This window comes from Providencia sp. (assembly GCF_003533305.1).
In the GTDB taxonomy this organism is placed as follows: Bacteria; Pseudomonadota; Gammaproteobacteria; order Enterobacterales; family Enterobacteriaceae; genus Providencia.
The window spans coordinates 57,672-101,237 of sequence record NZ_DOEH01000016.1; the positions used below are offsets into that span (position 1 = coordinate 57,672).

At 40.7% G+C, this 43,566-nt stretch carries 46 protein-coding genes and 1 other RNA gene (1 of these 47 cut by a window edge); 24 read left to right on the plus strand and 23 right to left on the minus strand.

From position 1 onward, the window contains the following. The 6 genes from yhdP to DD649_RS09260 all read left to right on the plus strand — a co-directional run. A protein-coding gene (yhdP, locus tag DD649_RS09235) for an AsmA2 domain-containing protein YhdP (protein ID WP_294106464.1) crosses the window boundary here: on the plus strand, positions 1–2,091 show its 3' portion. The gene continues 1,701 nt to the left of window position 1, outside the view; the window shows 2,091 of its 3,792 coding nt (coding positions 1,702–3,792); its start codon lies off the left edge, out of view; the stop codon is at positions 2,089–2,091. Next, entirely contained in the window at positions 2,091–2,951 is an 861-nt protein-coding gene (nit1, locus tag DD649_RS09240; protein WP_294106467.1) for a deaminated glutathione amidase, read from the plus strand. The genes yhdP and nit1 overlap by 1 nt, the downstream gene beginning before the upstream one ends. A 5-nt stretch (positions 2,952–2,956) precedes the next feature. Then, the gene (gene tldD / locus DD649_RS09245) at positions 2,957–4,402 is read left to right on the plus strand and encodes a metalloprotease TldD (protein ID WP_294106469.1); all 1,446 of its coding nucleotides are present in this window, start codon (positions 2,957–2,959) and stop codon (positions 4,400–4,402) included. A 96-nt stretch (positions 4,403–4,498) separates the two neighbouring features. Beyond that, positions 4,499–4,981 carry a ribonuclease domain-containing protein gene (locus DD649_RS09250; protein WP_294106470.1) on the plus strand — a complete coding sequence of 161 codons (483 nt, stop codon included), beginning with the start codon at positions 4,499–4,501 and terminating at the stop codon, positions 4,979–4,981. Between the two features lie 13 nt (positions 4,982–4,994). Then, positions 4,995–5,300 carry a barstar family protein gene (locus DD649_RS09255; protein ID WP_336430209.1) on the plus strand — a complete coding sequence of 102 codons (306 nt, stop codon included), beginning with the start codon at positions 4,995–4,997 and terminating at the stop codon, positions 5,298–5,300. A 42-nt stretch (positions 5,301–5,342) separates the two neighbouring features. After that, entirely contained in the window at positions 5,343–5,936 is a 594-nt protein-coding gene (locus tag DD649_RS09260) for an alpha/beta hydrolase (protein WP_294106476.1), read from the plus strand. Positions 5,937–5,984: 48 nt separating this feature from the next. On the opposite strand, the gene yjgA is transcribed toward DD649_RS09260, so the two are convergent. Continuing rightward, entirely contained in the window at positions 5,985–6,530 is a 546-nt protein-coding gene (gene yjgA / locus DD649_RS09265) for a ribosome biogenesis factor YjgA (protein ID WP_294106477.1), read from the minus strand. Between the two features lie 322 nt (positions 6,531–6,852). Here yjgA and pmbA point away from each other — a divergent pair, with 322 nt between their 5' ends. Next, entirely contained in the window at positions 6,853–8,193 is a 1,341-nt protein-coding gene (gene pmbA, locus DD649_RS09270; RefSeq protein WP_294106479.1) for a metalloprotease PmbA, read from the plus strand. Between the two features lie 154 nt (positions 8,194–8,347). On the opposite strand, the gene rnk is transcribed toward pmbA, so the two are convergent. From rnk to kdsD, 11 genes are all read right to left on the minus strand, one after another. After that, positions 8,348–8,758, minus strand: coding sequence for a nucleoside diphosphate kinase regulator (gene rnk / locus DD649_RS09275; RefSeq protein WP_294106482.1), 411 nt, complete (start codon positions 8,756–8,758; stop codon positions 8,348–8,350). 190 nt (positions 8,759–8,948) lie between these two features. Further along, on the minus strand, positions 8,949–9,221 hold the full coding sequence (npr, locus tag DD649_RS09280) for a PTS phosphocarrier protein NPr (RefSeq protein ID WP_294106487.1): 273 nt from the start codon (positions 9,219–9,221) through the stop codon (positions 8,949–8,951). Further along, entirely contained in the window at positions 9,221–10,072 is an 852-nt protein-coding gene (rapZ, locus tag DD649_RS09285; protein WP_294106490.1) for an RNase adapter RapZ, read from the minus strand. Before rapZ ends, npr begins: the two co-directional genes overlap by 1 nt. A 190-nt stretch (positions 10,073–10,262) precedes the next feature. Next, positions 10,263–10,730, minus strand: a complete 468-nt coding sequence (ptsN, locus tag DD649_RS09290; protein ID WP_294106495.1) for a PTS IIA-like nitrogen regulatory protein PtsN — start codon at positions 10,728–10,730, stop codon at positions 10,263–10,265. 104 nt (positions 10,731–10,834) lie between these two features. Further along, on the minus strand, positions 10,835–11,122 hold the full coding sequence (hpf, locus tag DD649_RS09295; RefSeq protein ID WP_294106498.1) for a ribosome hibernation promoting factor: 288 nt from the start codon (positions 11,120–11,122) through the stop codon (positions 10,835–10,837). A gap of 22 nt (positions 11,123–11,144) precedes the next feature. Further along, positions 11,145–12,587: an RNA polymerase factor sigma-54 gene (rpoN, locus tag DD649_RS09300; protein ID WP_294106501.1), complete on the minus strand. Its 1,443-nt coding sequence runs from the start codon at positions 12,585–12,587 to the stop codon at positions 11,145–11,147. Between the two features lie 95 nt (positions 12,588–12,682). Next, complete coding sequence (lptB, locus tag DD649_RS09305; RefSeq protein WP_294106503.1) at positions 12,683–13,408, minus strand: LPS export ABC transporter ATP-binding protein; 726 nt, start codon at positions 13,406–13,408, stop codon at positions 12,683–12,685. A 5-nt stretch (positions 13,409–13,413) separates the two neighbouring features. Beyond that, positions 13,414–13,977, minus strand: a complete 564-nt coding sequence (gene lptA / locus DD649_RS09310; protein ID WP_294106506.1) for a lipopolysaccharide ABC transporter substrate-binding protein LptA — start codon at positions 13,975–13,977, stop codon at positions 13,414–13,416. Then, the gene (gene lptC / locus DD649_RS09315) at positions 13,961–14,554 is read right to left on the minus strand and encodes an LPS export ABC transporter periplasmic protein LptC (protein WP_294106508.1); all 594 of its coding nucleotides are present in this window, start codon (positions 14,552–14,554) and stop codon (positions 13,961–13,963) included. Before lptC ends, lptA begins: the two co-directional genes overlap by 17 nt. A gap of 16 nt (positions 14,555–14,570) precedes the next feature. After that, entirely contained in the window at positions 14,571–15,119 is a 549-nt protein-coding gene (gene kdsC, locus DD649_RS09320) for a 3-deoxy-manno-octulosonate-8-phosphatase KdsC (protein ID WP_294106512.1), read from the minus strand. 307 nt (positions 15,120–15,426) lie between these two features. Next, positions 15,427–16,395, minus strand: a complete 969-nt coding sequence (kdsD, locus tag DD649_RS09325; RefSeq protein WP_294106515.1) for an arabinose-5-phosphate isomerase KdsD — start codon at positions 16,393–16,395, stop codon at positions 15,427–15,429. A 547-nt stretch (positions 16,396–16,942) separates the two neighbouring features. Here kdsD and mlaF point away from each other — a divergent pair. The 7 genes from mlaF (at position 16,943) to murA (ending at position 21,701) form a co-directional block, all read left to right on the plus strand. Continuing rightward, the gene (mlaF, locus tag DD649_RS09330; protein WP_294106518.1) at positions 16,943–17,746 is read left to right on the plus strand and encodes a phospholipid ABC transporter ATP-binding protein MlaF; all 804 of its coding nucleotides are present in this window, start codon (positions 16,943–16,945) and stop codon (positions 17,744–17,746) included. A 6-nt stretch (positions 17,747–17,752) separates the two neighbouring features. Continuing rightward, positions 17,753–18,535 carry a lipid asymmetry maintenance ABC transporter permease subunit MlaE gene (mlaE, locus tag DD649_RS09335; protein WP_294106520.1) on the plus strand — a complete coding sequence of 261 codons (783 nt, stop codon included), beginning with the start codon at positions 17,753–17,755 and terminating at the stop codon, positions 18,533–18,535. A gap of 3 nt (positions 18,536–18,538) precedes the next feature. Next, on the plus strand, positions 18,539–19,036 hold the full coding sequence (mlaD, locus tag DD649_RS09340) for an outer membrane lipid asymmetry maintenance protein MlaD (RefSeq protein WP_336430234.1): 498 nt from the start codon (positions 18,539–18,541) through the stop codon (positions 19,034–19,036). Between the two features lie 35 nt (positions 19,037–19,071). Continuing rightward, positions 19,072–19,701, plus strand: coding sequence for a phospholipid-binding protein MlaC (gene mlaC, locus DD649_RS09345; RefSeq protein ID WP_294106524.1), 630 nt, complete (start codon positions 19,072–19,074; stop codon positions 19,699–19,701). Between the two features lies 1 nt (position 19,702). Next, on the plus strand, positions 19,703–19,993 hold the full coding sequence (gene mlaB / locus DD649_RS09350) for a lipid asymmetry maintenance protein MlaB (RefSeq protein WP_294106526.1): 291 nt from the start codon (positions 19,703–19,705) through the stop codon (positions 19,991–19,993). 138 nt (positions 19,994–20,131) lie between these two features. Continuing rightward, on the plus strand, positions 20,132–20,386 hold the full coding sequence (gene ibaG / locus DD649_RS09355; RefSeq protein ID WP_336430241.1) for a BolA/IbaG family iron-sulfur metabolism protein: 255 nt from the start codon (positions 20,132–20,134) through the stop codon (positions 20,384–20,386). A gap of 52 nt (positions 20,387–20,438) precedes the next feature. After that, positions 20,439–21,701, plus strand: a complete 1,263-nt coding sequence (gene murA / locus DD649_RS09360) for a UDP-N-acetylglucosamine 1-carboxyvinyltransferase (protein ID WP_294106533.1) — start codon at positions 20,439–20,441, stop codon at positions 21,699–21,701. A 132-nt stretch (positions 21,702–21,833) separates the two neighbouring features. Here the strand turns inward: murA and degS are convergent, their stop codons facing one another. The 3 genes from degS to zapG form a co-directional block, all read right to left on the minus strand. Beyond that, complete coding sequence (gene degS / locus DD649_RS09365) at positions 21,834–22,898, minus strand: outer membrane-stress sensor serine endopeptidase DegS (protein ID WP_294106535.1); 1,065 nt, start codon at positions 22,896–22,898, stop codon at positions 21,834–21,836. Between the two features lie 164 nt (positions 22,899–23,062). Continuing rightward, positions 23,063–24,457 carry a Do family serine endopeptidase gene (locus DD649_RS09370; RefSeq protein ID WP_294106955.1) on the minus strand — a complete coding sequence of 465 codons (1,395 nt, stop codon included), beginning with the start codon at positions 24,455–24,457 and terminating at the stop codon, positions 23,063–23,065. Positions 24,458–24,840: 383 nt separating this feature from the next. Further along, positions 24,841–25,245 (minus strand): Z-ring associated protein ZapG, encoded by a 405-nt coding sequence (gene zapG, locus DD649_RS09375; RefSeq protein ID WP_294106538.1) that lies wholly within the window; start codon positions 25,243–25,245, stop codon positions 24,841–24,843. A gap of 400 nt (positions 25,246–25,645) precedes the next feature. On the opposite strand from zapG, the gene zapE reads away from it, so the two are divergent. From zapE to sspB, 5 genes are all read left to right on the plus strand, one after another. Then, positions 25,646–26,779 (plus strand): cell division protein ZapE, encoded by a 1,134-nt coding sequence (zapE, locus tag DD649_RS09380; protein ID WP_294106542.1) that lies wholly within the window; start codon positions 25,646–25,648, stop codon positions 26,777–26,779. A 279-nt stretch (positions 26,780–27,058) separates the two neighbouring features. Then, complete coding sequence (gene rplM, locus DD649_RS09385) at positions 27,059–27,487, plus strand: 50S ribosomal protein L13 (RefSeq protein ID WP_294106545.1); 429 nt, start codon at positions 27,059–27,061, stop codon at positions 27,485–27,487. Positions 27,488–27,502: 15 nt separating this feature from the next. Further along, entirely contained in the window at positions 27,503–27,895 is a 393-nt protein-coding gene (rpsI, locus tag DD649_RS09390) for a 30S ribosomal protein S9 (protein WP_294106548.1), read from the plus strand. A gap of 585 nt (positions 27,896–28,480) precedes the next feature. Next, the gene (sspA, locus tag DD649_RS09395) at positions 28,481–29,122 is read left to right on the plus strand and encodes a stringent starvation protein SspA (RefSeq protein ID WP_294106551.1); all 642 of its coding nucleotides are present in this window, start codon (positions 28,481–28,483) and stop codon (positions 29,120–29,122) included. A 15-nt stretch (positions 29,123–29,137) separates the two neighbouring features. Beyond that, a complete protein-coding gene (sspB, locus tag DD649_RS09400; RefSeq protein WP_294106556.1) occupies positions 29,138–29,644 on the plus strand; it encodes a ClpXP protease specificity-enhancing factor in 507 nt (168 codons plus the stop codon). 125 nt (positions 29,645–29,769) lie between these two features. Here the strand turns inward: sspB and DD649_RS09405 are convergent, their stop codons facing one another. Further along, complete coding sequence (locus DD649_RS09405) at positions 29,770–31,176, minus strand: FAD-dependent oxidoreductase (protein ID WP_294106559.1); 1,407 nt, start codon at positions 31,174–31,176, stop codon at positions 29,770–29,772. A gap of 199 nt (positions 31,177–31,375) precedes the next feature. On the opposite strand from DD649_RS09405, the gene arcB reads away from it, so the two are divergent. The 3 genes from arcB to mtgA all read left to right on the plus strand — a co-directional run bounded on the left by arcB (position 31,376) and on the right by mtgA (position 35,335). Then, positions 31,376–33,721 (plus strand): aerobic respiration two-component sensor histidine kinase ArcB, encoded by a 2,346-nt coding sequence (gene arcB / locus DD649_RS09410; RefSeq protein WP_294106562.1) that lies wholly within the window; start codon positions 31,376–31,378, stop codon positions 33,719–33,721. Between the two features lie 233 nt (positions 33,722–33,954). Further along, complete coding sequence (elbB, locus tag DD649_RS09415; protein WP_336430258.1) at positions 33,955–34,605, plus strand: isoprenoid biosynthesis glyoxalase ElbB; 651 nt, start codon at positions 33,955–33,957, stop codon at positions 34,603–34,605. A 7-nt stretch (positions 34,606–34,612) separates the two neighbouring features. Next, positions 34,613–35,335, plus strand: a complete 723-nt coding sequence (mtgA, locus tag DD649_RS09420) for a monofunctional biosynthetic peptidoglycan transglycosylase (protein WP_336430260.1) — start codon at positions 34,613–34,615, stop codon at positions 35,333–35,335. 63 nt (positions 35,336–35,398) lie between these two features. Here the strand turns inward: mtgA and dolP are convergent, their stop codons facing one another. Genes dolP through DD649_RS09440 form a run of 4 tightly spaced genes read right to left on the minus strand, consistent with a single transcriptional unit; the run spans position 35,399 to position 38,748 of the window. Beyond that, positions 35,399–35,974, minus strand: coding sequence for a division/outer membrane stress-associated lipid-binding lipoprotein (gene dolP, locus DD649_RS09425; RefSeq protein ID WP_294106565.1), 576 nt, complete (start codon positions 35,972–35,974; stop codon positions 35,399–35,401). 9 nt (positions 35,975–35,983) lie between these two features. Further along, positions 35,984–36,574, minus strand: coding sequence for a DnaA initiator-associating protein DiaA (diaA, locus tag DD649_RS09430; protein WP_294106568.1), 591 nt, complete (start codon positions 36,572–36,574; stop codon positions 35,984–35,986). Positions 36,575–36,612: 38 nt separating this feature from the next. Beyond that, a complete protein-coding gene (locus tag DD649_RS09435) occupies positions 36,613–36,993 on the minus strand; it encodes a YraN family protein (RefSeq protein ID WP_294106957.1) in 381 nt (126 codons plus the stop codon). Positions 36,994–37,041: 48 nt separating this feature from the next. Beyond that, positions 37,042–38,748, minus strand: coding sequence for a penicillin-binding protein activator (locus tag DD649_RS09440; RefSeq protein ID WP_294106570.1), 1,707 nt, complete (start codon positions 38,746–38,748; stop codon positions 37,042–37,044). A 61-nt stretch (positions 38,749–38,809) separates the two neighbouring features. Here DD649_RS09440 and rsmI point away from each other — a divergent pair, with 61 nt between their 5' ends. Further along, positions 38,810–39,682: a 16S rRNA (cytidine(1402)-2'-O)-methyltransferase gene (gene rsmI, locus DD649_RS09445; protein WP_294106572.1), complete on the plus strand. Its 873-nt coding sequence runs from the start codon at positions 38,810–38,812 to the stop codon at positions 39,680–39,682. A gap of 94 nt (positions 39,683–39,776) precedes the next feature. Beyond that, positions 39,777–40,152, plus strand: an RNA gene (rnpB, locus tag DD649_RS09450) — RNase P RNA component class A. A 333-nt stretch (positions 40,153–40,485) separates the two neighbouring features. On the opposite strand, the gene DD649_RS09455 is transcribed toward rnpB, so the two are convergent. Genes DD649_RS09455 through DD649_RS09465 form a run of 3 tightly spaced genes read right to left on the minus strand, consistent with a single transcriptional unit; the run spans position 40,486 to position 43,463 of the window. After that, a complete protein-coding gene (locus DD649_RS09455; protein ID WP_294106574.1) occupies positions 40,486–41,226 on the minus strand; it encodes a KDGP aldolase family protein in 741 nt (246 codons plus the stop codon). 1 nt (position 41,227) lies between these two features. Next, the gene (locus tag DD649_RS09460) at positions 41,228–42,340 is read right to left on the minus strand and encodes a DgaE family pyridoxal phosphate-dependent ammonia lyase (protein ID WP_294106576.1); all 1,113 of its coding nucleotides are present in this window, start codon (positions 42,338–42,340) and stop codon (positions 41,228–41,230) included. Beyond that, positions 42,324–43,463 (minus strand): amidohydrolase/deacetylase family metallohydrolase, encoded by a 1,140-nt coding sequence (locus DD649_RS09465; protein WP_336430274.1) that lies wholly within the window; start codon positions 43,461–43,463, stop codon positions 42,324–42,326. The genes DD649_RS09460 and DD649_RS09465 overlap by 17 nt, the downstream gene beginning before the upstream one ends. Positions 43,464–43,566 lie beyond the last annotated feature (103 nt).

Consider the following 43,566-nt stretch of genomic DNA (forward strand, 5'->3'; position numbering starts at 1 on the left):
GAATATGATGATCAGTGGCCTGCGCTATTAAATTTAGACCTTGACCTTGATTTTAAACGTGCAAGCCTTGCAATGCATACCGATAGCGTCAAATTAGGTAATGCAACAGCAACAAATTTAGATGCCGTTATTCGTAATTATCATGATGAAATGTTATTTATCGATGCGGGCATCAGTGGCACGGGATCGCAAATTCAGCAGTATTTCACGCATACGCCAATGAAGCATTCGATTGGAGATACGCTAGAAGAGTTACAAATCGGTGGTGTGGTCAATGGCAATCTCGAGTTGTCTATTCCACTTTCTGAGGGCAAAGATGTTGTCGCGAAAGGGCAGGTCAATCTCAATAAAAATGATTTATACATCCAACCTATTGATAGCAAACTATCGGCATTAACGGGCAGTTTTCGATTTAATAATGGCGATTTGACGAGCGATCAAATTCAAGCGCAATGGTTTGGTCAGCCAATTTCTGTTGATTTTTCAACATTGGCGGGAAGCAAAGATTATCAAGTTGATGTTAATTTAACGGGTAATTGGGCTTTGAATAAATTGGCGATGATCCCGAATGAGATTAAACAGAAAGTTTCTGGAACCAGTGATTGGAAAAGTCATATTAAGATAACTTTACCAGATTCAATAAAAGCAAAACCGGCATTAGACATTGAGATTACCGCCGGACTGAAACAGTTAAAAAGCCAATTACCCGCACTTGATAGTGCACTTTTACAGCAGCTTGGCCAAATAAATGTACAGGCTAAGGGAACAACGGAACAGCTCGTTGTGAGTGGGGATATTGGCCAACGTCTTGGTTTTAATACTGAATGGCTGCTAAATAGCGACCCGTTAAAACTGCAAAAAGCGCATATCGCTAAGTGGAATGGCAAGACCCTTGATTTACCTAAAACAGCGATTATTTTAGTCGATTTACCTGCAATAACAGATGTGAATTGGGAAAAGTTGGGTAGCTCATTTTTGTCTTCTAATGTGGGTGGTGGTGTCGCTAAAGTTGGGTTACCTGAAATTGTACAAGTGAAGGCTCCATCCCTTTATTTAGCTGGGCAGACATGGAAAGATGTCAGTTTTTCATACAACTTGTGGACCAGTGAGCAACTGGTGAGTGTCGAAAGTGAAAATCTAAAAGGACAGTTGCAAATTTTTGCGCATCTGCCTTGGGTTTTAACGGTTGATTATCTGTATTACAACCCCTCTTCTTTTTCTGATTCGCAGAATGACCCAACACAACCTTCAGAATTTAATTTCAGCCGTTGGCCTGCGATTAATATTCATTGTCGAGATTGCTGGGTTGGCGGGCAAAAATTGGGTGAAATTAAAGCCAATTTGCAACCTCAAGGGGATGTATTGAAGTTAACGGGTGGGACACTTAACAATAGTGCTGCGCAGCTAAAACTAGATGCTTTATGGCGCGGTGGCAAAGTTAATGAAACTGAAATAGCAGGCTCTTTAACGGGAGAGGCATTTGATGAAACCGCAGCTTATCTCGGTATTTTAGTGCCGATTATTGAATCGCCTTATACTATTGAGTTTGATTTGAATTGGAAAAATGTGCCTTGGTCACCCGATTTAGCGACTTTAAATGGTAAGTTATCCGCTAATCTGGGTAAAGGCGCTATTGCGCAAATGGGCGGCGGTCGCGCGGGTCAAATTTTACGCTTAGTCAGTTTTGATGCTTTATTGCGTAAACTTCGATTAGATTTTCGCGATACTTTCAGTGATGATTTTGATTTTGATTCGATTAAAGGGAATGCTTCTATTCATAATGGTATTCTCTCATCAAAAAATTTATACCTTGATGGATTAGTGGCAGATATTGCATTAAACGGTGAAATTGATTTAGTTAAACGTCAAATTAATTTAGAGGCGGTCATTACACCTGAAATTTCTGCTACAGTAGGTGTAGCAACTGCATTTGTGATTAATCCATTTGCAGGAGCAGCCGTATTTGCGGCGTCTAAAGTGCTCGGGCCGCTATGGAGTAAAATCTCCGTTATTCGGTACCGTGTTACCGGTAGTATGGACGAGCCAAAAATTGATGAAGTATTACGTCAACTAAAGGAGACTCAAGAGTAATGAAAAATGGCAACGTTGCACTTTTGCAGTTATGTAGCGGAAATAATACTAAACACAATTTGGCGCAGATAGAACAACAGATCAAACAGCTGCCAGAATCGGTTGAATTGGTATTAACGCCTGAAAATGCACTGTTATTTGCAGATGCAGCCACTTACCGTAAAAAGGCAGAAGTGGAAGGTAAAGGCCCATTACAAGATGCGATCAGCGCGATGGCGAAACGTTATAACCTATGGATTTTAATAGGTTCGATGCCAATGATTAGCCGTGAAGATCCTGAGCGCATTACGAGCACTAGCCTATTATTTGATTCAGAAGGTAATATCAAAGCGCGTTATGATAAAATTCATATGTTTGATGTGAATCTTGAAGATGAACAAGGTACCTATAACGAATCGGTCATTTATCAACGTGGTGAACACATCACGGTTGTTGATACCCCTGTTGGGCGCTTAGGTATGACAATTTGTTATGATTTACGTTTCCCCGGCTTATTTCAAGCATTACGTGAACAAGGCGCTGAAATTATTTCTGTACCTGCTGCATTTACACGCTATACAGGGCAAGCCCATTGGGAACCTTTATTACGTGCCAGAGCGATTGAAAACCAATGCTATGTTTTAGCTCCTGCCCAAGTTGGAGTACATGGCGGTACTCGCCGTACTTGGGGGCACACCATGGCTGTTGATGGTTGGGGCAAAGTGATTAAAAAGAATGTGGATGCGGTTGCGTCCATCGTATTGAATATTAAAACCGACAGTTTGAGTGTCATGCGTGAGCAAATAAAAGTGGTGAAACATAACCGCTTTAGACCGCAACTGACATCATTAATTAAAAAAGACACGACAACTAAAGAGTAATAAATATGAGTTTAGCTTCTGTCAGCGACCATTTGCTGACCGCCAATCGTCTTGGGCAAGAAAATCTATATGACATTTTAGGCCTGCTATCTGAGCGCCATCTTGATTACGCTGATTTATTTTTTCAGTCAAGTTTCCATGAGTCGTGGGTGCTTGAAGATAGGATCATCAAAGATGGTTCTTATAACATTGACCAAGGTGTAGGTGTGAGAGCGGTTAGCGGCGAAAAAACCGGTTTTGCTTATGCCGATCAAATTTCACTGCTCGCACTAACACAGAGTGCAACAGCAGCGCGCAGTATTGTTAGTGAGCTCGGTTCGGGTAAATCGAAAGTTCTCACGAATGTTGAATATAAACAATTATATTCACAAGCTGACCCGTTAAATAGTTTATCTCGTGAGCAGAAAATTGATTTGTTGCACCGTGTTGATCAAATCGCAAGAGCAGAAGACTCTCGTGTCATTGAAGTTAATGCCAGTTTAACAGGTGTGTATGAGCAAATATTGGTCGCAGCCATTGATGGTACTTTAGCAGCTGATATTCGCCCATTAGTTCGTTTATCGGTCAGTGTATTAGTTGAGCATGATGGTAAGCGTGAACGTGGTGCGAGTGGCGGCGGTGGTCGTTATGGATATGAATACTTTTTAGAAACTCATCAAGGTCAAATTATTGCTGAGCAATATGCACGTGAAGCCGTGCGTATGGCATTAGTTAATTTATCGGCTATTGCAGCACCTGCCGGTATGATGCCTGTCGTTTTAGGTGCGGGTTGGCCAGGTGTATTGTTACATGAAGCAGTAGGGCACGGACTTGAAGGTGATTTTAATCGTCGCGGTACGTCGGTGTTCTCTGGCCAAATGGGCGAGCAGGTTGCATCATCACTTTGTACTGTTGTAGATGACGGTACTATTGTGGGGCGTCGTGGTTCATTGGCGGTCGACGATGAAGGTGTACCTGGCCAATATAACGTCCTAATAGAAAATGGTATTTTGCGTAATTATATTCAGGATAAACTGAATGCACGATTAATGGGTGTTGCACCAACAGGTAATGCACGTCGTGAATCTTATGCCCATTTACCGATGCCTCGTATGACAAATACCTATATGTTGGCGGGTTCTTCAACACCGGAAGAAATAATTGCCAGTGTCGAAAAAGGGATTTATGCACCAAACTTTGGTGGTGGTCAGGTCGATATTACGTCAGGTAAATTTGTGTTCTCAACATCTGAAGCGTATTTGATTGAAAACGGAAAAATCACCTCGCCAGTAAAAGGCGCAACCTTGATTGGCTCTGGGGTTGAAGCAATGCAGCAAATTTCCATGGTCGGTAATGATTTAGCCTTAGACCAAGGCGTTGGTGTTTGCGGTAAAGAAGGACAAAGCGTGCCTGTAGGTGTTGGTCAACCAACCTTGAAACTCGACAAATTGACAGTGGGTGGTACGGCATAGCTCCCCATACAATATCCCTAGGAGCCTACAAAAGTAGGTGACTAGGGTGAGTGAGCGTAGCTAACACGGCTACAAATTGAAGAATGAAGGGGATAGATGAATAAACGAATTATTTCCATGATCCTCATGGCAATACTGATAGCCATTAGCCTTTATTTTAAAGGCGACGATCTTCATGACAAAGAACAGGTCGAAAGGCCTATTTCTCCGCCTGAGCAGTCGATACGTAATGAAAATGCACAAGAAATTGATGCGCTAACACAGCAACGTAATGTGGTTAGCTATGTGCAGAAACATCAAAAATTGCCTGATTTTTATGTGACGAAAAAAGATGCAAGATTAGCGGGTTGGGATGCTAAAAAAGGCAATCTTTGCGAGGTGTTACCGGGTAAAGCGATTGGTGGTGATAAATTTTTAAATCGTGAAAAGCGTTTGCCGATTTCACCTAATCGTCAATGGTTTGAGGCGGATATTAACTACCGTTGTGGTCATCGAGGTGCAGATCGCCTGATGTATTCCTCTGATGGGATGATTTTTGTCACATTAGATCATTACAAAAGCTTCCAGCAAGTGAACTAGAAGGTCATCAGCAATGAACCATAAAGTTGTTTTTGATTTTAATGAGATTAAAAGTATTGAAGATTTTTATGCTCAATTTCAACAACAGTTTTCGCTGCCAGCTTGGTTCGGACACAATCTTGATGCTTTGTGGGATATGGTTTCTGCGGGTATTGAATTGCCCGTCACCATCGTTTTTGCGCATATGACTTCAATACAGCGAATTGAATTCTCGAATATTATTGACGTGATGAATGACGCACAAGATATGTGGGAAAATGAATTTATTTTTGCCTTAGATATAACAAAAAACTCTAATAAATCCGCTCAAGACCTATGATACAGTTATATGTAATTCATTTATTTTGAACGGAACCTTTCTATGGGCAGTATCACATCTAACATTGGGCAATTTAACAATAAAAAATTTGTTATTGTGCATGGCTATACCGCATCCCCTGCTAAAAACTGGTTTCCTTGGCTTAAAGCTGAATTAGAGTCATTGGGTGCATTAGTGAATGTGCCTGAAATGCCAGAACCATTATCGCCTAATCCTCAAAAATGGCAGCAGCACTTGATTGATTTACCTATTGATATTGATAAAAATACGATATTGATTGGGCACAGTCTTGGTTGTGTAACAGTATTGAGATTTTTAGAGCAGTTAGCCGTACAAGGTAAAAAAGTCGGTGGCTATATCTTAGTTTCAGGCTTTGATAGTGAGCTGGAAACATTACCAGAGTTAAAATCTCATACACCTAACAAATTAAATTATGCCGCATTAATTGGCATTGCAGATGAGCGAGTCTCAATCATTTCAACTAATGATGAAATTGTATCTCCGCAATCATCGAAAGTACTCGCAGAGTCACTGCAAACTCAGGTCATTATGGAAGAACAGGCTGGTCATTTTTTAGATAGAGAAGGGTACGTTGAGTTTCCTACGATTCTCTCGGTGATAAAAAATCGATTTTAATATCAAGAAACTCCCCTAAGCCAATATTTTGGCATAGGGGAAAATCGATTAAGCGCTTTCAGATAGCTCTTTCAAATATTGGAATATTTGACGGAAAGCTTTAGGGGGCTTATTACCTTCACGCTCTTTTTTTGCATTACGTACTAGCACCCTAAGTTGCTGCCTATCCGTATGCGGGAACAATGCGACAACTTCTTCTATCACGTTATCGCCATTTTCGATTAAACGCATACGTAAATCTTCTAGTTTATGAAGATAAACAGCTTGCTGATTATGGCGATTCTTAAGTTTATCAAGTGCTTCAGTAATTGGATCTACATCACGTGAGCGCAGTAATTTACCAATAAACTGTAATTGACGGCGACGACCTTCACGGGTGATCCTTTGAGCTATTTCAATTGAATCAAGTAATTGGGTATCTAATGGAATACGCTCAAGCTCGTTTTTGCTTAAATCAACAAGCTCGGCTCCCAGTTTTTTGAGGATCTCAGCATCGCGTTTAATTTCGCTTTTGCTGACCCAAATAATTTCATCATCCTCTTCTTCTTGCGGCGCTGGGATATCATCCAGCCAGTCTTCAGGCTGTGTGGCCATATTGATTTTCCTTTTTACAAAACGTGGTCATGTAATTTACATGAGCGATTGCGTGTAATTTACATGACCTACTGAGTCACGAATGTTAACATTCTTATATTCATGATAGTTCAAATTACATGAGTGTAGGCCGTGGGGGATAACTTAGATCATATATTATTATATGTTCATTGAGATAGCTCTACTTACTGTTTATCTATAATTTGAATTTATTGGGCTATATTAAACCTATTGTAACTGGGAAAATGCCCTAATGACTACCTGACATTTACTTATCAGCGTAGAAAATGGCTTTTTTCCTCAATATTATTGGATTAAATGCATGAGTGTAACTGATCAAGTCAACGAACAACGTAAAAAATTAGAAGAAGCTGTCGCCCACGCATTGGAATTTGCCAAAAGTCGTTGTGATGCGGCAGAAGTTGCAGTAAACAAAAGTACCGGAATTAGTGTCAGTACTCGCCAAGGTGAAGTCGAAAATGTTGAGTTTAATAGTGATGGTGCTTTAGGGATCACCGTTTATCATCAACAACGCAAAGGAAGTGCCTCTTCAACGGATCTAAGCCATGATGCAATTGAGCGTACTGTACAGGCTGCGATTGATATTGCATGTTATACCTCACAAGATCCCTGTGCGGGAGTAGCAGATAAATCATTATTAGCGTTTGAAGCTCCGGATTTGAATCTATTCCAAGCGACTGAAGTATCACCTGAAGATGCTATAAAATTGGCTTCGCGAGCTGAAATGGCGGCATTGAATGCGGATCCTCGTATTATTAATACGGAAGGTGGTAGCTTTAACGGTCATTATGGGGTCAGAGTCTTTGGTAACTCCCATGGAATGCTGCAAAGCTATAGTTCTAGTCGCTATTCTATGTCCAGTTGTGTTATCGCAGAGCATGAAGGTGCGATGGAGCGTGATTATGCTTATACCATCGGTCGTAGCCTTAATGCACTTAAATCCCCGGAATGGGTGGGACAAGAATGCGCACGCCGTACATTGTCGCGTTTAGCGCCAAGAAAGCTCCCTACCATGAAGGCGCCAGTTATTTTTGCCTCTGAAGTGGCGACAGGATTATTTGGTCATTTAGTTGGTGCGATTAGCGGCAGCAGTATTTACCGTAAATCCTCTTTTTTGCTTGATAGCTTAGGTAAACAAATTTTGCCAAGCTGGTTAACAATTAACGAGCAGCCTCATTTGATGGGCGGCTTAGCCTCTTCACCTTTTGACAGTGAAGGTGTTCGCACTACTGAGCGCAATATTATTGAAAACGGTGTATTGCAAACTTGGCTAATGACGAGTTACTCAGCTCGAAAACTCGGTCTACAAAGTACTGGTCATGCTGGTGGTATTCATAACTGGCGTATCGCTGGGCAAGGGCATTCTTTCGATGCATTGTTAAAGCAGATGGGAACAGGGCTAGTTGTCACTGAACTGATGGGACAGGGTGTGAGTGGTATCACGGGTGATTATTCTCGTGGTGCATCAGGCTTTTGGGTTGAAAACGGCGAAATCCAATATCCTGTCAGTGAAATTACAATCGCTGGTAATCTCAAGGATATGTGGGCAAATATGGTGACTATTGCCGACGATATTGAAACTCGCAGTAATATTCAATGTGGCTCGGTGTTACTTTCACAGATGAGTATTGCAGGGGAATAGATTCTCTTTGTTACTCTTCATAATATTTTTTAGCTAAAAAATTGCAATAAAAAAAGGCACTCATTGAGTGCCTGAAACATCTAGAAAACTTATTGGAGTTTCTTGGTTGAAACTTTTTTTATTAAGTCTTTTCTATTTTTATAAGCTCAAGGCTTTAGCGATGGAATTCACCAGCCGCTTCTGGCTGATAAATAATCTCTAATACTCTAACGCGAGTTGCAACACCATTTGGTAGTGCCCAACTAATTTCATCGTTAACGCGCAGACCTAACAGCGCTGCGCCGATTGGTGCCATCACTGATAGTTGCTCCGCACTATCTTTCAATGATGCTGGATAAACCAGCGTACGAGTACGTTCCTCATTACTAATTAGGTCAAGGAAACGGACGGTACTGTTCATTGTGACGACATCCGCAGGCATTTCCTGTGGGGTAACAATATCAGCACGATCAAGTTCTTCATTCAGCGCATCTGCAACAGGCGTATCTGCATAAGCGGGTTGTTCCATTAGCGCATCTAAGCGTTCTGCATCTAAATCATTGATAATAATTGTTGGCTTTGTCATACCACACTCCAATAGAGACCTACAAAGCAAACACCCCCCACCCAAAAGGTAGGGGGTGTCGCTATAAATTAAGTTGTTTAAAATATTAGGCGCTATAAGCTTTAAAGGGAAGAGATCATGATCACGATCTCAGGCCTGTACCTGTAAAATCACGCATATTGATAAATTCATTAGTCATTTTTTGATTCAATTACTCTTCATCAAAACCACTATTGAATAGGTTAATTATTGCGGATAACGCCTGATCTTCATCTGGGCCGCTAACCTCTATATCAATTTTACTACCTTGTTCCGAGTCTAACATCAACATCGCAATAACGCTATCGGCCTCAGCCTCAATTTGGCTATTATTACGCAAAATAACCCTTGAGTTAAATTGTTTAACCAAATCATAAAGTAACATAGCAGGTCTTGCATGCATACCGAGCCGGTTTTTGAGCGTTATTGTCGCTTTTACGGTCATTACTTGCGTTTTTCTAGTGTTCTATGACGTGACTGGACGTTTTTACCTCTAGAGCGAAAGTAATCTGCTAACTGCTCTGCAACATAGACGGAGCGATGTTTTCCTCCCGTACAACCGATAGCGACAGTTAAATAGCTACGATTATTCGTTTCTAACATTGGTAGCCATAACTCGAGGTAACTGCGTGTTTGGTAAATAAAATTATGGACTTCAGTGTGCCTGTCTAAGAAGGCCGCAACGGGGCGATCTAAACCAGTCATTGGGCGTAGTTTCGGGTCCCAATGTGGATTGGGCAGAAATCGTACATCAAAAACATAATCTGCATCAATCGGTATACCATGTTTGAAACCAAATGATTCAAACACCATGGTGAGCTCTCGTTCACGTTTGCCCATTAAACGCGTTCTAAGCATCTCAGCGAGTTCATGAACTGACATCTCTGAGGTATCAATGACCAAATCAGCTCTTGAGCGTAGCGGTTCTAGTAGCTCATTTTCTTCATCAATCGCACTTTCGAGTGATAAATTTTTGCTTGAAAGAGGATGTAATCGACGGGTATCACTATAACGGCGAATAAGCGTGTTACGATCAGCATCCAGAAACAATAGCTGTGGAGAGAAGGTTGGTGGTAATTTATCAATCGCTTCTTCGAAAATCTCTGGGTTATCAGGCATATTACGCACGTCAATGCTCACCGCCGCTGAAATATTACGTTCAGCGAGTGAATTAGCCAGTTCCGGTAGTAATACAACCGGTAGGTTATCCACACAGTAGAAACCCATATCTTCCAGCGCACGTAAGGCCACGGATTTTCCCGAACCGGAACGGCCGCTGACAATCATCAGCACCATGAGTACACTCCCTTCTGTTTCTTGATGAACTGTTTTTTTGATGATCGATAATTTAATGATCTATCCGCTTAATGATCATACGTTATTGAGTAAATTTAACTATTTAATCTATCGTCGTATCGACTCTTTTTTAACAGTATAAACCATAATAATTTCATTACGATATCACGATAAGGCGTAAACTTATAACTTACTCAGTAATTATACTATACAGCTCATTATCACTTTGTGCAGAGCGCAAGCGTTTACACAGGGTTTTATCTGCAAGCTTTTTAGCGATAAGCGACAGTGTATGTAAATGTGTTTTACACTGATCTGATGGAACAAGTAATGCGAAAAGTAGATCAACGGGCTGATTATCAATCGCATCAAAAGCGATAGGCTCTTCTAAATGTAAAAAGACGCCAACAGCGCGTGCATTTTCACTTTCATTAAGTTTGCCATGCGGAATGGCAATTCCGCCACCAATACCTGTAGTACCGACTTTTTCTCTGGTTAATAATGCTTCAAATACCGTGTTTTCCGGTAATCCCAACTCAGCGGCAGCCAATTCGCTAATAATTTCTAATGCTCTTTTCTTACTTGTACACACTAAGTTATTACGTGTGCAGGCTGATGATAAAACAACGCTTAATTGGATTTCTATATCACTATTCATTTTATTATTCACTTAGGACTACAAAACCAGATGGTGTATACCACCATCTGGTTTGGAACATTCATCGGCTAGACCGTAACAATGGCCTAGACCCTATCAATGTATTAGTGTTGTCTCAGTTTTTCTTTGTGTTTAGTTAATTGGCGTGACAGTTTGTCAACCAGTAAGTCAATTGCTGCATACATGTCGTTTTCTTCCGCTGATGCATGAAGCTCGGCACCATTAACTTGCAGGGTCGCTTCAGCAATTTGCTGAACTTTTTCAACTTTCAGGACGACTTGAATATTGTTAATACGATCAAACAATTGCTCTAGTTTTTTGAGTTTTTTCTCAACAATTTCGCGCAATGCTGGGGTCAGTTCAATATTGTGTCCAGTAATCTGAAATTCCATACAACCTTCCTTATTTTATCAATTAAACCAGTTGTTTACGCTGATTTGACGGCGGAATAGATAACGATTCACGATACTTAGCAACAGTACGACGAGCAACTTGAATACCTTGTTCGGCAAGCATACTCGTCAATTTACTATCGCTCAATGGTTTTGCTGGATTTTCAGCAGCAACCAGTTTTTTCACCAAAGCTCGAATTGCCGTTGAGGAAGCTTCTCCTCCGGTGTCCGTGCTTACGTGGCTGGAGAAAAAATACTTCAATTCAAAAATACCTCTAGGACTATGGAGATACTTTTGAGTTGTTACTCTTGAGATTGTTGATTCATGCATGTCTACCTGATAAGCAATGTCTGCCAATATCATGGGTTTCATATATTCGTCACCGAGCTCAAAAAATTCTTGTTGTTGCTCAACAATACAGGTTGCTACTTTGAGTAGTGTCTCATGACGACTTTCAAGACTTTTTATCAACCATTTCGCATCTTGTAGATGACTGCGAATATACTGTGAGTCACCTTCACTTACATTATCATTTATTAATGAAGCATAGTGATGATTAATGCTTAGTTTAGGGATGCTATCTGTATTTAACTCAACTTGCCAGTGCCCATTATTTTTTTTCACCAGAACATCTGGAATGACGTATTCTGATTCTCCAGTATTGATGGATTGCCCAGGTTTTGGATTCAAGGTTAATATTAGGTCTATCGCAGTTTTGAGCGCATCTTCTTTTAGACGCGTCAATTTACTTAACTGGCGGAAATCGCGGTTTGCCAGTAACTCAATATGATTGCTAATAATCTGTTTGGCTTCTGATAATCCTTGAGTTTCTTTTGGGTAGAGCGAAAGCTGAATGAGTAGACACTCTTTCAAGTCTTGCGCTGCGACACCTAAAGGGTCGAAATGTTGAATACGTTTTAGAACCGCAATAACTTCTTCTACGCTAATTTCAGGATTATCAATTCCTTCATGGATATCCGCTACCGTAGTGGTGAGATAGCCCGAATCATCAATGGAATCAATTATTGAAGTTGCAATTGCACGATCAGTATCAGTAAACGGTGTGAGTCCAGCTTGCCAGATGAGATAATCTTGTAATGTTTGAGTAGTTTCACCTTGATAAACGGGTAGTTCATCAAAGCTATAGTCACTGCTAGTGCCTGAAGGGGTTCCAGCGCTGTAGATTTCATCCCAATCTGCATCCAGCGGTAGCTCATCAGGCATATCATTTTTTTCTAATGCTTCTTTTGTATCTATTTCGCTGCTATCAGTGATGTGTTCTTGATTGTCATTCGGTGCGAGCTCATCTAATTCATCTTGTTCAAGCAAAGGATTCGTTTCAAGTGCCAGTTGAATTTCTTGTTGTAGCTCAAGTGTAGACAATTGTAACAGACGAATAGCCTGCTGCAATTGGGGGGTCATCGCGAGTTGTTGACTGACTCTGAGCTGCAAACTTTGCTTCATGAATGTGTTTTGCTCTCCGTTTTAATTTCAATCGTTTTAACATTTAGCTGATTTCTATCTTAGCAAAATCCTATCGTAAGATAAGCTTTAACTCTTTATAACCGGAAACCTTCACCTAAATATACGCGCTTAACTTGTTCATTTTCAAGGATCATTGCCGGTGTACCATGGGCAATTAAGTGGCCTTGACTGACAATATAAGCTCTTTCACACACATCAAGAGTTTCACGGACATTATGGTCAGTTATCAAAACACCAAGGCCATAGTCACGTAAATGTTGGATTATTTTCTTGATATCTAATACTGAAATAGGGTCAACACCAGCAAAAGGTTCATCCAATAGAATAAATTTCGGATTAGCTGCGAGTGCGCGGGCAATTTCTACTCGGCGACGTTCACCGCCAGACAGTGATTGACCCATGCTGTCTCGAAGGTGAGTAATACTGAACTCTTCCATGAGCTCTTCAGCTCTTTCTTTACGCTGCTGTGTGTTTAGGTCATGGCGAATTTCTAATACTGCCATTAGGTTATCATAAACACTGAGGCGGCGGAAAATAGACGCTTCTTGAGGAAGATAACCAATGCCGCGACGAGCACGTTCGTGCAGTGGCAGTAAGCTGATATCTTCACCATCAATTAAAATTTTACCAGCATCCCGCTGAACAATACCGACCACCATGTAAAAGGTGGTTGTTTTACCGGCACCGTTTGGTCCAAGTAGACCTACAATTTCGCCGGATTTAACCTCAAGGCTAACATCTTCAACAACCTTGCGCTTTTTATAGGATTTAGCCAGATTCTCTGCGGTTAGTGTTGCCATAACGATTATTTACTCTTAGTCGTATTTGCTGATGAACTTGCCGCTGCTGGGGCTTTCTCTTGTAATTGTGCCGGCAATATTACGGTTGTTACACGTTTGCCTTTATCACTGAATGCTTCCATTTGCTGCGTTGGGACGACGTAAGTGATTTTATCGCCTTTGATATTGCTATCTAACTGCTCAAGATAAGCGTTGCCTGTTAGGGTAACGAGTTGTTTATCAACTTCATATCGCGCTTTTGCTGCATGACCTTTAATTGGTTTGCCATCATCTTGTAATTGATAAAAAGTGACAGGAGTACCGAAGGCTTCAATCACAATTTTATCAGAGTCACTGCTTGGACGAGTGACGACAACTTTATTGGCTTTTATGTCGATAGAACCTTGCTTGATCACAACGTCATCAGTGAAAGTCGTGATGTTTTTTTCTAGATCAAGGGATTGCTTGACCGAATTAATCGTCATTGGCTGCTGAGTGTCACTTTTAAGCGCCATAGCGGGTAGGCTAAGAGCCAAAATTGCACTGGCAATAGCTCCTTGAATAAAATACTGCTTAGTGGCTTGTTTCATTTTGTTGCTCTTCTGGTTGTAACACATAATGAGTTTTCACATCTTCGATTAATTCTGCAGTTTTGGTACGAAGATTTCCCTTCATTTTTAAACCGGTAGAATTGAGTCCTTGTCCAATAATGGTGACTTTATCGTCAGATGAAACGTCTTGTGTTGTCAAATTGACAACTGCACTTTCAGTTGTAATTCGTTGTAACTGTGATTCTTTCGTTAAGCTATTGACCTGAACATCACTATAAAGATAGAGCACATTATCTTTGGTTAAACGTGCTTTGAATGAGCTAATTGTCCACGTTGGTATGCCTGCGTCATTATAGGTTGTCAACACAGGCTTGGAAAACCACGTAATTTTGCTTTCTGTGTAGTTGTCAATTTTATCAGCGACAAGTTTATAAGATAAATCACCGGTCGGATTATAGACGAAAGTGACTGAATCATCAGTCTGATAATTAGGTTGACCATCATTTATTACACTACCTGTCATGTTTACCGAGTCGTTACCGGATAAATTCCAACCGATAAGCCCAAGGACAATCAGCGATAGAATAATAATTAACCACTTCTTCGAATTGCTCATAAATGATATCTATTCTTTAAATCGATAAGCCTTTAGCTTCTTCCAATTTATTTTGTGAAAGAAGAATGAGGTCACATAGTTCTCGAACGGCCCCTTTACCACCACTAATTTGAGTGACATAGTCAGCTTTAGGCAGTAATAACGGATGAGCATCTGCTACAGCGACGGATAGACCGACTTTTGCCATTACAGGCCAATCAATCAAGTCATCACCAATATAGGCTGTTTCTTCTTGAGTTAATTGTAGTGTATCTAACAGTTCGTGATACGCCAAAAGCTTATCGCTCTGTCCTTGGTAAAGATATGTAATACCCAATGTTTTGGCTCTATCTTCAAGGAGTTTAGCTTGTCTACCAGTAATAATAGCAACTTCAATCCCAGAGGTTAGCAAACAGCGAATACCATAGCCATCGCGCACATTGAATGCCTTGAGCTCTTCACCGTTATTACCCATATAAATCAAGCCGTCAGACATTACGCCATCAACGTCACAAATAAGCAGTTTAATTTTTGCTGCTTTTTCTATCACTACGTTAGCGATAGGGCCGTAGCAGGTGTCTTTCATTATTCTTCCCTTTTAATACTCGTCATACTTTGCATTACAGCGTTGTTGGTTTCATTCAGCTACCCAAGTCGCATACTCGTGTATGCTCCTCGGGATATCTTCATTTTACCGCCTAGCTGTAACACAAATTATTTAGAGTATATGGCTAATTTTTGCATTACAGCGTTGTTGGCTGCACTCAGCTACCCAAGTCATATACTTTTGTATGCTCCTTGGGATATCTTTGCTTGCCGCCTAGCAGCTCTTAGTTATCATGAATAGAGCAATACAATAAATATTTATATTAGGCTTAATGTCATTATGCTAATTACACAACTCCAGCTTGGAGTAGGTCATGCATATGCAGTACACCGACCAATTTATTGTTTTCAGCAACCAATAAAGAGGTAACATGTTTGGATTGCATCAGATTTAGCGCTTCAACGGCTAGCATGCTGGGGGCGATTTTAATACCACCTGGGGTCATCAAGTCAGCAATTTTAGCATTATTTAGGTCAACGCCCATATCAAAGATACGGCGTAAATCTCCATCAGTAAAAATGCCTTCAATAATCATATTGTCATCGCAAATAACCGTCATACCTAATTTTTTACGCGTAATTTCAACGAGTGCTTCGCGTAGAGTTGCTGTTTTTGCAATGTAAGGTATATCTTCACCTGTGCTCATTAAATCACGAACGAGAAGTAAAAGTTTGCGTCCGAGTGCGCCACCTGGATGAGAAAGCGCGAAATCATCAGCCGTAAAACCACGAGCGGTGAGTAAGGCTATCGCTAAAGCATCACCCATGACGAGTGTCGCAGTGGTGCTTGTCGTTGGTGCCAATCCGAGTGGACAAGCCTCTTGTAACACCTTAATGCACAGGTGAACATCTGCATATTTACCCATATTACTTTCAGGGTTATTGGTCATGCAAATCAAGGGAACTTTAATACGTTTTAAGACTGGCAGTAAGGCCAGAATTTCACCAGACTCGCCGGAGTTAGATATCGCTAATACAATATCTTTATTTGTTATCATGCCGAGATCGCCATGGCTCGCCTCTCCCGGATGAACAAAAAATGACGGTGTTCCTGTACTGGCAAATGTTGCTGCAATTTTTCTACCTATGTGTCCCGATTTCCCCATTCCCATAACAACAACTTTTCCTTGGCAGGCAAATATTTGCTGACAAGCACGGTCAAAATCATTATTGATATATTGTTCGAGGTTGTTAAGGCCTTCGCGTTCGATATGGAGAACATCTTTACCTACTTGCTGAAAATCGAAGTTTGACATTTCTAGTTCCATGGGTAGCTTTTTAATTAATCGGATGAGCAAAATAGGATTGTATAACGAATACTTAGTATCAGTAAGTATTTTGTCTGCTAAGCTATCTTTAATGATATTTTCGAGCTTAAACGTTATTTTATTGTGAGTTAAAGAGGCTGTTAATCAGATAAATGTTATTTTATTAGCACCTAGAACCAAAAATCCTTTGATAAATTCGCGTATTCTCAATAAATAACCAAATAAGTGACAATAAACGCTATCTGTTGTTTTTACTTATAAATATAAGTTGATAATGAAGGTGTTTAACGGTTCTTTATCTCTTTCATTTATATAAAATACGGTTGTAATATTAAAAAGTATATTCCAAACGTTATAATACGGTACGAGAAATCAAGATAATATATAAAACCTAGTTAAAACGACTAGGATATAAACGAACATCAACTATAAGTTAAATTTAGGCGTGATATTAGACGATTTTCGGTTTGTTTTTCTGTAAGATTCAAACTTACGAAAGATAAAATTAAACGCGATACGACGAGTTATCAGATAAATGCAAGCACAAACAGACAACTTAATTGAAGTACGAGATATGTCGTTTACTCGTGGTAATAGGCAAATATTTGAAAATATTAACCTATCAGTACCGCGTGGTAAAATTACGGCAATCATGGGGCCATCAGGAATTGGCAAAACCACATTGCTGCGTCTTATAGGTGGCCAGCTGCGTCCAAGCAAGGGCGAGATATGGTTTGATGGCGATAACATTCCTGCGCTATCACGCTCGAAGCTTTATCAGTCACGTAAAAAAATGAGCATGCTTTTTCAATCAGGCGCACTTTTTACGGATATGGATGTATTTAATAATGTCGCTTTTCCATTGCGTGAGCATACTGATTTACCGGAATCATTGATTCACACAACCGTAATGATGAAATTAGAAGCTGTGGGTTTACGTGGCGCAGCAAAACTGATGCCTTCTGAATTATCAGGTGGGATGGCGCGTCGTGCGGCTCTCGCGAGAGCAATCGCACTCGACCCTGATTTGATCATGTTCGATGAGCCATTTGTTGGGCAAGACCCAATTACGATGGGCGTTTTAGTTAAGCTTATCGATGAATTAAACCAAGCTTTAGGTGTGACCTGTGTTGTTGTTTCTCATGATGTTCCTGAGGTACTGAGTATTGCTGATGAGGCCTATATTGTGGCTCAGCAACACGTTATTGCGAAGGGGACGGGAGATGAGTTACGTAATAACCAAGATCCTCGTGTGAGGCAATTCTTGGATGGTATCGCAGATGGTCCTGTTCCATTCCGTTTTCCCGCCAATGATTATCTGGCTGATTTATTAGGGTAAAATAAAATGATAATAAAGGCGATTGCTGCCTTCGGACATCGATGGATTGATATTTTTTCAGCTTTTGGCCGAGCTGGCTATATGTTATTCCGTTCACTGTTTGGTAAGCCTGAGATTAAAAAACAGTGGCCGTTGTTGATGAAGCAACTTTATGCTGTCGGTGTACAATCCTTGTTGATTATTGCTGTTTCTGGATTGTTTATTGGTATGGTTTTAGGTCTACAAGGATACTTGGTACTCACAACATTTAGTGCAGAAGCGAGCCTTGGCATGATGGTCGCGTTATCGCTATTACGTGAACTGGGCCCTGTGGTGACTGCTTTGCTGTTTGCAGGGCGAGCGGGTTCAGCGCTGACTGCTGAAATTGGTTTGATGAAAGCAACTGAACAGATTTCCAGCCTTGAAATGATGGCAGTTGATCCCCTAAGACGTGTTATTGCACCAAGGTTTTGGGCAGGCTTTATTAGCATGCCATTGTTATCACTAATATTTGTGGCTGTAGGTATTTTAGGCGGTGCAATAGTTGGTGTGGATTGGAAAGGCATTGATGAGGGTTATTTTTGGGCGTCAATGCAGTCTTCTATTGATTGGCGATTGGATTTAGTCAACTGTGTTATCAAAAGCTTAGTTTTCGCCTTTACGGTAACTTGGATAGCACTATTTAATGGTTATGATGCGGTGCCGACCTCTGAGGGGATTAGCCAAGCAACCACAAGAACGGTTGTTCATGCATCATTATCGGTTCTAGGATTAGATTTCATACTTACAGCTCTGATGTTCGGGAACTAAGTCATGCAAAGTAAAAAAAGTGAAATATGGGTAGGTTGTTTTATGTTGCTGGCGATAGCCGCAATTATCTTTTTATGTTTAAAAGTCGCTGATCTGAAATCGATTGGTAGCCAACCGACTTATCAAGTATCAGCTTCTTTTGAAAATATTGGTGGGCTAAAAGAAGGGTCTCCTGTGAAAGTTGGGGGTGTCGTCGTTGGTCGAGTTTCGAGTATTGTGTTAAATAAAGACAACTATGTGCCTGATGTCAAAATTGATTTGTTACGTGAGTACGACAATATTCCTGATTCGAGCTCACTTTCGATTAGAACATCAGGCTTATTGGGCGAACAATATATTGCGATGAATATTGGCCCTTCAGGCGAAGAATTAGGTATTGCCACCTTAAAAGATGGCGGTCGTCTAGAAGATACTAAACCTGCAATGGTGTTAGAAGATTTAATCGGACAGTTTTTGTATAAAAGTGGCGATAGCCAAGGCTCAGAACCTGCATCACATTGATTTGATGTTCCCTATGGACACTAAAGGAATGAATTATGTTTAAACGTTTAATGATGGTTGCAATGTTGGTTATTGCGCCTTTTGCAATGGCAATTGATCAAACGAACCCTTATAAATTAATGGATGAAGCTGCCGATAAAACTTTTACTCGCTTAAAAGTAGAGCAAGCTAAAATTAAGCAAGATCCTGACTATTTAAGGACGATTGTTCGTGAAGAGTTACTGCCTTATGTGCAAATAAAATATGCGGGCGCTTTAGTGTTAGGGACGTACTATAAAGGCGCTACGCCTGCACAGCGAGATGCTTATTTCAATGCTTTTGAAAATTATCTAGAGCAAGGATATGGTCAAGCACTTGCCATGTACCATGGTCAAACTTATGAGATTGCGCCAGAACAGCCACTTGGTGATAAAAATATCGTTGCTATTCGTGTGACGATCACCGATAACAATGGTCGCCCACCTGTTCGTCTTGATTTCCAATGGCGTAAAAATAGTAAAACCGGTTACTGGCAAGCATATGACATGATTGCTGAAGGCATCAGTATGATCACGACCAAACAAAATGAGTGGGGTGATATCCTTCGTAAGCAAGGTATTGATGGCTTGACCAAACAGCTAGAAATTAGCGCTAAAACACCGATTACTTTAGAAGAGAGCAAGTAGTATGAGTCAGCGATTAGCATGGGAGCAAACTGAGACAACTTTGTTTTTATCGGGGACACTCGATAGAGATTCATTACTCTCGTTTTGGGATAAAAGGCAACCATTGCTAAATAGCATTGAAAAAATTGATGTTTCTGGCTTAGTGCATGTGGATTCCACTGGACTTGCGATGCTCGTTCGCCTTAAAGGTGAAATTGTCGAGAAATCACAAAGTGTAAATATTATTGGCGTTAGCGATAACTTAAATACATTGATTGAACTTTACGGTGTCAAAGCTTTGCTTTTAAATTAAGTCAATTTATGTAAAAAATAGCGCCTCTGCGTATATTTATGCGTCAGAGGCGTTTTCTTTGGTTTAAGAGTTCAGCGGGATGCTTTAGGATAGATGTCTATATAACCCTGTCACGAATAATCATAAAATTGAGTCATTATGGAAATCAACGAAATTAAGCAAGTACTGATGGATAAGTTATCTTTAGATGATGCTATCGTCACTGGCGATGGTAGCCATTTTCAGGTTATTGCCATTGGTGCTATGTTCGACGGCATGAGCCGTGTTAAACAACAGCAAGCTGTCTATGCACCCTTGATGGAATATATTGCAGATAATCGCATTCATGCGCTTTCAATCAAAGCTTATACGCCAGCTCAATGGGAACGTGATCGCAAGTTAAATGGTTTTTGATCTTAAAAATCAAGCGAACAGTATATAAAATTCGACACACGAGAATACTTGAATGGATAAGTTTTTAGTTAAAGGGCCAACTCGGCTTGAAGGTGAGGTGACCATATCTGGCGCAAAAAATGCGGCATTACCAATCCTGTTCGCTGCGCTACTGGCAGAAGAACCTGTAGAAATACAGAATGTTCCTCATCTTAGAGACATCGATACAACGATTAAATTACTTAATCAGCTAGGCACTAAAGTTGAGCGTAATGGCTCCGTGTATGTTGATGCACGTAACGTAACAAATACTTGTGCGCCTTATGATCTAGTGAAAACCATGCGTGCTTCGATTTGGGCATTAGCGCCATTGGTTGCACGTTTTGGTCACGGTGAAGTTTCTTTACCGGGGGGCTGTGCTATCGGTGCGCGTCCTGTTGATCTACATATCTCAGGCTTAGAGCAGCTTGGTGCTAACATCGTACTTGAAGATGGTTATGTTAAAGCAACGGTTAATGGGCGTTTAAAAGGCGCTTGTATTGTGATGGACAAAGTGAGCGTAGGTGCTACTGTAACTATCATGACAGCAGCAACGCTTGCTGAAGGTACTACGACGATTGAGAACGCGGCTCGCGAACCTGAAATTGAAGACACTGCTAATTTCTTAAATACGCTAGGTGCAAAAATTACAGGTGCGGGCACAGATCGTATCGTGATTGAAGGTGTTGAGCGTTTAGGCGGCGGTACTTACCGTGTATTGCCTGATCGTATTGAAACAGGCACGTTCTTAATTGCTGCAGCAGTATCAAAAGGAAAAGTAATTTGTCGTAATGCTTGCCCTGATACCTTAGACGCTGTTTTGGCTAAATTGCGAGAGGCCGGCGCTAAGATAGAAACAGGTGAAGATTGGATTAGTTTAGATATGGAAGGTAAACGCCCTAAAGCTGTTACTTTACGTACTGCGCCACATCCAGGTTTTCCGACAGACATGCAAGCGCAATTTAGCTTGTTGAATTTAGTTGCTGAAGGTGCAGGTATGATAACGGAAACTATTTTTGAAAACCGTTTCATGCATATTCCTGAACTTATCCGCATGGGTGCTCACGCTGAAATTGAAAGTAATACTGTGCTTTGCCATGGTGTTGAAAAGCTGACAAGTGCGCAAGTGATGGCGACAGACTTACGCGCATCTGCAAGTCTAGTGATTGCGGGTTGTATTGCTGAAGGCACAACAACAGTAGATCGTATTTATCATATTGATCGTGGATATGAACATATTGAAGATAAACTGCGTGGTTTAGGTGCAGATATTCAACGTGTGCATTCCGAAGACTAATTGAATCTGTATCGCGAACTGAGTTGTATTATTTTGTTGTGATATAACACGATATGATAATGTGGTCGCACAGTAAGAATAGATAAAAAGGTTGTTCAATCAGTAAGTTAAACAACCTTTTTTAATTGAATATTAACCCGCTTGTCCGTCAGGGATCTCTTCAATAACGACATCAATATTTTTGATGTCCCCTTCACGTAACACTTGAACTGATACTTTGCTGCCTGGGCGTATTTCGGCAACAAGATCCATTGTTTCAGCGGCAGAGATAGCTGGTTTTCCATCTACAGAAAGAATAATGTCGCCTTGGACAATACCAGATTTGTCGGCAGGGCCATTCGGTGAGACTTGGAAAACACGTAAGCCTTGTATTTGACTGATATTGTTATTATTAGACCTGATTTGAGGTAATTCACGAGCTGTGATACCAATATAGCCACGAATAACGCGACCATCACGGATAAGTTTTTCCATAATTTTAGTGGCGAGTGCGGTAGGGATAGCAAAGCTTAAACCCTCCGAGTTTACGCCTTGCCCTGCTGTAAACGATAGCGTGTTAATGCCGACTAATTCACCTTCTGTATTAATTAATGCGCCACCTGAATTTCCTGAGTTAATTGAAGCATCTGTTTGTAGAAAATTTTGTCTGCGAGTGGAGCTAAGGCCAACACGGCCAGTCGCACTAATGATCCCTTGAGTCACTGTCTGGCCAATATTATAAGGATTACCAATAGCGAGAACGACATCACCTACATGGGTAATTCGTTGGGTATTAATTGGGATAACAGGCAGATTTTCAGCTTCAATTTTCAGAACAGCAAGATCTGTCAAGGTATCTGACCCAACAAGAAGTGCATCAAAAATAGCGCCATCTTGTAGAGCCACTAAGATTTGGTCTGGATTATCCACCACGTGTTTATTGGTGATGATATAGCCGTTGGGGCCCATAATGACTCCAGAACCGAGAGATTTGAGTTCGCGGCCTGATTGGGAAAAACTGCCTTTAGAGCTACTGTAGACGTAGACAACAGCAGGGGCAGCACGGCGCACGGCTTTATTATAACTGATAGGTTCACTATTGGTCTTACCATAAAGTAAGTCTTCTAGGCCTTGAGGGCGCAATGAAGGTACCGCAACGATGATAATCAAGGCGGCGAGTAGTCCTAGCATGGCTGACAATAATAGTTTTTTAACCATATCAGTTTTTAATCATATGTGTTTGCTAAACATATTCGTCTTTTACTTTAGAATATCGAATATTAAGCTATTTTAGGTAAGTGTCTTGAGCATAACATAAAAAAACAGGTACAGCAGAGAGATACTGTACCTGTTTTATTGGTTTCAGAACGATTTTTGACGAATTAGTTTCTCATCAACAAATATAAGGTTTCACCATCACGTAAAACTTTCATGGCAAGTACCGGCGGTTTTGCGTCGATGATCTTGCGAAATTGGTCGATAGTTTCAACGCGTGAATCATTCACACCAAAAATTAAATCGCCTTTGACTAAGCCAATTGCAGCTGCGGGGGATTTCGGCGCAACGCTATCAACTTGAACACCTTTGGTGTTACTGACGGTAGCATTCGAAATTGTCGCCCCAAGTAGTGATTCACTTAGTTTTTCTGCTTTGGTCGTTTCACCTTCGTCGTTAACTAAAACCACTTTAACATCCATTGGCTTACCTGAACGGATTAGGCCAAGTGTGATTTCTTTACCGACTTCGCTAGTCCCAATTTTAGCTCTTAATTCAGCGAAACTATTGATTCGTTTGCCATCAACAGAAACTAAAACGTCACCCGATTTAATACCTGCTTTTGCCGCTGAAGATTTTGGCAATACTTCACTTACAAATGCACCGCGTTGAGCATCAATGTTAAAGGCTTTTGCGATATCAGAGGTCATTTCAGCCCCTTTAATACCGAGAATGCCGCGTTTAACTTCTCCGTGCTTAATTAATTGTTCACTCAGGTTTTTAGCCATGTTACTTGGAATGGCGAAACCAATACCGATATTGCCGCCACCTGGGGCTAAAATAGCAGTATTAATACCAATTAATTCACCATTTAAGTTAACCAATGCACCGCCTGAGTTACCACGGTTGATTGATGCATCTGTTTGAATAAAGTTTTCAAGGCCTTCCAGATTTAATCCGCTACGACCTAAAGCAGAAATAATTCCTGATGTTGCTGTTTGGCCTAATCCAAATGGATTACCTACAGCGACAGCAAAATCACCAACACGCAGTTTGTCTGAATCCGCCATGCTGACTGCGGTTAGATTTTTAATATCTTTTGCATTTGAAATTTTCAGTAATGCGATATCTGTTTGTGAATCTTTACCGATAAGTTTTACATCAATTTCACGCCCATCGTTGAGCTGAATTTGAATTTTATCTGCACCATCAATAACGTGATTGTTGGTTAAAATGTAACCTTGTTGTGCATCAATAATAACCCCAGAACCGAGACCTTCAAATGGGCGAACGCTTTGTTGTTGCTGTGGTGCATTCGGGCCAAAGAAGAATTTAAGTTCTTCAGGAATTTGTTGATTCTGTACACGAGTACCAGAAACATGAATATTGACGACAGCAGGCAGTACTTTTTCAAGCATAGGTGCCAAACTTGGCATATTTTGGCTTTGTGCAGTTGCGGGTAATGTCGCAGGTAATGCCGCGCTACTGATCGCAGGGATCGTTGACAGGCTTAGCCCTAGGCTCATTGCAACAGCAGTAAGAAAGAAATTTTTTCTTTTCATCATTCCGTAGATTCTCTCAAGAATAGAATATTAATAAATAGTGTATGCAACTAAGTTATTGCCACTAGGAGCCGAGACATTGGCTGGTATCATATTTAATTTTACTGATGACTATGACCACAGATTATGCGCAAAAGTTCCCTGAACAGATAGGCTCTATCCATTCTTTTACATCTATTTACATGTTATTTAAGTGAAACTTTAACTTCTATACAGTATTGAAATAAATCAAAATATTTAAGACGAAAGGATATTTTGTTCAATGTTGTTTATTGATGAATTTATAGAATAAGGCTCGGGTGATTGGGTTGAATTGAGGTGTTTTTATCAAAATTACCAGTAAGCGTTGGTTTAACAACCTTACTGGTGATTTGAAATGGATATTATTTTTCTTTTTCTTCTACTGGACGAAATAAACCCGATGCGCCCTCAGAATAATCCCTTGGTGGCATTTTAACAGGAGCTTGATCATTATCCGCTTCCGATTCCGTTAAACGGTAATTAAATGGGTTATCTTGTGCCGGCATATCAGGCATTAGTTCAGAAGAGCTTTGCGCCATATGCTTATACAGCTGGCGGTAATCCCGTGCCATATTATCGAGTAACTCTGCGCTGCGAGCAAAATGGCCGACGAGTTCTTTACGGTATTCTTCTAGTTCAGTGCTTTTCTTGTCTAACTCAGCTTGCGCTGTTTTTTGTTGACGAAGTTTTGGATTGCCATAACGAACAACCAATGCGCCGATAATAAAACCAACAACTAATCCTATTAGTGCATACTCCCAAGTCATGCTAACTCCTTAATTTACTTCAATGTTCGCAGATATTAAGTTTAGCTACCCTAATGATACCTTAACACTATATCTTGAAATTATACCTTAAAACTATACCTCAGATAAATCAAAGTTGCATGTAGGCTTCAAGTAAAGCTATCTCATTGAGTATCATATATAAAGTATGTGACTTAGAGCACAAATTAATGTCATCAATGTAACGGATGCTATACAACTTAATAGAGGGCAGGAATACATCAGTTAATAATGAAAGAGTGGAATGTTAAGGTAAATTTCCTTACTCTATATTTATTCGTTAACCGCAAGTTAAATGATAACTGACCCTGTTTATAGTAAGGTCAGTGTATATCATATAACGGTAAAAAAGCCGAAAAAATTTTTAAGGATTATTCCGTTAATGTCCTCGATGTCTCCTACAATTCGTTATCAACAGGCTCTGGCGGATGGGAATTACCAGCCGGATGAAGTACAAAAGCAAGCTGTAGAGCGCTTAGATAAAATCTATCAGCAACTAATTAATCGATCGCCGCAGTGCACACATAATGATAAACCGTTAAATATCAAACAACGTTTTGGACGTTTACTCGGTAAAAATCAAGCTAAAACCTGTGATCCTGTACAAGGCCTATATATGTGGGGTGGGGTGGGGCGTGGTAAGACCTGGCTGATGGATATGTTTTATGAAAGCTTGCCTGGTGATAGGAAATTACGTTTGCATTTTCATCGATTTATGAAGAAAGTGCAGGAAGATTTAATGGCGCTACAAGGCCAAGAGAATCCATTAGATATTATTGCTGATGAATTTAAAAAACAGACAGATATTCTGTGTTTTGATGAGTTTTTTGTTTCAGATATTACCGATGCGATGATTTTGGGTACTCTTCTTGAAGGGCTATTTGCGCGAGGGATTTCTTTGGTCGCGACTTCAAATATCATCCCTGATGACCTGTATCGTAATGGTCTTCAGCGCGCGCGTTTTTTACCTGCAATTGAACAAATTAAACAATATTGTGATGTTATGAATGTGGATGCTGGTATTGATTATCGTCTGCGTACATTAACTCAAGCTCACCTGTTCTTATCACCAATAAATAATGAAACTCGCCAGCATCTTAATGAGGTATTCGTTAAGTTAGCAGGGAAATTGGGTAAACCGAATCCAATACTCGAAGTGAATCATCGTAAAATGCAGGCAATTAATGCGACTGAAGGCGTACTGGCTATCAGCTTCAAAACTTTGTGCGAAGAACCTCGCAGTCCAAATGATTACATCTACCTGTCGAATTGTTATCACACGGTACTTTTATATGATGTTCCGATTATGGGCACAAGTGAAGAGAACTCATCTCGCCGATTTATTGCATTAATTGATGAGTTTTATGAGCGTAAGGTTAAATTAATTATCAATGCTCAAGCGCCAATGGAATCGCTTTATCAAGGTCAACTATTAGCGTTTGAATATCAGCGTTGTCTTTCTCGTTTACAAGAAATGCAAAGTGAGGAATACCTAAAAATACCTCACCTCGCCTAGCTTTAGGCCGGAAATACAGGCAGTTAAAATTGAAATAACATGAATTATTGTTTTAAACGTAAAATAAAATGCATTTGGGGTCGATTTTTGTCGCTGAGTTCTCTATAATCTTGCGACCCCACGTTACAGCATTGTTTTTTATTTCCCAAAAAATAATGCATTAATGCCAGCTAGGCTGCTCGAAGGGGTAGGTTTGCTGGACAAGCGTCGCGTGAACCTCGGAAAGCTTATGAACATGAGTGTTCACCAACATGTAACTTTAATATTGGGTAAGTTTTAATGAAAACTTTTACAGCTAAACCAGAGACCGTAAAACGTGACTGGTACGTTGTTGATGCAGATGGCAAAACTTTAGGCCGTCTTGCAACAGAAATTGCTAGCCGTTTACGCGGTAAGCATAAAGCGGAATACACGCCGCACGTAGATACTGGTGATTACATCATCGTTCTGAATGCGGAAAAAGTTGCTGTTACCGGCAATAAACGCGAAGATAAAATCTACTATCGCCATACAGGCCATGTAGGTGGACTTAAGCAAGCGACTTTCGAAGAAATGATTGCTCGCAGTCCTGAGCGTGTGATTGAAATCGCGGTTAAAGGCATGTTGCCAAAAGGGCCTCTGGGTCGTGCAATGTACCGTAAACTGAAAGTTTACGCAGGTAATGAGCACAACCACGCGGCACAACAACCGCAAGTTCTTGACATTTAATCGGGATTATAAGCAATGGCTGAAAATCAATACTACGGCACTGGTCGCCGCAAAAGCTCATCTGCTCGTGTCTTTATTAAGCCGGGTAGCGGTAACATCACAATCAATCAACGTACTCTAGAACAATACTTTGGTCGCGAAACTGCGCGCATGGTAGTTCGTCAGCCGTTAGAATTGGTTGAAATGTTAGAAAAATTTGACCTATACATCACTGTTAAAGGTGGTGGTATTTCTGGTCAAGCAGGCGCAATCCGTCACGGTATTACTCGTGCACTGATGTCTTATGATGAGACTCTTCGTTCTGATCTGCGTAAAGCTGGTTTTGTTACTCGTGATGCGCGTTCTGTTGAACGTAAGAAAGTGGGTCTGCGTAAAGCACGTCGTCGTCCACAGTTCTCTAAACGTTAATTTATTGCCCATTGGGCATGAAATTGATGATAAAGCCCGCCTTTTTGGCGGGTTTTTTATTTATATCAAGTAAATACATATCTAGTATAAGTAGTAATGAATTGAGCTAATTGATTGTTGATAGCGAGTTTAAATCATCTCACCTATGAATTTTTGATGAATATAAAAGATAATTATTTTAAATTCTGAGCGTACTTATTTATTTTAAAATTTAAAATAATTTTCTCAGTGTGATTTTAACGTTTTATTTATAAAAATAAACAATATCCATGGAGTTAACTTCAGGGTTTTTGTGCTTATTTTTTGTTTGTTTTTGGTTTTATCTGTCGATATTGCTAATTGTATTCTTCATTATTAAAATTAAGTTATGCTTTTTCCACTATTGTCCCCCTAAGTTGTTCAAAATCTGTTAGAATATGTGCCTGTTTTTTTATTTCATTATTTCTCGCTTTATTATTGCGAGAGGGTTGCGCTGACTTTTGTTATGGATAATTGAAAGTATAGTGCAGGGGATTTTAAAATGGGTAATGGGTAATTAAATAATTTAATTACTGTTTCGTCCATTTTTGTAATTTGGAGGTTTTAATGGCTGTTGCTCCTAATAAACGTTCGGTAATGACATTATTCTCAAGCCCAACCGATATCTTTTGTCATCAAGTCCGTATTGTACTGGCTGAGAAAGGTGTTAGCGTTGAAGTTGAAAATGTCGAACCAGGTCATCTGCCTCAAGATCTTATCGATTTGAACCCGTACCAGAGCGTTCCGACACTTGTTGACCGCGATCTCACTCTGTATGACCCACTCATTATCATGGAATACCTTGATGAGCGTTTTCCTCATCCACCATTAATGCCAGTTTACCCTGTTGCGCGTGGTACTAGCCGTCAGCTAATGAACCGCATTGAAAATGACTGGTATTCATTGATGTATAAAATTGAGAAGGGTAACGCGCAGGAAGCTGCTAGTGCTCGTAATCAATTAGCTGAAGAACTGCTTGCAGTTTCTCCTGTATTTGCTGAAAAAGCATTCTTTATGAGTGATGAGTTTAGTTTAGTCGATTGCTATTTAGCACCGTTGCTGTGGCGTTTACCTGTATTAGGCATTCAAATCGACCCTAAACCAAGCAATAAGCATCTACAGGTGTATATGCAAAAGGTATTCGCACGTGATGCATTCTTAGCTTCCTTGACTGAATTAGAGCGTGAAATGCGCCCTATGACCCGATAAGTGAGATAAGACACAATGACTGAGATGACACCAATGACACCACGTCGCCCTTATCTGTTACGTGCGCACTATCAGTGGTTGCTCGATAACGATATGACTCCGCATTTGGTGGTTGATGTCACCGTACCTGATATTAACGTTCCGATGGAATTTGCCCGTGATGGACAAATTGTATTAAACGTTGCTCCTCGTGCAGTGGGTAACTTTGAAATTACCAACGAAAATGTCAGTTTTAATGCGCGCTTTGGGGGAATTCCACGCCAGGTTTATGTACCAATGGCGGCCATAATGGCTGTTTATGCACGTGAAAATGGCGCGGGTATGATGTTTGAACCTGAAGCGGCTTACGAAACTGAATTATCATCTGTATCTGAAATATTTGAAGATGAATTGACAGATAAAATTTCTTTGGTTCATGACACTGAAATGACAAATGAAGCACAAGAAAATGAACACGTTTCACCTGATGATGAGCCACCACGTCCGCCAAAAGGTCGTCCTGCACTTCGAGTTGTTAAATAACGTTTTATTAAATAACACGTTGTTAATAAAGCTTAAATAGGTAGCGAGTCACATTGTGTACTTGATAAAAACAGAGGTATCTTGCCTCTGTTTTTTTATTTTCAGCAATAAGATACAAATGGCAGTTAAATCCCTAAAAAAAGTAAAATCCCTTCTGCGGCATTTCGTCCATCAGCAATTGCAGTGACTACTAAATCTGATCCTCGAATTGCATCGCCCCCTGCAAATATCTTTTGATGTGTTGTTTGATAAGGAAAGGTTGTGTTACGACTGGCGATAATGTGTCCCTGAGTATCAAATTGTACTATTTGATTTTTTAGCCAAGGCATAGGGTGGGGCATAAAGCCAAAAGCCATAATAATCGCATCAGCTGCAATGAAAAAATCTGAATTATCAATAACATTGATTATATGTTGGTCATTGATATTATCACTCAGTTGAGTGTGAACTACATTAATACCACTGACTTGCGCGTGTTGGTCGATTTCAATATGCGTCACTTGCGAATTAAAATAAAATTGTACGCCTTCTTCTTGTGCATTAGCGACTTCTTGAGGGGAACCTGGTAGGCTATTTTTATCACGGCGATAAATGCAAGAAACGTGCTGGGCGCCTTGACGAATAGCGCTACGAGCACAATCCATTGCCGTATCACCACCACCTAAGACAACAACTCGCTTGCCTTGTAAATTAATATAGGGCGCTTGAGGTGTTTCGTTGTACCCCATTAATTGGCGTGTGTTTGCCATTAAAAAAGGCAGTGCGTCATGTACGCCCTGAGCGTCCTCATTGGGGATTTGTCCGCAAATGGCTTGATAAACTCCAGTCCCTATAAATATGGCGTCATAGTCATGAACAAGTTTATCAAAACAAATATCTTTGCCGACTTCAGTATTTAAACAAAACTCAATCCCCATTTCGGTGAAAATTTCCCGTCTGTGAATCATAACGTGTTTTTCGAGTTTAAATTCAGGGATACCAAACGTGAGTAATCCGCCAATTTCGGGATGGCTATCAAATACAGTTGTATTGACGCCATTACGGGTAAGTACATCAGCACAAGCAAGACCTGCGGGACCAGCTCCAACAATAGCGACACGTTTATTAGTTCGTTTTATATGCGAAACGTCAGGCCGCCAGCCGAGTTCAAACGCGGTATCATTGATATAGCGTTCGATATGACCAATTGTTACGGCGCCAAAATCATCATTGAGCACACACGCTGCTTCACATAACCTATCTTGCGGGCAAACTCGGCCGCATACTTCAGGTAAGCTATTCGTATGATGAGAAAGTTCCGCAGCTTCAATTATACGACCTTCAGCCGCTAGTTTTAGCCAACTAGGTATAGGATTATGAAGTGGACACTTCCATTCACAGTAAGGGCTGCCACAAGAAAGACAGCGTTTTGCCTGTGCTTGTACCTCAATAGCGTTGATCGGCTCATAAATTTCGATAAATTCTATTTTTCGAATATTAAGTGCTTTTTTCGGAGGATCAACACGTTGTAGGTTGAACGGTGGTAGCTTCATTCTATTCCTTACTGTGCTTGCATACTCTTATATTATCGGTAAGTCGTACGAACAAAAGCCTATTGTCATTTATCAAGGTTAAAAAATAAAGATTGAATGAGCCGGATCGATATTTCGTATTAATAAACATCCGAAAATGTCTGGTTTGATATATGATTTAAATAGAATTTAACTCAGTAGTGGTTATAAAGGGGTGGTTATGAAAGTACTTCGAGGTCTTGCGCAGTATTATGTTGACCTGATGATGAAGCTCGGCCTGGTTCGATTTTCTTTGTTACTTGCATCGGCATTAGTTGTACTTGCCATGATCATGCAAATGGCAGTCACTATCGTACTGCGGGGGCAGGTTGATAGTCTTGATATGGTCGGATCTATTTTCTTTGGGCTGATAATCACGCCATTAGCAGTCTATTTTTTGTCCATTGTGGTTGAGCAGCTCGAAGAATCACGCCAACGTTTATCGCGTATGGTTGATAAATTGGAAGTCATGAGAATACGTGATGCTGAACTAAATATACAACTGCAAGGAAATATCGAACAACTCAATTTAGAGATTGAAGAGCGAGAAAAAGTAGAAAAAGCGCATCTAGAATTACTTGAACAATTAAAACAAGAAATGACGTACCGTGAGCAAACAAAGATTGAGCTCGAACAGCAATCGGTTTTACTTCGTTCATTTCTTGATGCTTCCCCTGACCTTGTTTACTACCGTAATGAGAATAATGAATTTTCTGGCTGTAATCGTGCCATGGAACTTCTCACGGGCAAGAGCGAAAAACATCTCGTGGGGTTAACACCTTTAGATATTTATGACGCTGAAATTGCCTCTAAAGTAATGGAAACCGACGAAAAAGTATTCCGTCATAATGTGTCATTAACTTATGAGCAATGGCTTGTCTATCCAGATGGACGTAAAGCGTGCTTTGAATTACGTAAAGTCCCTTTTTATGACCGTGTAGGAAAACGACATGGGTTAATGGGCTTTGGTCGCGATATAACCGAGCGTAAGCGTTATCAGGAAGCATTAGAGAATGCGAGCAGGGATAAGACTACCTTTATTTCAACGATCAGCCACGAGCTTCGTACGCCGCTTAATGGCATTGTAGGATTAAGTCGGATTTTATTGGATACAGAACTCAGTGCAGAGCAATCGAGTTATTTAAAAACTATTCATGTCAGTGCTATTACGTTAGGTAATATTTTTAATGACGTGATTGAAATGGATAAAATTGAGCGCCGTAAAGTTCAGCTCGATAATCAGCCTATCACATTGTCTGAGTTTGTTACTGATTTAGAAAATCTAAGTGGGTTATTGGTTCAGCCTAAAGGGCTTAAATTTGTCATGGATGTGGCTCCCGCGTTACCTAAAAAAATCCTGACAGATGGCACAAGGCTACGCCAAGTATTATGGAACCTCATTGGTAATGCGGTCAAATTTACTCAGCAGGGTGAAGTTAAACTGAGTATCTGGCGTGAAGCGGACGATAAACTATTTTTCAGGGTGCAAGATAGCGGTATTGGTATTCCTCAAGATGAGCTAGATAAAATCTTTGCCATGTATTACCAAGTGAAAGACTCGGCAGGCGGTAGATCCGCAACTGGAACAGGGATTGGGCTTTCCGTATCGCGTCGGTTAGCACAAAATATGGGCGGAGATATTCTAGTTGAAAGTCAGGTAGGACAAGGTTCTACATTCACATTGTCAATAATTGCCCCCGTGGTTGAAGAAGATATTGTGGAACAACTCGACAGTGACGATGATTACCCATTACCCGCGTTGCATATTTTATTAGTCGAGGATATCGAGCTTAATGTGGTTGTAGCCTGTTCTGTACTTGAGAAGCTAGGTAATACCGTTGATGTCGCGATGAACGGTAAGGATGCGTTAGCGATGTTCTCACCGGGAGAATACGACCTACTGTTACTTGATATTCAATTACCGGACATGACTGGTTTAGATATTTCACGCAAACTTAAACAGCAATATCACAAAGACGATTTACCGCCACTTATTGCACTGACTGCCAATGTGTTGAAAGATAAAAAAGAATATTTTGATGCTGGCATGGATGGGGTTCTTAGTAAGCCATTATCAGTACCTGCATTAACTCAGATTATTGAGCAATTCTGGGGTGAAAATACAACTCAAGATGAAAACGAGCCCGACAATGTTATGAGCGCTGATATTCATGATGCCATCTTAGATTGCGATATGCTTGAGCAATATCTTGATCTTGTTGGGCCTAAATTAATTTATGACGGATTGGACGTGTTTGAAAAAATGCTGCCGGGGTATTTGGCTATTCTTGATTCGAATATGATTGCGAAAGACCAAAAAGGTATTGTTGAGGAAGGACATAAAATAAAAGGCGCGGCAGGGTCTATTGGTCTCAAGAATTTACAGAAAATAGCGCAGCAAATACAATCACCTGATTTACCAGCATGGTGGGATAACGTACAAGAGTGGATTGATGAATTAAAGCAGGATTGGCGATCAGATATAGAAACTTTGAGAAACTGGGTTGATGGACGTACAAAAAAATAACCCCAACCGAAGTTGGGGTGCGCGAATTTCTGCGCCAACACCAGGGAAATCGTTGATCTGCTTGTGGTTTTCATTCTTAGCAAATCATTAAATCATTTTCGTCGCTTAACAGAATAACATCAAGATACCAAAATTTTGCGAATCTGTTACAAGTATCATTAAAATCTGTGATGAAGATTGATGTTTGCTCGCTTAAGCGGCTAAGAGATAATTTACTACAAATGGAGGAAGATATGAAATCAATTGCGGTTATTTTAAGTGGATGCGGTGTTTTTGATGGAAGTGAGATCCATGAAACTGTGTTAACAATGCTTGCTTTGAGTAAAAGTAATGTAGAAATTCATTTTTTCGCGCCTGATGAAGCTCAATCAACTGTTATTAATCATATTAGTGGTGAGTTAAAAACAGAAAAACGTAATCAAATGGAAGAATCAGCACGTATTACACGTGGGAAAATAGCGGCTTTGTCTTCTGCGGATGCCTCTAAGCTAGATGCCCTTATTATTCCTGGTGGTTTTGGTGTCGCAAAAAACTTATGTGATTTCGCTGTGGAAGGAAGTGAATGTGAAATTAATAAAGATCTATTAAGTTTAGTACAACAAATGCATCAACAGAAAAAACCGCTAGGGCTGATGTGTATTGCTCCTGTGATGCTTCCTAGAATGTTAAATACATCAGTTGAACTAACAATTGGTAATGACAGTGAAACGATTGCTCAGATAATTAAAATGGGCGGGAAGCACATTGAATGTACCGTTGATAACATTGTGGTTGATGAAGCTAACAAAGTTGTTACAACGCCTGCCTATATGCTTGCACAATCAATTGCAGAGGCTAATACAGGGATTAGTAAACTCGTTGAGAAAGTATTGGAAATGGCGTGATGATTAAATGGTGATTATTGTTTCTCGATTGTGGTACTGGTTAAAGAAAGTCACAGTCTCATTACTTATCATCTGGCTTGGCACTGTTATTGCTTTTAAATATGTGCCAGTGCCATTTTCTGCTGTGATGGTTGAGCGGCAAGTATCTGCATGGCTAAACTTTAATTTTTCTTATGTTTCTCATTCTGATTGGGTTGATGAAAGTCACATTTCACCTTACCTTTATTTAGCTGTAATTGCCGCCGAAGATCAAAATTTCCCTCATCATTGGGGTTTTGATTTAAATGCGATTGAGCGCGCGTATGAGCACAATAAGAGCAAAAAACAAACAGTTAGAGGGGCGTCAACTATCTCACAACAGACGGTTAAAAACCTATGGTTATGGGATGGGAGAAGCTGGATAAGGAAAGGCTTTGAAACAGCAATGACGCCGGTAATGGAGCTTATGTGGTCTAAAACAAGAATATTAACGGTTTATCTTAATATTGTTGAGTTTGGTGATGGAGTTTTTGGGGTGGAAGAGGCTTCAAAAAAATTCTTTAAAAAGCCGGCTAGTAAGCTCACAATGGATGAAGCTGCACTATTAGCGGCAGTTCTACCAAATCCACACAGATATAGCGTAAAATCGCCATCTTCATATGTTTTAAAGCGGCAGGCATGGATACTTAACCAGATGCACTTATTAGGCGGTAAGAATTATCTTAAAAACAATCAAATCCGACCAGATTGAAATAAAAGCCATGATTTTTAGCTCATGGCTTTTATTTTTATACCGATATATTATCGTTTATGATTAATTGAGATAAGTAAAAGCGGTTGTGACTCGACGAACACCATCAGTTTCACTGGCTATTTTTGCAGCAGCATCGGCTTCTTGTCTTGTTAAAACACCTAATAAGAAAACTTCACCATTTTCAGTAATCACTTTTACGCTACCGGATTTAACACCATCACTCGCGAGAATTTTAGATTTTACTTTGGTGGTCAACCAAGTGTCTTTTGACGCGGTACCTAAATCGACCGGCGAGCCACTACGTACTTCGTTGTAAACTGAGGTTGTTCCCTCAACATTTGAGGCGATTTGTTTTGCGCGCTCAGCCCAAGCCATATCAGGACTTTGACCTGTGAGTAGAACATTACCTTTATAGGCAGTTGCAATAATACGCGCCTTACCCGTGATATCTTTATCTTTATTGAGTTGGCCACTAATACGCGCTTCTAAGGTGCCATCATCAACCTGTTGGCCAACACTGCGAGGGTCTGTGGCACTTTTAGTCGCAACAGCAGCAGAGCCTACAACCGCTGCACCAATACAGCCTTGTAAAAGAACAGTACTGAAAACTATGGCAAAAATAGGTATTAATCGCATTTTGTCTCCTTAATCATCCTGATGAGGGAAAAGAGTATTGTCTATCAGATCGCTAAGACAATTTACAGTAAGAAGATGAACTTCTTGAATTCGAACACTACGTTGTGAAGGTATCCGGATCTCAACATCTTGTGGACCTAATAATCCGGCGAGCTCTCCGCCGTCATAGCCGGTAAGTGCCACAATGGTCATATCACGAGTAACGGCAGCTTCAACAGCTTTAATTATATCAGCACTATTACCATGTGTTGAAATTGCCATTAAAACATCACCATGCTGTCCTAACGCTCTTACTTGCTTCGCGTAAACTTCAGCGGGTTGCTTGCTACCTGAAATGGCAGTGAGTAACGCGTTATCTGTGTTAAGTGCTAGTGCAGGGAGGCTTGGGCGTTCAGTTTCAAATCGGTGTATCATGCTAGTAGCAAAACGTTGTGCCGTTGCGGCTGATGCGCCATTACCACAACACAAAATTTTGTTGCCATTAAGTAACGATTGAACCATCATCATTGCTGCTCGAGAAATCGCGTCAGGCAGCGCTTCAGCAGCTGCTATCTGAGTTTGAATACTCTCAGTAAAACAAACTTTTATTCTATCTAGCACTTCTTATTTCCTATGAGATAAACTAGGATTTACAAACCCTAACTATGGTTACTATCGTTAAAGGCATTTTGTATCCATTCAAATTGGTTGCCCGTAATTGCACAGATATCAAAACGACATGCGCTAGTCTCGAAACTTTCTTGTCTTTGGGCGAGCCAATACTTTGTTGCAGCTAATAATTTTCTGCGTTTATGCCAGTTTACTGATAAAAGCGCGTCACCGTAATCACAATTTTTGCGATAACGAACTTCGACGAAGATCCAGCCTGTTTCATTTCGCATGATAAGGTCGATTTCGCCAGCACGATTTCGGGCATTACGTTCGACAAAGGTTAACCCCTGCTGCTTTAGGAAGGCGAGAACTCGATTTTCATAGTATCTGCCAGTTAACCATGATAATGACTTTTTGATAGTTTGCATGACATCCTTGTCTGAAAAAATGGCAATCATCCAGATTGCTTGCATTATTTATTGTGCTAGCTTGACTTGACCTTGCTTAAATTGCAACCAAGGCAATTCACGATAAACAACACAATTATCGGTAATGCTTAAAGTACCTGATGCACCTTGTACTCGGAATTGCTTGTTTTGTTGTAGTTTGTCGTAATTGTTAGCTAAAGACCAAGCATCAATACCCATGGCATATAAGCGAAACAGAGAATAATCATTGTTTAACTTTTGTTGAGCTTGTTTACGCAGATTGTTATTAGCACCGGCAAGTAATGGAATTTCACTGAATTTAACGCCATCCATTTCAAAACGATAATCAGCGCCTGAACTTGCTTGGTTACTACGGGAACTAGCATAAAGAGCAGGGCGTTGACGTGTACTGATTGCCATTTCAATCATAGGTTTAACTAGTGTGAGCTCATCTCGTGTTGCCACGATATAGACGGCATCAATAGCACCTGTTGCACTTTCTACGGGTTGTGAGATTGTTTGGCTATTTACGTTGACTGGTGTCCCCGTCATGCGAATACCCGCACCTCGGTTAATGGACTCTTTTAATGAAGCCACTGAGCCAAAAGATTGTGTTAAGACGGTTGAACCACCTTTGGCTTGCCATTCTTCTGCAAAGGCTTTTGCAATCCTGTCACCAAAAGGATTTGCAGGCACGAGAACTAAAGGCATTTGTTTGCCATCAGCTTTGATATGTGCGGCTGCATTTTTTGCTTCATCTTCAGGTGAAAGTGAGAAATAGCAAAGGTTAGGGCGTGGTTGTAATTGATTTGTATCGAGCTCATTGAGGGCTAACACGCTGATTGGTGCCCCCATTTGCGCAATAGTTTGCACATCTGATTTCAGTAACGGACCAACAACAAGGTTAAAGCCTTCATTTTTTGCTTGTTCAAGTAGCTGTGGCATCTGTTTGCCAGTGGTATCGAATACTTTAACACTTTGGGTATTTGTTGGCGCGCTGTCAATACGTAATGCAGAGGTCACGATATCTGAATCTGTATTGGTTTTTGGTTCACCTGTCGTTGCGGCGACTTCCGCATAGATTTGGTCTAGGACATCATTATCGCTATTTTGAACCGGTGATGACTGAGCGCTAGCCGATGAAATGGCGGCTTGAGGAAGGCCTTTTTGTGCATCCATAAATCCTTGCATTATCGCTTGACCAAAAACTTGCCCTTGTCCACTCATAGGTAGGAAGAGTGCAATTTTTGGTGCACCGCCGACGCGTGGTTGCATGGCTTGCACTAATTGACTCGGTGGTGTGGTTGCCGCAGGGTTTGCAGGGTAGCGTGTTTTCCAATCATTAAAACCCATTGTTAGGGCATCAGGAGAGTCTTGGTTATTTTGATAAATATCGAGTAGATCGACCCAGCCTGTTAAAATGTACTCTTCAGCACCAATTCCTTGAATCTGTTCTGGTGTCATTTGTGTTAACATCAACCACAAACTATTGATGTTTGCCTGACGCTCCGCAGAATTAGTCAGTAAAGGCTCTTGAGCAATATAAGCGCGCAATGCTTCCATTGATGGCTTACCTTGCGCAGCATCAATGATAGACTGATAATGGCTAATGTCTGAAGCACTCTGTTCAGGTGTTTTTGGTTTTGTCGGCGTGAACTGATCCGAGATGAGTTGGCAGCCTGACAACGCAAAAGTAAATAGCATTGCAGTGCAGATTAACCCTTTTTTCAAATGCAAAAAAATTGAAGGACGCATACAGTATCCAATGGTGTATTTTTCAATTGCTTAATTTTAAACCGGCTATTCGGATGAAACAATGAACCAACCTAATCAAGCAGTGGTTATGGCATCCACGCTGTATATTGTGCCAACCCCAATAGGAAATATGGGGGATATCACGCAACGCGCGTTGGATGTTCTTAAACATGTTGACCTTATTGCTGCAGAAGACACACGGCACTCGGGAATTCTATTACAGAATTTTGCGATTAATGCACGTATGTTTGCTTTGCATGATCATAATGAACAGCAAAAGGCAGATCAATTAATTAGCAGGCTTCAACAAGGTGATAGTATCGCATTAGTCTCTGATGCAGGTACACCTTTAATTAATGATCCAGGTTATCATTTAGTCAATCGTTGCCGTGAAGCTGGCATTCGAGTTGTTCCATTGCCTGGCGCTTGCGCTGCGATTACTGCGCTGTCAGCCGCAGGTTTACCTTCAGACCGTTTTTGTTATGAAGGTTTTTTACCGGCAAAGACAAAAGGCCGCAAAGATGTTTTACAGGCTCTCGAGCAAGAAACACGGACATTGATTTTTTATGAATCAACCCATCGTTTGTTAGATAGTTTAGCAGATATGGTGGAAGTCTGGGGACCAAATAGACATGTTGTTTTAGCTCGGGAAATTACCAAAACCTGGGAGTCAATTGAAGGTCGCCCCGTTGGTGAATTGCTTGCTTGGGTGAAAGAAGATAGTAATCGTCATCGTGGTGAAATGGTACTGATTGTTGAAGGTTATAAACAACAAGATGATGATACAGAAATCACGCCAGATGTGATCCGCACTTTGAATTTGCTACAAAAAGAGTTACCCCCTAAAAAAGCAGCCGCTATCACAGCAGAAATTTATGGTTTGAAGAAAAATAAATTGTATAAATTGATGTTAGAGCAGCAAGACGAAGCGTAATTTTTGCTCAATAGATAAACAGGTAAGCGGTTTGGTATAAATTGAGCACGCTAGAGTCTGTACAAGCGAGGGCAAAGTGCCTATAATCCGCTGCGGAGTTGGCTAGACAACCGCTGCTTTATCGTAGTCCTTTCGGGGGAGACGGATAGAGGGGAGGAAAGTCCGGGCTCCATAGGGCAGGGTGCCAGATAACGTCTGGGAGGCGCGAGCCTACGACAAGTGCAACAGAGAGCAAACCGCCGATGGCCTGTTTACAGGATCAGGTAAGGGTGAAAGGGTGCGGTAAGAGCGCACCGCGCGGCTGGTAACAGTTCGTGGCATGGTAAACTCCACCCGGAGCAAGACCAAATAGGGGTTCATATGGTGCGGCCCGCATTGAACTCGGGTAGGTTGCTGGAGCCAGTGCGTAAGTGCTGGCCTAGAGGAATGGTTGTCCACGACAGAACCCGGCTTACCGGCCAACTCCACAAATAAATAAAAAAGGTCTATAGCATTTTATTGCTATAGACCTTTTTTATTACTCGTCATATTTCACCTTATAGGGGTGTTGGCAGCTCTCGGCTACACGGGTCACATACTTGTGTATGCTCCCCGAGATATCCTCGTTTGCCGCCTACCTATAAGTCGAACTATTTAGAGTTGTTTAGATCTCTGAAATTCAAAATTCAAAATTCAAAATTCAAAATTCAAAAATATGCATCTTGATTATGCAAAAAAAGCCCCACTGCATACGAAGATGAGTGGGGCAATTTGTTGTTTTGTCATTTCTCGCTTATATTTTTTATTTTACAGCTTATTACGTATTAGTTAACAGCTTGCTTTACCATCTGTAATAACTGACGTACATCTTCTGGACGGGTATTGCCAGTGTCTTTATCGATGATTGAACTATAGATGTGTGGGATTATTTTCTTTACGCCAGCGTCGAGGGCAATTTGTAAAATTTCGGCAAAATTGTCTAAATCGATGCCGCCGGTTGGCTCAAGAGAAAAATCAAACTGTGCACAGGCTTTGGCGATAGCTTTGTATTCTTCTATATAAGTTAAGCCTTCCATATTAAAAAACTTAACTGAATCTGCGCCCATGTCTTTCAACATCATGATGGCAGTTTCGATAGGTACGATACCGTCAGGTGACTGAGAACTTAACGGACCTGTTGAAATTTTTACCATACCGATGGTACCAGTAGGTGAAATTAAAGCATTTACAAATGTTTCATTTTGACCGAGTAATGCACGGCTGATCGGTGCGCCAGTGAAAACTTGGTTCACGTGCTGTGGCTGAACTTCTTTTGAAATTAACGAAACCATTGTAGATTGCTTTGGATCGCCAGCACCAAGACCAACGGATAATGCATTGTGAGTTTCTTCTGCATAAATGCGCATATCGGCAATCGCACTTTCAAGATCAGGGTAGTTTTTTGATAACACACCGACGACGACAAAACTTTCTGCCGCTTCATAGATGTCTTTTGCGTTTTGATGACTACCTGCCAGTACGTTCAAACATACGCGGTCATGGTAAAAATTCGGTGACAATTTCATGTTAAATTCCTTCTACTAACATACGGATCTGCTGTGAGATAACATCGAGTTGTTCATTGCTGACGCTACGAACATCGGCCTCGACTTTTCCTTCATTGGCTTTATACTCACGAAAGTAAATAGCAGTATCCCCTTGTTTTAATTCAGCCATTATCTGATAAGTCGATTTACCAATCGCTTTCTCATCAAAGCTGATTTCTGCCCGAGCAATGTCACGGCCTGCCGCATCCCAGACAATTTGAGCTGAAATTGCAGGTATCGCATTTAAATCATTGATAAATTTATTCATGCGAGCAACCATTTCAGCACCGGTTTCTTTGGTCGCGGTTAGATATTGTTCAATAGCGAGTGTCAGACCAAGAATACCTTCTTTACCCACTTTCATGGCTCGTCCAATACCTTGGCTTTGACGTTTAACCCATTCAACATAAGGTTTTTTACCAATGACTAAACCACTTGTTGGGCCTTCAATAGCTTTGGCACCACTGTAAATTACGAGGTCACCACCAGCTTGATAGTAGGTGGTTAAATCTTCTTCTGCGGCAGCATCAACAATCAATGGTAATTGATGTTCATGTGCAACTTTGGCCGCTTCGCTGACCGTTAACATACTTTTTTGTACAGTATGATGTGATTTGATATACAAAATAGCGGCAGTTTGTGGTGTGATTTTAGCGGCTAGCTGCGCTGCGCTGCATTCATTGGCAAAACCAGCTTCTACGACTTTACCTCCCCCCAAGGCCACCATGGTATCTACTGGAGCACCAAAGTTAACGTTATGGCCCTTGGGCATAATAATTTCACGAGCAACTTGTTTGTTTGATGAGTGCAAATTTAATAATAAATCATCATCATCTCGCACAATAACTGCGGCAACCGCTTGTGCTATTCCGGCAGAAGCACAAGAAACCACGACGGCATCTTCAACATTTAATAATTGGGCGATATAGGCACCGGTTTTATTGACTAAATCTTTAATTTCAAAGTAATGATTTAACCCATAAGCAACTCGTTCAACCACTTCAGGAGTTGGTGTTGAAACACCTAACATAGTCATACGGCCAGAAGCGTTAATGACATGTTTTAACTGATATTTATCATAAATTGATTGCATATTCAGATTCGCCTTCTGCATGAATGATATGTTTTCCACCAACAATCGCTGCTACGGGAACAAAACGATGAGTTCCTACGCGGTGTTCACCTTCGGCATCAGTGAGTTCTGTAGGTTCTTCTTTAAGTTCAAATAATGTGATATCGGCGTCAAAGCCAGGTCTTAAATAGCCTTTGGCGGGAAGTGCGAGTAAATCGGCCGCTTTTTCTGTTACGCAGCGTAAAACTTGTTCGGCACTGAAACCCATGCACAAAAATTTTGTCATCACAAAGGCGAGACTGTAAACCGGGCCGTTAACTCGATTTCGGTGATAAATATCTGAACTGATAATGTCAGGGTAGGTGCCGATACGCATTGCTTGCTCAGCAACTTTAAAACTAAAACTTTCAGCACCATGGCCCACATCTAAAATAACGCCACGGGCTAGAGCACGCGCTATAGAAGGTTTTAGATAGCCTGAATCATCTAAAATTTTGTTTGGTTTGCCGTTAAAACAGTGGGTAATGATATCGCCACGGGTTAATAGATTAGCAACTTCATCAATATCAGGGGGATTATTGCCGATATGCACCATCAAAGGTAGATGGTGTTTTTTTTGCATTTCTTTAGCTTTAATTAGCGGGGCAATTCCGTTTTCACCGACAACGCTTTTACTCATGCGAGCTTTTAAACCCACGACAAAACCATTATGGCGCTCAATAGCCTGCTGAAAACATTCATCATCGATATTGTTCATATCAGATAATTCATTTTGCGCGATGATACCAATGCGTGAAATATTCAGTAATGAAAACACATTAGTTTTAGCTTTTTGCGTCAGTTGATAAAATTTGTCAATGTCATCTGCTCCAACACTTCCCGCATCAACCAGAGAGGTAACACCACCAGCAGCGCCTGCTAGGTCAGGCTCATCGAAGTAAATAGGTGACTCAGTAAAACAATGAGCGTGTGAGTCAATCCACCCTGCGCTGACATAGATTTCCCCTTTAAGATCAATTATTTTGTCTGCTTGTTGGTTGCAGGCCAATTCAGGGCCAGCAGCTTCAATTTTCCCATCTTTAATAAGTATATCGATAATTGTGCCATCGATACGTTTGCCCTGTTTGATGATTAAAGTGTACATGGTTACCTTCTTTATATTGTCATACTCATATTGTCATACTCGTCATAATTCAAACCGCAGCGTTGTTGGCTACTCTCAGTTACCCGAATCACATACTTATGTA

Excerpts from the sequence above, each read along its gene's own strand:
- DD649_RS09465 (WP_336430274.1), bottom strand. The coding sequence starts at position 43,463 with ATGTACACTTTAATCATCAAACAGGGCAAACGTATCGATGGCACAATT.
- nit1 (WP_294106467.1), top strand. The coding sequence starts at position 2,091 with ATGAAAAATGGCAACGTTGCACTTTTGCAGTTATGTAGCGGAAATAAT.
- sspB (WP_294106556.1), top strand. The coding sequence starts at position 29,138 with ATGACTGAGATGACACCAATGACACCACGTCGCCCTTATCTGTTACGT.
- murA (WP_294106533.1), top strand. The coding sequence starts at position 20,439 with ATGGATAAGTTTTTAGTTAAAGGGCCAACTCGGCTTGAAGGTGAGGTG.
- ptsN (WP_294106495.1), bottom strand. The coding sequence starts at position 10,730 with ATGAATAGTGATATAGAAATCCAATTAAGCGTTGTTTTATCATCAGCC.
- rsmI (WP_294106572.1), top strand. The coding sequence starts at position 38,810 with ATGAACCAACCTAATCAAGCAGTGGTTATGGCATCCACGCTGTATATT.
- pmbA (WP_294106479.1), top strand. The coding sequence starts at position 6,853 with ATGAGTGTAACTGATCAAGTCAACGAACAACGTAAAAAATTAGAAGAA.
- zapG (WP_294106538.1), bottom strand. The coding sequence starts at position 25,245 with ATGACTTGGGAGTATGCACTAATAGGATTAGTTGTTGGTTTTATTATC.
- zapE (WP_294106542.1), top strand. The coding sequence starts at position 25,646 with ATGTCCTCGATGTCTCCTACAATTCGTTATCAACAGGCTCTGGCGGAT.
- rapZ (WP_294106490.1), bottom strand. The coding sequence starts at position 10,072 with ATGGTGCTGATGATTGTCAGCGGCCGTTCCGGTTCGGGAAAATCCGTG.
- degS (WP_294106535.1), bottom strand. The coding sequence starts at position 22,898 with ATGGTTAAAAAACTATTATTGTCAGCCATGCTAGGACTACTCGCCGCC.
- kdsD (WP_294106515.1), bottom strand. The coding sequence starts at position 16,395 with ATGTCAAACTTCGATTTTCAGCAAGTAGGTAAAGATGTTCTCCATATC.
- lptB (WP_294106503.1), bottom strand. The coding sequence starts at position 13,408 with ATGGCAACACTAACCGCAGAGAATCTGGCTAAATCCTATAAAAAGCGC.
- DD649_RS09405 (WP_294106559.1), bottom strand. The coding sequence starts at position 31,176 with ATGAAGCTACCACCGTTCAACCTACAACGTGTTGATCCTCCGAAAAAA.
- mtgA (WP_336430260.1), top strand. The coding sequence starts at position 34,613 with ATGGTGATTATTGTTTCTCGATTGTGGTACTGGTTAAAGAAAGTCACA.
- rplM (WP_294106545.1), top strand. The coding sequence starts at position 27,059 with ATGAAAACTTTTACAGCTAAACCAGAGACCGTAAAACGTGACTGGTAC.
- kdsC (WP_294106512.1), bottom strand. The coding sequence starts at position 15,119 with ATGAAAGACACCTGCTACGGCCCTATCGCTAACGTAGTGATAGAAAAA.
- DD649_RS09260 (WP_294106476.1), top strand. The coding sequence starts at position 5,343 with ATGGGCAGTATCACATCTAACATTGGGCAATTTAACAATAAAAAATTT.
- rpoN (WP_294106501.1), bottom strand. The coding sequence starts at position 12,587 with ATGAAGCAAAGTTTGCAGCTCAGAGTCAGTCAACAACTCGCGATGACC.
- tldD (WP_294106469.1), top strand. The coding sequence starts at position 2,957 with ATGAGTTTAGCTTCTGTCAGCGACCATTTGCTGACCGCCAATCGTCTT.
- hpf (WP_294106498.1), bottom strand. The coding sequence starts at position 11,122 with ATGGAATTTCAGATTACTGGACACAATATTGAACTGACCCCAGCATTG.
- DD649_RS09440 (WP_294106570.1), bottom strand. The coding sequence starts at position 38,748 with ATGCGTCCTTCAATTTTTTTGCATTTGAAAAAAGGGTTAATCTGCACT.
- ibaG (WP_336430241.1), top strand. The coding sequence starts at position 20,132 with ATGGAAATCAACGAAATTAAGCAAGTACTGATGGATAAGTTATCTTTA.
- mlaC (WP_294106524.1), top strand. The coding sequence starts at position 19,072 with ATGTTTAAACGTTTAATGATGGTTGCAATGTTGGTTATTGCGCCTTTT.
- mlaF (WP_294106518.1), top strand. The coding sequence starts at position 16,943 with ATGCAAGCACAAACAGACAACTTAATTGAAGTACGAGATATGTCGTTT.
- DD649_RS09435 (WP_294106957.1), bottom strand. The coding sequence starts at position 36,993 with ATGCAAACTATCAAAAAGTCATTATCATGGTTAACTGGCAGATACTAT.
- DD649_RS09255 (WP_336430209.1), top strand. The coding sequence starts at position 4,995 with ATGAACCATAAAGTTGTTTTTGATTTTAATGAGATTAAAAGTATTGAA.
- sspA (WP_294106551.1), top strand. The coding sequence starts at position 28,481 with ATGGCTGTTGCTCCTAATAAACGTTCGGTAATGACATTATTCTCAAGC.
- DD649_RS09460 (WP_294106576.1), bottom strand. The coding sequence starts at position 42,340 with ATGCAATCAATTTATGATAAATATCAGTTAAAACATGTCATTAACGCT.
- mlaB (WP_294106526.1), top strand. The coding sequence starts at position 19,703 with ATGAGTCAGCGATTAGCATGGGAGCAAACTGAGACAACTTTGTTTTTA.
- rnk (WP_294106482.1), bottom strand. The coding sequence starts at position 8,758 with ATGACAAAGCCAACAATTATTATCAATGATTTAGATGCAGAACGCTTA.
- lptC (WP_294106508.1), bottom strand. The coding sequence starts at position 14,554 with ATGAGCAATTCGAAGAAGTGGTTAATTATTATTCTATCGCTGATTGTC.
- npr (WP_294106487.1), bottom strand. The coding sequence starts at position 9,221 with ATGACCGTAAAAGCGACAATAACGCTCAAAAACCGGCTCGGTATGCAT.
- mlaD (WP_336430234.1), top strand. The coding sequence starts at position 18,539 with ATGCAAAGTAAAAAAAGTGAAATATGGGTAGGTTGTTTTATGTTGCTG.
- DD649_RS09250 (WP_294106470.1), top strand. The coding sequence starts at position 4,499 with ATGAATAAACGAATTATTTCCATGATCCTCATGGCAATACTGATAGCC.
- lptA (WP_294106506.1), bottom strand. The coding sequence starts at position 13,977 with ATGAAACAAGCCACTAAGCAGTATTTTATTCAAGGAGCTATTGCCAGT.
- DD649_RS09370 (WP_294106955.1), bottom strand. The coding sequence starts at position 24,457 with ATGAAAAGAAAAAATTTCTTTCTTACTGCTGTTGCAATGAGCCTAGGG.
- elbB (WP_336430258.1), top strand. The coding sequence starts at position 33,955 with ATGAAATCAATTGCGGTTATTTTAAGTGGATGCGGTGTTTTTGATGGA.
- dolP (WP_294106565.1), bottom strand. The coding sequence starts at position 35,974 with ATGCGATTAATACCTATTTTTGCCATAGTTTTCAGTACTGTTCTTTTA.
- yjgA (WP_294106477.1), bottom strand. The coding sequence starts at position 6,530 with ATGGCCACACAGCCTGAAGACTGGCTGGATGATATCCCAGCGCCGCAA.
- mlaE (WP_294106520.1), top strand. The coding sequence starts at position 17,753 with ATGATAATAAAGGCGATTGCTGCCTTCGGACATCGATGGATTGATATT.
- DD649_RS09455 (WP_294106574.1), bottom strand. The coding sequence starts at position 41,226 with ATGAAATTGTCACCGAATTTTTACCATGACCGCGTATGTTTGAACGTA.
- arcB (WP_294106562.1), top strand. The coding sequence starts at position 31,376 with ATGAAAGTACTTCGAGGTCTTGCGCAGTATTATGTTGACCTGATGATG.
- rpsI (WP_294106548.1), top strand. The coding sequence starts at position 27,503 with ATGGCTGAAAATCAATACTACGGCACTGGTCGCCGCAAAAGCTCATCT.